The following is a 57,671-nucleotide window of genomic DNA, read 5'->3' on the forward strand; positions in this document are numbered from 1 at the left end:
ACACGGATAAGTGAAGAGCCTTACATATACAGTATTTTGACGAGGCTACACGGGTGGGTCAACCACAGTCAGGCACAATGTCCTATACTCGGACCAATGCAGTTGCCAGGAAGGCAGGAGGAGTCTGTATGAAAAGCGTGGTACTGATGTTTGTTGGTGGACTGGTAGGCGGCTTCATCGGGCCGGTTTCAGCACTGGTCGGCGTGGCAGCAGGGTATGTAGTTGGCCGCATGCTAACGCAGTCAGACGTACCTGAGCGAAAGGCAGTCAGCCAATAAAGCTCGGATAAACCGATGATTTTCGTAAGGAAAAAAATGGAGGCGCGGGTCGGAATCGAACCGGCGTACACGGAGTTGCAGTCCGCTGCATAACCACTCTGCCACCGCGCCGGGTAAGCCTGGAATCTGGCTTTTGCTCTCAGGGGGCGTGAGAGACTTGGAAAATGGAGCGGGAAACGAGATTCGAACTCGCGACCCCAACCTTGGCAAGGTTGTGCTCTACCAACTGAGCTATTCCCGCTCTTCGTTCAGAGGCGTTGCCTCCTCAACGGCTGCGTATTCTACGGATTACGCTTCGCGCGTCAACACCTTTTTTTCAAGTTTCTGTTTTTATTGCTAATGTGCACAAAATTTAGCCAAACCGGTCAGGACCGGCTGGCGTCATCCGCGTTCGCCTGAAGGGAACCGGCAAGCTGGTTGCCGCTGTCGCAGTTCAGGTAGCTGGAAGCCTGCAGCCATTCTTCATCCGGGTAGTATTTGAAAACCAGCTGGCCGCCTTTCAGGTTGTCTACTACCTTTGCGATCACATCGCGGTCTACCGCCGGGCAGCCGTGGCTGCGGCCAATGCGACCGTATTTGTTCACCCAGCTCTTCTCTACGTAGTCTGCCCCGTGAATGACAATGGCGCGCTGGCGAGCCAGGTCATTGAAGCCCGGCTCCAGTCCGTCCAGCCGCAGGGAGTAGCCGTGGGCACCGCTGTAGGATTCCGCCGCCTTGAACAGTCCGATGCTGGACTGGTGGCTGCCCTCAATGTTGGAGAAAGCACTCGCTTCGCGGTCGCCGGAGTTTTTACCGTGGGCAACCAGCTCCCTCAGAACCAGGCTGCCATCGGCCAGGTCAAACAGCCAGAGGCGTTCTTCGCTGGATGGCAGGGAAAAATCAATAACAGCAAGCCTCTCCGGCATCGCTGTTCCATTACTGATGGCGCACTGGGTTGCCTTGAAAGCCGCTTCAAGAACCGATGGGTTCAGTTTCGGGGCTGCACTGGAAAGGCGATCAAAAAGCTGGTTATTCAGGGACTGGGCCTGGGTGCTGGTGGCAAAAAGCACTGAAAAAAGAAGGCCGGACATTGCTGTACAAAATTTGAGCAGATTGCGATGCTTGGGCATGCACCTTACCTCTATAGGTGAAGAATACGGTCTATCCGATTGAAATTTGCACTATTCTAACAGCAAATAATGAGAATCCCGACACCTTTGTACAGTTTTTAAACAGACCGTAATCAAAGTTACAAATTACAGACCGTCACGCGGGCGTGGTAGAATCGCCAAGACTCAACGGGGTGCCCGACAGGGCTGAGACCATACCCGCGGAACCTGACCCGGCTAATACCGGCGTAGGGATTGAGCCGCCACTTTTCCAGTGGTTACCGCGGCATGGCCCCTCCATAGCCAAGGTGTAATCACTATGCGTTTCCGCTTGCCTCTACTCTTCGCCGCCCTGCTCCCGGCTTTGGCTACTGCCGAACCTGCGCAGGTTTTGAACGTTTATACTCACCCGTCGTTTGCAGCGGAATGGGGCCCCGGGCCCGCGGTCAAGCAGGCATTTGAAGAGCAATGTGATTGCACGCTGAACTATACAGTGCTGGAAAGCGGCGGCGATATACTTCAGCGACTGCGCCTGGAGGGCAGTTCAACCACTGCCGATGTGGTGTTGGGGCTGGATACCGCCACCATGGAAGCCGCCCGGCAAACCGGTTTACTGGCTCCGCACACGCTGACACTGAACAACCTGGCTCTCCCTGTCGACTGGCAGGACGACACCTTCGTGCCCTACGACTGGGGCTACTTCGCCTTTGTGTACGATACCGAGCTGCTGCCGGAACCTCCTGAAAGCCTGGAAGAGCTGGTCAATGCACCGGATGACCTGAAAATCATCATCCAGGATCCCCGCACCAGCACCCCCGGCCTCGGCCTGCTGCTCTGGATGCACGCGGTTTATGGCGATGACGCCCACGCTAAATGGCAGCAACTCAGTGGCAAGGTACTGGCGACGACCCAGAGCTGGAGTGACGGGTATTTTTCACTGTTCATGAACGGCGAAGCCCCGATGATCCTTTCTTACAGTACGTCCCCGGCCTATCACATGGCGGTCGATAACACAGACCGTTACCAGGCGGCCCGTTTTGAAGAAGGCCATTACCTTCAGGTCGAGGTTGCCGCACTGGTGAATAGCTCCAGGAGTCAGGCCCTCGGCCGGGAATTCATGGAGTTCATGTTGTCGCCGGCCTTCCAGCGCCATATTCCGTTGAAGAATGTGATGTATCCGGCTATCGACCTTGGTGACGAATTGCCGGAGGTATTTGACCGGCTGATCAGCCCGTCCAAAGCCCTCTATCTGGAACCGGCAGAGGTCGCCCGTGTACGCCGCTCACTGGTGAATGCCTGGCTGGACGCCATGACCCGCTGAACCCAATGGCCGCCAACCAACCACAACCCCTGCGCCCTGCTCCATTCAGCGCCCCTGCGTGGCAACTGGCTCCGGGCCTGATCATTGCGCTGGCCTTGATCGGGCTGGTGCTGTTGGGGCTCGGGGCACTGCTTCACACAGCTGGCACGCTGGAATTCGAAGAGCTGTGGCACAGCCGCTATTTAAGAGGTGTTGTCTGGTTTACGGTTTGGCAGGCGGTGTTATCGGTCTTTCTAAGCCTGCTCATTGCGCTGCCGGTGGCCATGACACTGGCCCGGCTCAGCCATTTTCCCGGTCGTAGCCTGCTGCTTCGGTTGATGGAGCTGAGCCTGGTGCTTCCCACCATTGTGGCGGTTTCAGGCATCATCGGGGTGTACGGTCGCCAGGGCTGGCTGACCAGTCTTCTGAACGGGTGGCTGCCTGATCACGGCTGGAGCCTTTACGGCCTGAATGGAATCTTACTGGCCCACCTATTTTTCAACGCACCGCTGGCCGCACGCATTCTTCTGCAAGCACTGGAATCGGTTCCGGCACCGAGGTTGCGGGTTGCTTCCCAGCTCGGGTTGAGTGGCTGGTGGCTCTGGCGTACGGTTCGATGGCCCGCACTACGGCCGGTCCTGCCCGGGGTGTCAGCATTGGTATTTACCCTGTGCTTTACCAGCTTCGCCATCATCATGACCCTGGGTGGCGGGCCTCGCGCCACAACCCTTGAAGTGGCCATTTACCAGGCGTTGCGGTTCGAATTCGATTTCGGCCAGGCCGCCATCCTGGCCACCATTCAGCTGGTTATTTGCGGCAGCCTGTGGTGGCTTGTGTTCCGGAACCGCCTGGAGTCCTCACTACTTCCGGATCGGCGGTTTGCTGAACCTGTCTCTTTAAAAGACAGCCCCGGGCAGGGTCTGGGGCGCGTGTTGCTGCTGGGCATCTTTTCCGCTTTCCTGACGCTTCCCCTGCTGGCCATCGCGTTACGCGGTTTGCCGGCACTCTGGCCGGCCTCTCCCATGCCATCTATCTACGGACAACTGCTCCCCGCCACAGGCCGCAGTTTGTTGATTGCCGTTCCCGCCGGGCTTGGTGCGGTTGTCGCCAGTCTGTTCACACTGGCGGCCGCCAACAAATCCGAAAACCGGATACTGGCGGCCATTCCGGTTACCACGGGTTATCTGCCGCTGATTGTGCCGCCCCTGGTGCTTGGTACCGGCCTGTTCCTGTTATTGCGGCCCCAGCTCGGGAACAGCGCACAAGGCTGGGTACTGGTGTCTATGATTAACGGTTTGATGGCCATTCCATTTGTGCTGCAGGTGCTGCGTGGGCCACTGAATGCCATCGACAAGAACACCCTGAACCAGGCGGACCAGCTGGGCATCCTGGGCTGGTATCGCTGGCGCTGGCTGTACTGGCCACGGCTGCGCCGGCCAATCGCCCTGGGGCTGGCCTATGGCATTGCCCTGTCGCTGGGAGATTTCGGGGTAATTGCCCTGTTCGGTAGCCCCGGGCAGCCCACTTTGCCGGTTCTGCTTTACCAGCAGCTGGGCAGTTACCGAATCAGCGAAGCGGCTGGCACCGGGCTGTGGTTGCTTGTATTACTGGTGACCCTCTTCGCCCTGCTGTCCCGGGTTGCCCGGCCGGCCCCGGGCACAAACACAGAGCCTGCCCCCGCCGCCGCTCCGGAGCCTCGTCATGCTTGAACTAAGAAACCTGTGTTTCCAGTACCCGGATCAGTCGGAGGAGTGGCGCTTCCACTTCTCGGTCGCCGCCGGGCATTGCCTCGCAGTACGCGGTGCCAGTGGAACCGGTAAATCCACCTTGCTGAACCTGGTTGCCGGTTTTCTCGCACCCAAAAGCGGAGAAATTCTCTGGAACAACCAAGCTATCCATAACCTGCCCGCCTGGGAGCGGCCGGTAACAAGCGTGTTCCAGGAGCACAACCTGTTCGAACACCTGGATGTCTTCACCAATATCGGTCTTGGCCTGCACCCGGGCATGAAGCTGTCCCCCGAACAGCAATCGGCCATTGGGCAGGGTCTTGAACAAACCGGGCTCGGCGGTTTTGGTACACGGCTGCCCGGCGAACTATCCGGTGGCCAGCGGCAACGAGTTGCCCTGCTGCGCGCCATTCTGCGGCGCAAACCGGTACTGCTGCTGGATGAACCCATGACCGGGCTGGACCCGGATGCCAGGGCCATCATCCGCGACCTGTTACTGCAGGAAAAGGACAGCGGCATTACCCTGATCCTGGCCAGCCATGATGAAGAAGACCGAAAGATACTGGCAGACAGCAACTGGAATCTTTAAGCTTGCTAAGACTTCTGGCAGGGATTTTTTCATTCTGTGGCGATAACTTCGGGCCTTACTACAGCCAAAGCCGGCGAGCCTGCCGGCTCCCTTGAGTTGTCCGGCAATACGGTGACCTTTGCCGGAGACTGGACCCTTGCCCATTACCCGGCCCTGAACCGGCAGGTATCGCAATTCAAGGCAGAGAACGCTTCACTGAAGCCGGAATTCAGCCGCCTTGGCCGGCTGGATACCGCGGGCGCGTCCCTGATGGTTAAAATGCTGGGTGCGGAACCGGTGCTTGCCGCCCTGGAGCAACCGTCCCTGCCCGAAGCCCAGCAAGCACTCCTTAAAGCCGTAGCGGAATCCATGTGTGAATCCGCACCGGCGCCAGCCACGGTTAATCCACTGCTGAACATGCTGGCAATCACCGGAGAGAAGGTCACCCGGCTAACCCGCCTGTTATGGCTGCTGTCCGGTTTTATTGGCCAGACCTTGTCCACCCTGTTCTACATACTCCCACGGCCAAAGCGCTGGCGCTTTACGCCGTTCGTGGCCGCTGTGCACGACACCGGCCTGAATGCCCTTCCGATTGTTGCCCTGCTCACGTTTCTTGTGGGGGCTGTCGTCGCGTTTCTGGGTGCCACAGTGCTGGAGGACTTTGGCGCGACCATTTATACCGTAGACCTGGTCGCTTTCTCATTCCTGCGGGAATTCGGCGTACTGTTAGCGGCCATTTTGCTGGCCGGCCGGACCGCCAGTGCCTTCACAGCCCAGATCGGGGCCATGAAGGTCAACGAAGAACTGGATGCCATTCGTACCCTGGGCCTTAACCCCGTGGAGCTTCTTGTAGTCCCCAGGGTACTGGCCATGATGGTGAGCCTGCCGGTGCTGACCTTTGTTGGCATGATGGCGGGCATGGTTGGTGGTGCCGTGGTGTGTGCACTGGCACTGGATATTCCGCCCAGTCAGTTTATGGCCATCGTGGAGCGGGATATTGCCCTGAAACATTTCCTGGTGGGTATCGGCAAAGCACCCGTGTTTGCCTTCCTGATTGCCGTGATCGGCTGCCTGGAAGGTTTCAAGGTGTCGGGCAGCGCACAGTCCGTGGGTGAGCACACCACCTCCAGCGTGGTGCAATCTATCTTTATGGTCATACTGCTGGATTCCGTAGCCGCGCTATTCTTTATGGAAATGGGTTGGTAAGGCATGGCCATGGGCACGCGGGATAACCACACGCACCAAACGCCGATCATTCAGGTTCGGGGCCTGAACAATCGTTTTGGCAGTCACTCTGTGCATGAAGACCTGGACCTCGACCTCTACCCCGGTGAAATCCTCGGCGTGGTTGGCGGATCCGGCACGGGTAAATCCGTGCTGCTTCGCAGCATTGTCGGCTTGAACACGCCGACGGCGGGCCACATCACGGTATTCGGGCAGGATCTAACAGAGCTGTCAGCACCGGAACGTTCGCTTTATGAGCAGCGGTTTGGCGTGCTGTTTCAGGGCGGCGCTCTATTTACCTCCCTGAATCTGGAACAGAATATTGCCCTGCCCCTGATCGAGCACGCGGGGCTGAAGCGGGCCGAAGCGGAAGAACTGGCCCGCATGAAGCTGGCCCTGACCGGCTTGCAGCCCGAGGCGGCCCGCAAATACCCGGCGGAGTTATCCGGCGGCATGGTGAAACGTGCAGCGCTGGCCCGGGCGCTGGCCCTGGACCCTGAAATATTGTTTCTGGACGAGCCCACAGCGGGGCTGGACCCGATCGGCGCTGCCGCGTTTGACGAACTGATTGTCACCCTGCGAAATGCCCTGGGGTTAACGGTATTCCTGGTTACCCACGATCTGGATACCCTGTACACCACCTGCGACCGGGTGGCGGTGTTGTCCCAGCGCAAGGTGCTGGTGGCAGATACCCTGGATAACGTGTCCCGTAAGGATGACAGCTGGATTCAGGACTACTTCCACGGCCCCCGCGGGCGGGCCGCGATTGATGCACACAACAGGCTGACCGAACAGGAGCCCGGTTAATGGAGCCAAAAGCCCATCACGTTATTATCGGATTATTTACGCTGCTGGCCGTTACCGCCGCCTTGCTGTTCGCCCTGTGGCTGGGCAAGTCCTCGGCAGACCAGGAGTGGAGTTATTACCAGATCGGTTTCGACCACCCGGTAGGGGGCCTGTCCAAGGGTAATGCGGTGCTTTACAGCGGTGTGCCGGTGGGTGACGTGCTGGAATTGACTCTGGCACCCGACAACCCGGCCCATGTTCGTGTGCTGGTACGGGTTCGCAGTGATATTCCCGTGCGTGAAAACACCCGTGCCGAACTGGTGCTGGCCAATATCACCGGCAGCATGAGCGTGCAGTTTACCGGCGGCAGCCCGGACAGTCCGGTGCTTGAAGGCGGCCGGGAGAATCCACCGCTGATCAGTGCCGAGCCCTCTGCGTTTTCCAACCTGCTCAATAACGGCGAAGCCATGTTGTCGAAGGCCGAACGCCTGCTGACCAGCATGAACCAGCTATTGAACGAGGAAAACCTGGGCAACGTAGCCACCATTCTGCACAACACCCGGTTAGCAACCGAGTCGCTGCTGGCAAGCCGGGATGACATGATGGCCCTGATGGAGCAGTTCGATGCGGCAGCGATACGGGCAGAAGAAGCTGCCGTAAAGGTATCCGCCACCTCTGACCATGCGCGCGTGGTGTTAGGCGAGCAGATTACGCCGGTACTGGAGTCTATGGATAAGGCCATCTCAACCCTGCAGCCCACCCTGGACCGGCTGAACCGTGTGACCGGTAATAACGAAGGTGCACTGGACTCCGGGCTTCAGGGCCTGGGCGAGCTCACACCGGCCTTACGGGAGCTGCGCAGCACCCTCCGCAACCTGAACTCGTTTACCCGCAGGCTTGAGCAAGACCCGAGAGGCACCATCTGGGGCGGCGGCCGAATCCAGGAGTACAGCAATGACTAAGCCAAGCAGAGGCATTTTCGCACTGGCCGGGGCCCTTGCCCTGTCTGCCTGCACCGTGTTCCCGATTCCTGAAGCACCGCGCCTGATGGAACTGGCACCCCCCGCTGAACGGGAAGTGTTCGATACGCCCCGGCCTGCTGCGCTCCGGGTGGACACTCCGCTGGCATCCGATCCGCTGGACAGTACCCGGGTTCTGGTAAAGCCCACACCCTACGAGTTCCAGGCACTGCCCGGCGCCCGCTGGCGCGACAGTATTCCCGTGGTTTTGAGGGATTACCTGATTCAGGAATTTCGCCAGAGCGGCGGCTTCACCAGCGTGATGACTGACACCAGTCCGGCTACGGCAGGGTTAACACTGGTCACCGAACTGACCGGCTTTCACGCCGAGACCCACGCAGACGGCACCACGGTGGTCATACACCTGCACACCGAACTGATGGAAAACCGCTCCCGGAAAAGCCTGTGCGTATTGGATCAGCGCGAGGAGGCACTGGCTGCCAGCGCAAAACTGGACGACCTGATGTCTGCCTTCTCTCGCGCAGCATCCGCGCTTTCGAAAGACATAACCCGATGGAGCCGGGATTGCCTGGCAGACGCCTGAGCCTGTTATTTTGAAGGGAACAAATCCGGCCAGGCCGCTTTCAGGTACAGGAACATAGACCAGAGTGTGAGCCCGGCTGCGATGTAAAGCAGGCCGATCGCAACGTACGACAGCATTTGACCGGGAGGAAACGCTAGCAAACCGACAATGGCCGCCATCTGGGCGGTGGTCTTGACCTTGCCGATGTACGACACCGCCACACTGGCGCGGCTACCCACCTCTGCCATCCATTCCCGCAAGGCGGAAATCACAATTTCCCGGCCAATAATCACCGTGGCCGGAATTGTCAGCAGCACCGCTGAGTATTCTTCAATCAGCACCGCCAGGGCCACGGCCACCATCAGTTTGTCCGCCACCGGGTCCAGAAACGCACCGAAAGGCGTACTCTGGTTCAGTTTGCGGGCCAGGTAGCCGTCCAGCCAGTCGGTCACACCGGCCAGGGCAAAGATGATGGCGCTGACCAGGTAACTCCACTGCACCGGCAGGTAGAAAATCACCACAAACACCGGGATCATCACGATGCGGGACATGGTCAGCAGGTTCGGTAAATTCATGGTGTTCCTATTCGTCGTGCAATGCTGCGTATATGGATTCTGCCAGTGACTTGCTGATGCCCTGAACCTTGGCCATCTCATCCACACTGGCTTTACGTAATTCCTGTATGCCGCCGAAGTAGCGGATCAGCTCCCGGCGGCGCTTCGGCCCTACCCCTTCGATGCCTTCCAGGGTGGATTGCCGGCGTTTCTTGTCCCGGCGCGCCCGGTGGCCGGTAATAGCAAACCGGTGGGATTCGTCCCGGATATGCTGGATCAGGTGCAGCGCCGGAGAATCGGCCGGTACCCGGAATACCGCGTCTGTCATGGCGTCGATCAGCTGCTCCATGCCGGCGCGGCGGGTAACGCCCTTGGCCACGCCAATCAGCGGGATATCGGAAATTCCCAGTTCTTCAAAGACTTCCCGGGCAATGTTCAGCTGGCCTTTACCACCGTCGATGAAAACGAGGTCTGGCCGTTTGCCATCACCGCTCACCAGCCGGCGGTAGCGACGGGTCAACACCTGGCGCATGGCGGCATAGTCGTCACCGGCCTTCACGCCCTCAATGTTATATAGCCGGTAATCGCTTTTCAGTGGCCCATTCTCGTCGAAAACCACACAGGATGCGACGGTATTTTCCCCATGGCTGTGGCTGATGTCGAAACATTCCATTCGGGACGGGGTTTCAGCCAGCTCCAGCAGGTCCCGCAGCGCCAGCAAACGGCGATACACGGTTTCCTTGCTGGCCAGGTGGGTAAGCAATGTTTGCCGGGCGTTGGTCATGGCCAGTTCCAGCCAGCGCTTGCGTTCGCCCCGCACATTGCCCCGAATTCGGGTTTCCCGGTTGGCGGCCTCGCTGAGGGCTTCTGCCAGCAGTTCCTGCCCTTCCACGGCAACCGGCACGAGGATGTCCCGGGGAATTTCCCGGCGGGTATCACCGCCAAAGTAGTACTGGCCCAGAAACGCCGAGAGCAGTTCACCTTCGGACTGCTCGAGTGAAAACCTCGGGAAGTAGTCCTTGGTGCCCAGCACCCGGCCACCACGAACGATGATCACCACAATACACACCACGCCGGCATCCTGGGCAATGGCGATCACATCGGCATCGCCGCCCTCGCCTTCAATGGATTGCTGCTCCTGAACATGGCGAAGATGGTTGACCTGGTCCCGGTAGGTGGCCGCTTTCTCAAACTCCAGGTTCCTGGCCGCCTGCTCCATGGCATTCATCAGATCGTGGATAATGGCCGGGTTCTTGCCTTCCAGGAACATGGTGGCATGGCGGATATCCTGCTGGTACTCCTCCGGTGTTACGTAACCCACACAAGGGGCCGTGCACCGGTTAATCTGATACTGCAGGCAAGGTCGGTTACGGTTCCTGAAATAGCTTTCACTACAAGACCTTATACGGAAAACCTTCTGCAGGATATTAAGGCTTTCCTTGACGGCACCGGAGCTTGGAAACGGCCCGAACCAGGTACCGCCACCCTTTTTGGTGCGGCCACGGCGGAAGGTCAGCGAGGGATAGTCGCTGTGAGAAGACAGGTAGATATAGGGGTAGGATTTGTCATCCCGCAGCAGGATGTTGTACGGCGGCCGCAGCGACTTGATCAGGTTTTGTTCCAGCAGCAATGCTTCGGTTTCGCTGCCGGTAATCGTTACCTCGATGGACTCGATCTTGCCCACCAGTGCTTCGGTTTTCGGGGCCAGGCCGGTCTTGCGGAAATAACTGCTCACCCGCTTTTTCAGGTTGCGGGCTTTTCCCACGTACAGAATATTCCCGGCGCCATCGTACATACGATACACGCCGGGGCGTTCAGTAAGCTGTTTCAGGAAGTCTTTACTGTCGAACTCCCCGGATCCTTGCTGGGGGTCAGACCTTGTCGGCATCCAGCAATCCAAGCCGTACGGCCATCAGCGCCAGCTCTACATCACTGGAAATCTCCAGCTTCTCGAAAATCCGGTAGCGGTAGCTGTTCACGGTTTTGGGGCTGAGGCAGAGTTTATCGGAGATATCCTGAACCTTCTGGCAATCCACCACCATCATGGCAATCTGCATTTCCCGTTCAGACAAACGATCGAACTTTGCCAGTTCGCCATCGTCGTCCTTTTCACCCGCCAGCTGCTTCAGCGCCATCTTCTGGGCAATTTCCGGGCTGATGTAACGCTGTCCGGAATGGGCCTTGCGAATGGCACGCACCATTTCCTGGATGTCCGCGCCCTTGGTGATGTACGCCTGGGCGCCACTTTGCATCACTCGGGAGGGGTAAGGATCATCCGCGCAGGCGGTTACCACAATCACTCGAATAGAGTCGTCCAGGCGCAGGATACGACGGGTGGCTTCCAGGCCACCGATTCCTGGCATGCGAATGTCCATCAGAACGATATCCGGTCGGTTCTCTCGCACAAACTCGATGGCGTCCTCTCCGGATGAAGCCTGGCCAATCACGTCGAGATCGGGATTGTCGGCTAACATGCGGGTTATACCGGAGCGCACCAGCTCGTGGTCATCTACAACCAGTACCCTGATCAAAGCTCACCTCGCAGTCAGGTAGACGAAAAATCACGGTGATTGTACCGTTTACACCGCCCATCGGGTAGGTAGGGGCCTGAAAACGATGGAAATCAGGCGGGAGCGCCCAGCCCCGCGGTGTTTTCCACCGGGTCAAACCACACGACCAGCTCTCCCCGTTTTACGGCAGCAAGTACCCGGCTTCGTTCCGCCAGCGGGTTCTCGGTATCGTTCAGGCCGTGGTAACGGGTGCAATATTCTTCCGCCAGCCCTTCCAGCTGGTCCTGGGTAAGCAGGTCTGCGTCTACTACGAACTTTTCCTGGCGCGGATCTTCATCGGGCACATAAGCGGTATCGTCGGTCATAAATCCTCCAGTCCGGGGCGTATGGTACGGGGTTTTCGGTTTTTGCGCTCTTCAAAACCCTGTGCGCTTTGACTATCATCGCCGCTTTCGTAACGTTTGGATGCTAATGAACCAGAACGTCTTTCGCCTGACACTGCCGATTCTGTTCGGCTACATTCCACTGGGTATGGCCTTCGGGGTGCTGTTCACCACCCAGCTGGACTATGCCTGGTGGGTCGCGCCGCTCATGGGCCTGGTGATCTATGCCGGTTCCGGGCAGATCCTGGCCGTCAGCCTGCTGGCCGCCAACGCAGGGCTGCTTGAGGTCGCAGTTGCCATGTTTGTACTGAACGCCCGGCACCTGTTTTACGGGTTGTCCCTGCTGGGTCGGTTCCGGGGTGCTGGCTGGCGTAAAGGCTATCTGATTTTCGGCTTGACAGACGAGACGTATTCCCTGCTAACCAGTCGTCCGCTGTCCTCAGACAAACACCACGAGCAGGAAGTGGACTTCCGCATTACCGCGTTCAACCAGGCTTACTGGATTGCCGGTTGCGGAATTGGCGCACTGCTGGGAGAGATGGTGGCGTTCGACAGCACCGGTATTGAATTCGCGCTGGTCGCGCTGTTTATTGTATTGACGATTGAACAGATCAAGGCCCTGGGCGACAGCTTCCCGCTCTGGGCCGGTGCCTTTGCCGCCGGGATCTCAATGGTGCTGGTCGGGCCATCTCATCAGCTGATTCTCGCGATCGCAATTGTCACCGGCATTCTCCTGATCCAGTATCGCCAGCTCAAGAACCGTCTGCCGGCAGCGGAGGCCAGCCATGACTGACACTTATTACCTGGCCGCGTTCATTGCCATTTCAGCGGCGGCAACCTTTGCCACCCGGGTGGTGCCCTTCCTGTTTTTTGAACGCCACACAGAACACCCGTTGCTGCAGCATATTGGCCGGTTTCTGCCGGCCGCGGTTATGGCCCTGCTGGCCATCGTATTCCTGCAGCGTTCCGCGAACTGGAGCGCAAGCCTGCCAGGGCTGGACGCCATCCTGCCGGGATTGCTGGTGGTAGCTGTACACCTGTGGCGGCGTAATGCCCTGCTCTCTATTGCGGTGGGTACGGTTGCCTATATGACGATCCAGCAATCCGGCTGGCTGGTCTGATCAGGGCGAGCCTTCAACATTGGCCACCAGCCTGGAGTCTTCCAGCGCGGCGGTACGGTGCTTTACCACACCTTTGTATTCAGGGCTTTCGATCATCGCCAGGAAGGCGTTGATGGAGGGGTAACGTACCAGCAATACCTGGTCCCAGGATTCGTCGGGCGGCGCAATCAGCGAACCCACACTGCGGCCGGACCAGATTACCTCTGCGCCAACCGAGCGCACGCATTCTGCCGCTTCGTCCATATACCGCTTATAGGCATCCCGCCCCGAGCAGTTTTCTGTGTCGTCTTTGTAGGCCGCCTGGTCACGAAACCGAAGCAGATTCAGCATTACTACCGGCTGATCTTTTGGCGTCTCTTGCAAAACTTTCCTAAGCTCTTCCTGAGAAGGGTTGACGGTCGCCATAGGTGTCCCTGCTTTTCGTTATAACGATGTTTGCTGACTTCCGGTTTGCATCTCAGACAGTAAACGAAATTCCCGGCGCATGCATCCTCGTATTAGCCTTTCGGATAAGTCCGCTTGCATTGTTGACCTTCGTCAAGCGAGAATTGCGCGCTTTGTGCAAGCTATATCGAAATAACTTTTAGTACTAAGTGCGCATATATAAGAATAGAGAGGCTACCGACCGTGAGAAAAATTCCGATTACGCTGGCTGCATTCGGGCTGGCTGCCTATGCGGGCTTTGCGCTGGCTGCAACCGAAGGTGATGCTGAACGTGGCAAAGAAGTTGCCAACCTGTGTATTGCCTGCCACCAGGCAGACGGCAGCGGCATGCACATTGAAGGTGGAGAATCCTGGCCACGGCTGGCCGGTCTGAATGCCACCTACTTCGCCAAGCAGATTCACGACATCAAGAAAGGCACTCGGGTAAACGCGACCATGACCCCGTTCGTGAACATGCTGGACGACCAGAAAATTGCCGATGTTGCTGCCTATTACAGCCAACTGGAACCCACGGCTGGCCAGGGTGGTGCAAATGCCGAGGAGGCCACGCTGAAGCGTGGTCAACAGCTGGCCGAACGCGGCGACTGGTCCCAGTACATTGTTTCCTGCAAAAGCTGCCATGGCCCTGGCAACCGCGGTGCCGGTGATGTATTCCCGGGCATTGCCGGCCAGCATGCCGGTTATATCGAAACCCAGCTGAAAGCCTGGAAAGAAGGCACCCGCAAGAACGATCCGCAGGACCTGATGGGCTCCATCGCCCGACGCATGAGCGATGAAGACATTCACGCGGTAGCCGTATGGCTTGCCAACCAGAGCGCCGGCAGCAAATAAGGGGACACCTATCATGATGCGCAAACTGCTTACTGTCGCCCTGTCTGGAACCTTTGCGTTCTCGGCTAACCTGGCGGCTAATGAAGACACAACCCAGGCTTACATCGATCAGTTGACCTCTATGGGCTTTCCGGCCCCGAAGGAAAACCAGCTGGTGCACATTCCGCCTACCATGGCAGACCTGGAAGAAGCGGACATCCATCCGGAACTGAAAAAGGTCATCCGCAAGGGCTACGACCTGTTCACCAACACCCAGCAACTACGTGGCGAGAATGTGTTCAACAACATGAACTGCTCCAGCTGCCACCTGGGTGAAGGCCGCATGCCGTTCAGCGCGCCGATCTGGCCAGCAGCTGTTACCCTGCCCGGTTACCGTGGCAAGAATGGCCATGTAAACAACCTGGAAGAACGTATTGCCGGTTGTTTTACTTACTCCATGAATGGCAAGCCGCTGGAATACGGCAGTGACAACATGCTGGCACTGTCTGCCTACCACCAGTGGCTGGCCACCGGCGTGGAAATGTACCCGAAGCAGCCCATTTACGGCCGCGGCTTCCCTGCACCAGAGCGCCCGGCGGAACTCAGCTACGCTAACGGTGAAAAGCTGTACGAGGAAAACTGTGCCGTTTGCCACCAGGAAGATGGCTCTGGCCTGCGCGTAGATGGCCACACCGTATTCCCGGCACCCTGGGGCGATATGTCCAACAACTGGGGTGCAGGCATTGTGCGCCTGTTCACCGCAGCCGGCTTTATCAAGAACAACATGCCTCTGGGCCAGCCCAACTCCCTGAGTGACCAGGAAGCCTGGGACATCGCTTTCTACATGGACAGCCAGGAGCGCCCGCAAGACCCGCGCTACACCGGCGACGTGAAAGAAACCCTGGAGCAATTCGGGCCTACCTTCCACAAGCACTCCATGTACGGCCAGGTTCGCGAGCACGACGGCAAGGTGCTGGCTGACCACGACAATACCGGCGAAAAGCCTTTCCTGAAGCCTGATACCATCCGCTCAAGGAACTTCGACTGAAAGACCGGTTATAATGCCGACACCAGGCCTCCCCAGCGGAGGCCTTTTTCGTTGTTTGTTCCAGAGGAGTAAGTTGTCCCTTGAGCGGCCTGTTAGCAACCTTCGCCCACACCCTTGAAACCACCCTGCCGGTTTTTGCCATGGTCTTTATCGGCATCGGCCTGCGCCGGATTGGCTGGATAGACCAGAACTTTGTCAGCACCGCTTCCGCCCTGGTGTTCAAGGCCACGCTGCCAACCCTGGTATTCCTCAGCATCATCCGGGCAGATCTGACGACGGCGTTCAACGTCAAACTGCTGCTGTTCTACCTGGCAGCAACACTGGCCAGCTTCGGCGCTGTCTGGTTCTGGGCAATCCGGCGAGTGAGCAAAGATGACCGGGGCGTCTATGTGCAAGGTGCGTTCCGGGGTAATTGCGGGATTGTCGGCCTGGCCTTGGCGGCCAACCTTTATGGCGATTACGGCTTGTCTGCCGGCGGCATATTGCTGGGGCTGGTGATTATTTCCTACAACGTGCTGTCTGTTGTGGTATTGCTGGCGTATCAGCCGGGTAAAAGCATGAGCTTCTCGAATACCGTTAAAGACGTGGTTCGCAATCCGCTGATTATTGCCGTGGTTATCGCCATTCCCTTCGCCGCCTGGGAGGTCAGCCTTCCACAATGGGTGATGACCAGCGGCAATTACTTTGCCTCTCTCACCCTGCCACTGGCCCTGCTCTGCATTGGCGCCACCGTTTCCCTGAAAGCCATCAGAACAGACAGTGGCCCGGCGCTGGGAGCGTCGGTATGGAAAATGGTGAGTTTGCCGGCCCTGTGCACACTGGCGGCGTGGTTGGCGGGATTCGAAGGCCGGGAACTGGGCCTGATGTTCCTGTTCTTCGCCAGCCCGACGGCAGCGGCGAGTTTTGTCATGGTGAAGGCTTTGGGCGGGAACGACCGCATGGCGGCCAATATCATTGCACTGACCACCTTACTGGCCAGCGTAACGGTAACGGCGGGGGTCTTCATACTGCAGTCCACCGGGCTGGCGTAATGCCCTGCCCGGCGGACTGAGGTTTCAGGCGATCAGAACTTCAGGCGGCTGCCGATCATGGCGATGTTTACATCGTCATAGTCGCCGTTGTCAGCATCCAGCGCGAAGTTGTTGTAGGCGAAGTATACGTCCAGGCGCTTGATGGGCTGGTAGACGTAGGCTGCGCCGTAGATTTCTACGTCGGAGCCGATGACTTTATGCTCAACATCGCCTGCTGCGCCTCCAACATCTCTTGTGGAGTAACCAACAGCTGCTGATAAACGGCCAAGGCCGTCAATCGCGGTGTTATAGGTGGCAGCAACTTCAGTAATATCCTGGCCACCCTTACAGCCCTGACTTACTGCCAGTTTGACCGGGCCAAAGGCGGGTGCGTCGTAGCGTACCCGGTCATAACGGGCCTCAAAGTCCTGGTTACGCACAGACTGGAACAGAGCCGGGTTCCAGCCGCTGTCATTCTTATCGATAAACTTCTGTGCACCACCTACCAACGCCAGATCCGGGAAGGAGGCCACCTTGGTGCCAGACAGATCAGATTCAGTTGCCCCGTCGGCCGCAATGCAAGTTGGTGTTTTTTCATTCTGACTCTCCGGTTTTGGAAGATATTTCATTTCCTTGGCATGGAGAACAAGTTAGAAAATTCAGGGGGGGTGGCGATTTGACTGATGTCAGTTTTGTGGGGGTGTTTGGTGCGGGGTAGCGGTTAATGCTTACTGCTGGAGGGATTATTCAGCCCAATAAAAAACCCCGGCATTTCTGCCGGGGTTCTTTTATTGGCGGAGAGGGAGGGATTCGAACCCTCGATACGCTATTAACGTATACACACTTTCCAGGCGTGCGCCTTCAGCCACTCGGCCACCTCTCCAATAAACTGTTTCAAATCAGCTACGTTGTCGCTCATTTGAGGGCGCAAACTTTAATAGTTTTGCTGGCGTTTGGCAACCGCAATGAAGCGATTCCTTTAAAAAAATCCTGAAAATCCGTGTTGGCGGATTTCCGGCGACTAAATTGGCTATCCTTGTCATCAAACACCCACAATATCCGGAGCCTCTTTATGTTAATGAAAGCCGAACAGTCCACCCTGCTTCTTGTCGATGTACAGGCCAGGCTGATGCCTGCAATCAGTCAGGGAATGGAGGTGGTCGACCGCTGCACCCTGCTGGCGACAATTGCGGGCTTGCTGGAGGTGCCGGTCATCGCCACGGAGCAGGTTCCGGACAAGCTGGGCCCGAACGTGGAAAGTGTTCGGGAGCTTTGCCACCACACCGTCAGCAAATACCATTTCGATGCCTGCCCGGACGGGCTCATTGATGCCCTGCCTGAAGGCCGCCAGCATATTGTCATCGGAGGCTGCGAAACCCACGTATGTATGCTGCAAACGGCCCTGAGCCTTCTGGATGCCGGTTACAAGGTCTGGGTGGTTGCGGATGCAACCGGCTCCCGGAATGATTTCGACCGGGACGTAGCGCTGGACCGCCTGCACCAGAGTGGCGCCCGGATAGTTACCACAGAGATGGTAGCGTTCGAGTGGATGGTAGACTGTCGCCACCCCAGGTTCCGGGACGTTCAGGCACTGATCAAATAGCACTTATTCGAGGTTTTTCATGCTGAATATGGATTTCTCCCAGCGAGTGGTTGTTCATACCCGCGAACAGGAATGGCAACCCAGCCCGGCGGCGGGTGTGGAGCGCAAGCCGCTGGCACGGGAAGAGGCCGAACGGGGCCATGCCACCAGCATAGTTCGCTACAAACCCGGTTCTTCCTTCAAGCGGCATGAGCACCCACTGGGCGAGGAAATCCTGGTATTGGAGGGGGTATTCTCCGACGAGACCGGCCATTACCCGGCCGGCACCTACCTCCGGAACCCGCCCGGCACTGGCCACGCGCCCTTCAGCGAAGAAGGTTGCACCCTGTTGGTGAAGCTGCACCAGTTTGATCCGAGGGACACCGCAACCGTTCGTGTCGATACCAATCAGGCTGAATGGTTGCCGGGCATTGGCGGGCTGCAGGTAATGCCCCTGCACGATTTCGAGCATGAGCATGTGGCCCTTGTGAAATGGCCGGCCAATGAGGTGTTCCAGCCCCACCGGCACTTTGGTGGCGAGGAAATACTGGTGCTATCTGGCGAGTTCTGCGATGAACACGGCCGTTATCCGGAAGGTACCTGGATGCGCAGCCCGCACCTGAGCCAGCATCACCCGTTCGTAGACCAGGAAACCGTTATCTGGGTGAAGGCCGGCCACCTGCCCCTGCCGGCTGGCGCCTGAGCAGCCAGGCTGCCATCAACAAAGCGTGCAGTACCAGCAGCGGCACGGCAACCATTAACAGCGAAGCCCAGCCCAGGGCTGTCAGCACGGCTCCGGCACTCAGCGCCGCCGTGGCCTGGGCGCTGAATACCATGATGTCATTGAGGCCCTGTACCCGGAATCGCTCTGAATCCCGATAGCCCTGAGGCAACAGGGTGGTGCCGCCGACAAACAGGAAGTTCCAGCCCACCCCGAGCAGGATCAGGGCCCATAAATAATGGTGGAAGCTGATGCCTGCCGCGGCCAACAGAATACACCCCAGATAGGCCAGCAAGCCGACAGTCATCATCAAGGGGATGCCCACCACCCGGATCAGCCATCCGGAGATAAGAGACGGCAGGTACATGGCCATGATGTGCAGCTGGATTACCCGCTTGGCGTCGTCAAAATCGTGCCCGGCCATTTCCGTCATACTCAGGGGCGTTGCAGTCATGATAAAGCTCATCACCACATAACCAATGGCTGCACCACTGATGGCGGTCCAGACCAAGGGATTGGCGAGAATCTCACGCATGGGGCGACCACCACCCACGACAGTCTCGGCCACCCGTTCCCCGGAAGGCCGATAACCGACCGCCACCACAACCAGGGTACCGGCAAGGTGGCCAGTTCCGGTGCCGGCGCCAGCAGCCGCCCCTGAATACTTCCGATAAATACGATAAAAGGAGCCGTGCACATGGCCAGCGCCTGAGCCGCTACCAGCACCCATACATTCAAAGGCATGAAACTGTCCCGTCAGAAATGCGAAAACGGCACTCTATCACTAAATGACAGGCTGGCAAGCAAGGCTCAAAGCCGCAATGACGGCTAATGCAGGTGAATCGTCATCCGGGAATCCGGATGGAAACGGATATCCTGAATGCTGATATTGCCAATAGGCGGTGTCTGACTGTTGGTGACACGAATATTGTCGAGACGAACTTCCTCGATGCGCTCCGGCAGCAGCAACTGAAGTGCACCGTCATCGCGGATACGGTATTGGGGTTCGCCTTCCCGGTAATGGACGCCGGAAATACTGAGGTCCGAATCGACGAAGCTCAACACCGGAGAGAATATGTGGGAGGCCAGTTTCAGGGTGTTAACCGGGTCCCGGGCGGTTTCCGGATCAGCGACGGTCTCAATACGCTCCAGAAGCCCAATCTCGCTCCCCGCAGTTATGCTGGCCATTTCCTCTTCGGTCATGGGCGCAAAGCCGCCATACATCTCACCCGCCACCACCGGAGCCAGGGCGGCATTGGAGTTGCCTGAGGCAAAGGTGACCAGGGGCTGGAAAGGGACGGTGACCATGGCCACCAGTGCGGCGGCGTTGCGGTAACGGGCCTGGTGTTTGAGAACCCGGTGCAGTTCCCGCTCGGTAAGCCAACCGGCTTCTACGAGCACCTCACCCAGGCGTTGGCCGGTGTCATGCTGGATTTTCAGGCCGGCTTCCAGCTGGCCTTCCGAGATATAACCCCGGTTGATCAGCAACCGACCAAGCCGGGACTTTTCCTCAAACCCTTTGTGTACTTTCACTGGCAAACGCTCCCGCTGGTACAGTTTCAACCGTACAACCCGGCCCGGCACGAACGAACCGCACCCGGCTGAGCATTATTCTCCCTGGATGCGGATTCTGGAATCCCGGTGAAAGCTTAGATCATAGAGGTTGATATCGCCTAGTGGCGGGCCGTCTCCACCGCCTACGTTAAGATTTTCGATGCTGACCAGGTCCACGGTCTCCGGGAAGGCAACATGGATTGCGCCATCACTGCCCAGAGTGACGACCTCTTCGCCCGGCCGGTATTTGATGCCGACAATCTTGAAGTCCATGTCCAGCAAATCGGGTAGCGACGCCAGCAGGTCTTCAAGGACATTGGCCACATCTGCACCGGCAGTGCCCAAGTCCGCAAGGCTGTCTCCGCTAACCTCACCGGATGGCGCATTCACACGGGTGACATAATCCGGGCTCTCAAGGTGGGCTGGCTGGGTGCCACCACCCGCTCGCAGCAACTCCTGCAACCGCACACTGCCGTGAGCGGACACCGCAGACATACCGGCTTCTGATACCGGCAGAAACGCCGGTGTGTAGCTCCAGTTTTCCTGCTCAGAAGCCAAGGCCATTGGCGCGGAACCGGCAAAGACGGCGAAGGCAGACGCCACCGCACCAGCCTGCGTTAATAAACGGAATCTCACCAGACTTCTCCTGTATTCAAAGTGATTACCGTACAACCCGAATCGGCAACATGACTTTCAAACCTACACATTTTAAGGATAACCCAGCTTATTCAACTGTCTACCATCGTGGGCATTCAATGGTTAAGTATCTGTTAGAATTGTGCACAGGTTACGATTTCAGACATTATGTCAGCCAAGCGATCCATTCCTGAAACCGCGAGTACTGTTGAAATGACAAATACCGTAAAAAGCCTGTTTAATGTGAAGCCCGCCCTGTTTGCCCTCGCACTGCCCCTGATGGCTGCCGCTCCGGTGCAGGCCGAAGAGCCTGTAAACGAGCGTCCGGAAGTGCGGTTTGAAACCTCTCACGGTGATTTTTCCCTGGAGCTGCGCCCGGATGTCGCTCCGAAAACGGTCGAAAACTTCCTGGGCTATGTCGATAAAGGCTTCTACAACGGCACGATTTTCCACCGCGTAATCGCCGATTTCATGATTCAGGGCGGCGGATTTACTGAAGACATGTCCCGCAAGTCCACCGAAGAGGCCATTGTTAACGAGGCCTCCGCCGATCTGCCTAACGAGCGCGGCACCATTGCAATGGCCCGCACCAGCGCACCGGATTCCGCCACCTCCCAGTTCTTCATCAACCTGGTCGACAACCCCTACCTGAACAAGGGCGCCAACGGTGCCGGATATGCGGTATTTGGCAAAGTCACAGAAGGCATGGATGTGGTGGACGCCATTGCCGGTGTTAAAACGGCCCGCGTTCGTGGCATGGCCGATGTGCCCGTTCGCTCTGTGATCATCGAGCAGGTAACCCGGGCTGCTGCCGAAGACTGACTCTATGGCCAACCCTGTTCTGCCGCCGGCCATGGAGCCGGCGGATCTTGTCTGGCGCGATGGTGTGCCGGAATCTGCCCGCTTTGGTGATGTGTACTTCAGTCGCGACAACGGGCTGGAAGAAACCCGCTATGTATTCATCGGCCGCAACCGGCTCCGGGAGCGTTTTGCTGAGCTGGCCGATAACCGTCATTTTGTGGTTGCGGAAACCGGCTTTGGTACCGGGCTGAACTTCCTGGCCGCCTGGGCCGAGTGGCTCGACTGCCGGCCGAAAGATGATTCTGCCATTCTGCACTTTGTGTCTGTGGAGCGGTTTCCCCTGACCCGGAGTGACCTGGAAAAAGCCCTGTCGTTCTGGCCGGAGCTTGCCTCCCAGGCTGCCGAACTCATCGCCCATTACCCACCACTGATTCAGGGAACTCACCGGCTGGTACTGGCGGGCGGGCGAATCCGGCTGACGTTGTATTTCGGTGATGTTCTGGATGCCTGGCGAGACCTCTCCTTCCAGGCGGATGCCTGGTTCCTGGACGGCTTTGCCCCGTCGCTGAATCCGGAGATGTGGTTGGAAGACGCCATCGGCCAGATTCGCAACCACAGCAAACCCGGCACCACGCTGGCCACCTTCACCTCTGTGGGTCGGGTGCGCCGGGCACTGATCGATGCCGGGTTTTCCATGCAAAAGGTACCGGGCTTCGGTCGCAAGCGGGAAATGCTGACCGGCCAGCTTGAGGCTTCCGGGGCTGACTCCGGAACAGCTTACCGATCAACAGTCGCGATCATCGGTGCCGGAATTGCCGGCACCACCCTCGCCCGCAACCTAGCGGAACGGGGGGTTCCTGTTGTGCTGATTGACCGGGCCGATCAGCCCGGCGCCGGTGCCTCCGGTAATGCCCAAGGCGCGCTCTATGTGAAACTGGGCGTGGAATACAATGCCCAGACCGAACTGGCCGCAACCGCGTTGAGTTTCAGCCAGCGCTATTACCGGCGCTGGGCCGGACAGTTCTGGCACCCCACTGGCCTGCTGCAGCTGGCCTCCAACGAGCAGGAGCAGCATCGTCAGCAGAAATTCCTTGAACGCTGCCAGTACCCGGTCGAACTGCTGGAACAGGTGGATGAAGAGCTTGGTTCGAAGCGCGCCGGCCTGAAGGTAACGGCCAGCGGCCTGTGGTTTCCCGGTTCTGGCTGGCTTGAGCCGGCAAAGGCCTGCGCTGCCCTTGCCGATCACCCGGGAATCCAACGGGTATTTGGTTTCAATGTACTCACGGTGAGGTCTGACGGCAAAGGCTGGACGATTGACAGTCAGGATGGCCAGCGGCTGAGCGCAGCGAGGCTGGTGATTGCAGGCGGTCACGAGTCCGCCAGCCTGAACCCGGCCAACGGTAAACTGCGGCTGAAGCCGATTCGGGGACAGGTCACCTGCTTGCCCGCAGAAAACTATAACCTGCCAGGGGCGGTCATCTGTGGAACCAAGTACCTGAACCCCGCCATGAGTGGAATCGCAGTAACCGGTGCGACCTTTGACCTGAGAGACAACAACCCGGACGTGACGCCGGAAAGCCACCAGGAAAATATCGAGCAACTGGCAGAGCTGCTGCCTGCCGTCATGGGCGACCATGGGCCTGATGCCAGCGAGCTTGCAGGTCGGGTTTCTTTCCGTTGCGCCAGCCATGATTATCAGCCGGTGGCGGACGAACTCAAGGATGAAAACGGGCAGGAAGTGCCGGGCGCCTACCTGCTGACCGGATATGGCAGCAAGGGTCTGACTTGGGCACCACTCATGGCAGAGTACCTGGCGGACCGGATAACCGGCCAACCATTGAGCTTGCCGGAGCCGCTGATCCGCCGGGTGGAAAGCTCGAGGTTATACCCCAAGCCGGACTGACTGGCGGCCGAGGATAACCCGACCACTTCTCATGGATTATCAGCCGGAGCTGTCAGCAACCGCCCTTCCGGGCTGAACAGAAGAACCTGGTGTCCGGCACCGGAATCCACCAGGGCCACAATCTCATCATCCCGGTAGTTGCCGAGGCGCAGGAACTGCACACCCGGCTCCGCCAGTGCTTTCCGCCAGCTCTGATAAAGCTCCGGATCCTTCTGGGTGGTCACCCGTGCCAACAGGCCCTGGCCATCATCCAGCGTTCCGGCAGCAATCACATCACTAGCCAGTGCTACGCCCTTGTCCAGGGAGTTCACAGCAGCATCTGCAACGGAGGCAATGGTGAACGCAGCCTTGGGCACGCCGGTACTGGTAAAGCCCAGTACAAACCCGGCCATTGCACCTGTTGTGCGCTCCAGCTCGTTATCGCCCTCTTCCACTTCGGTAAGACTGTAGCTCCAGGGGCCGTCACCGATCAGCCATGCGGTACTGTTTGCATACAAGCCGTGGCGGAGCTGTTCCGAGGCATCACCACCAATACCGTATACCGCGCCGTCTGCCGTGCCCGAATAGAAGAATGGACCCACAGCACCGTTGCCATCAACCACGCCGGGCGCATAGCCAAACAGCATAGGAGTTGAGAACTCGGTGCTGGCGCCGGCTACCCTGTCATTGCCGGTTGAGCCTTCCTGGCGGACTTCCTTAAGGTTGAGTTCCTCACCGATGGTTTCAACCACTGCCAGGAAGGTGTCGATGCCACCGGAATTGCTCTGTCCACCCCAGGCGCCGTCGGATTCACCGGCAACCACCAGTTCGGCATTGGTGCCCTGATAGCCCACTCGTTTGACGGCATCATTACCGGAGGAGCCAAACGCAAGCCTGTAGTTGTCGAATACCGGTCCGTAGGCACCGGTGTCCCCGTCTTTGCGGTATAACTCCACAACAGCCTGACCAGCGTCAGAATAAGCCACCACCAACTCTTCGTAGGTTGTACTGCGACCGTCAACCCGCTCGGTTCGCTTACCCAGGGCCAGGTACACCTCCGTGGCCGCTGCCTTTGTGCCGGCATTCAATTCAAGCGTGGAGCCCGACTGCGCGCCTTTCTGGTTGTAGATCCGCACCTGCAATACATCATCGGAGCCACGACCCGCCACATACAGTTCACCCTGCGAGCCAGTGGCCATGTCTGTGGGCACAAATCCGTCCGTCCAGGTCAGTGGCGTTATCTGTCGGTTAAAGCTCAGGGTCATCAGCTCGTCGCTCTCGCCCCGGGCAAAGTTCTCGAGGCCGGCCTGACCCTTCACATCGACAACCAGGATCGCGAGGCGGTCATGCAGGCTTTCGGCGTAGTCCTTCGCGGTAATACTGAACTGCACCTCGTTCACGCCTGCCGGGAACACCAGTTCATTAGTCCCGGGCTCAGGATCCAGCGTAAGGCCCTGAAGAGTCTCGGGGGCCTGGACAATCACAAAATCTCCGGTTCCGACGGTAGAACCCTGTTCGCTAACCGTCAGTTTTACATTTACCTGCCCTTCCCGCTCGCCAGTCAGGATGGCAGCGTAAACCTGCTCCTCGTTGTAACCCGCAGAGGTTACATCGGTCACCTCCGGGTCAACATTCAGCGTGTCCCTGGTGCCGCCGTTCAGGGTTCGCAGGGCAACCATCGGTTCGTTATCGGCAATGGCCAGGTTGGTGCTGATACCGGCGTTATTATTGCCAAGAGACGCCAGGCCCTGGCGAACCTCCGTCAGGGCCAGTCGAGCCTGCTCGGTGGGTTCCGCCACCTTGTCATCAATCACTTCCAGCGGGATATAGCATTCACTGATACCGGGCTCCAGGGTAACGACACCCCGGTCGTAGAAGCCTTCGGGGCCTTCCTGATACGTTACGTAGGCCAGCTCATTGCCCTCTTCATCAACCGGGTGGTCCGAGCCGCTGCCAAGAGCCACAATGTCGTGCCCGACAATCGTGCGGCCCATATTGCTGTCGGCGGAATGGCATTCCCGGGAAATAGCTCCAACGGGATCTTCACAGGTGAAATCCGACTCCAGCTGGAAGGCAATGGAAACTCGGGTAACAGATGGCCGTTCAAGCCGGACTTTGGCATACACCCGGCGGGTTGGCTGGGCAGCCGTTTCGGAAGCACTGTGGGCACCTTCCGGCTCAAGGTCCGGCAATGCACAGTGTTCACCCCTGGGAGCACTGATCTCCAGAAGTTCACCTTCGGTAAACTCCGGTGCCTCAACTGAAACCAGGTTGTGCTTCACTTCGATATCAAACGGCTGGAACCCGGCCCTGCGGCCATCAGTGGTCACGATATCGATATCTTCGGTTTTGCCGAGGTCGGCCAGGCCGCGCTCGCCGCCGGTCAGCCCCGGCACACCGCGCATGATGACGCCCTGCCGGGCCTTGTTGCTGGTATCTTCCAGGGCCAGCCAGGCCGGTGCATTGGTGAGGGAATAATCGAGGATGCCTTCGCCGCCGTAGGCACCCCAGTTGTAGTAGTACTCAACGCCGATGTATGCCGTGGTAGGCGGTGCGCCCAGCAATGTGGGGGCGTCCGGATCCTTTTCGGTTTTACAGCCGGCCGCGGCCAGGGCAACCAGAGCCAGGCCCGCAAGCCGGCCCGTCGAAAAAGTGCGGGAGAACAAATCGGCGCGCATGCAAAAATCCGTTTCAAGACGTTGTTGTTATGGCGGTGTCCGGTTGCGTAAAGCCAACCGGTTTACACACCGTTACAGGTCAACGCCATGGTAGCCAATTTGTTCTCCGGGGGATCTGCGCGAGTTCTCAGATTCACCGGCCAGCGGGCTTCAGGCCTCTAAGCCGTGCTCCTTGAGCAGGGCCAGCAATCCATCTTCGTCCAGCACCGGCACACCCAGTTGCTCAGCTTTTGCGAGCTTGGAGCCGGCCGCCTCTCCCGCCACCACGCAAGCGGTCTTTTTGGAGACGCTGCCAGCTACCTTGGCACCCAGGCGCTCCAGCTTTTCCTTGGCCTGGTCACGGGTCATTTGCGACAAGGTGCCGGTGAGCACCCAGGTTTCACCCGCCAGCGGCTGTTCTTCAGCAGCTACTACTTGCTCTTCCTGCCAGGTAACACCGGCGTCTTTAAGCGCTTGCAGGGTTTCCTGGTTGTGGGGCTGGTCAAAGAAACTGCGGATATGGCCGGCCACGATCGGGCCGACATCCTGAACCAGCTGCAGGGCTTCCTCATCCGCCCCGGCAATGGCCTCCAGGGTTCCGAAATGGGACGCCAGGGACTTGGCCGTGGCCTCCCCCACTTCCCGGATGCCCAGCGCATACAGGAAGCGCCAGAGCACCGGGTTACGGGAACGGTCGATAGCCGCCACCAGGTTGCCCGCAGACTTGTCGCCCATGCGCTCAAGGCTGGCCAGCTGGAATTTGGTCAGCCGGTACAGATCCGCCACCGTACTCACCATGCCTTCATCCACCAGCACTTCAATCAGCCGGTCGCCAATGCCTTCAATATCCATCGCCTTGCGGGAGGCATAATGGCGGATGGCTTCTTTGCGCTGGGCCGGGCAATACAGGCCGCCGGAGCAGCGTGCTACCGCCTCACCCTCAATCTGGACAATGTCGGAACCGCAAACCGGGCAATGTGCCGGCATATCGACGGAGGGCGCGTTATCCGGGCGCTTTTCGGGAACAACCTTGACCACCTTCGGAATCACATCCCCGGCCCGGCGAATGAATACCGTGTCGCCGATGTGCACATCCAGCCGGCGGATTTCGTCCATGTTGTGCAGGGTCGCGTTGGAAACCGTGACGCCGCCGACAAACACCGGTTTCAGCCGTGCCACCGGGGTAACAGCGCCGGTGCGGCCCACCTGGAACTCCACATCTTCAATGACCGTCAGCTCTTCCTGGGCCGGGAACTTGTGGGCAATGGCCCAGCGCGGTGCCCTGGAGACAAACCCGAGCTGTTGCTGGAGATCCAGCCGGTTTACCTTGAACACGATGCCGTCGATTTCATAGGGCAGGCTGTCACGCTTTTCCATCAGCTCGTTGTAGGCCTGCAGGCAGTCTTCCGCACCCTCGGCCTTGCGCATTTCCGGGTTGATACGGAAACCCCAGTCGGCCACCAGCTGAAGGCTGTCCCAGTGGGTGTCGGGCAGCACACTTTCGTCCGTTACTGCCATGCTGTAGGCGCAGAACTCCAGCGGGCGCCTGGCGGTGACGGTAGATTTCTTCTGGCGCAGGCTGCCGGCGGCGGCATTACGCGGGTTCACAAAGGTCTTCTCGTCCTGCTCGGCCAGCCGCTGGTTCAGCTTCTCGAACCCGGCTTTGGGCATGTACACCTCGCCACGCACCTCTACCAGCTCCGGATAGCCGCTGCCCCGAAGCTTCAGCGGTACAGACGGAATCGTTCGGATGTTGGCGGTGATGTCTTCTCCGGTGTAGCCATCACCCCGGGTGGCAGCGCGGGTCAGCAGTCCGTTCTCGTAATGCAGGCTGACCGCAAGGCCATCGAGCTTGGGTTCGCAGACGTATTCAATGGAGTCTTCGGTGTTCAGGCGGTCGCGGATCCGGCGATCGAAGTCCCGCAGTTCGTCTTCGCTGAAAGCGTTGTCCAGCGACAGCATCGGCAGCCGGTGGGTCACTTTGGCGAAGCTGGTGTCGCGGGTGCTGCCTACCCTGCGGGTGGGCGAGTCGTCAGAGGCCAGCTCCGGATGTTCCCGCTCCAGTTGCTGGAGCTCCCGGAACAGCCGGTCGTATTCCGCATCGGGGATTCTGGGCTCGTCCAGAACGTAGTAGTAGTAATTGTGGTCTTCAAGATTGGCGCGTAGCTCGGCTACGCGCTGCTGGATTTCTGCAGAAGCTTTGGTCATCAGGTCGGGAGTCCTGGCTGGGTGTTAGGCCCGATGGGAACGTTGTTTACGCTCGAATTCACGGATGCGCTGGCGGCAGTGCTCGATGGTTTGCGGTGTCATCACACTGCGGCGCTCGTCTTTCAGCTCGCCACCCATGTTGCGGACCACGGTCTGGGCAGTTTCCAGCATGAATTCGAATGCCTGCATGGCATTTGACGGCCCGGGCAGGCTCATGAAAAAGCTGATACCCGGCGTTTTCATCCCGGGCATGTCCTGCGGCCGGAAGGTACCCGGCTCTACCGCGTTCGCCACACTGAACTGCACCGGCGTGGTGGTATCAGAGCCTTCGTGGCGATGGTAAATATCCATGTCGCCGTGCTCCAGGCCACAGGCTTCAAACAGCTTTTTCAGAACCGGGCCCGAAAATTCCTCGCCACTGCGGGACAACACGTTGATGACCAGTACTTCCCGGGCTTCCGGGCGGTTGGCACCAGCCAGCGGCTGATTACCACGGGGTTTCACAGGCTCCCGGCGAGCGGTATCTTCTTCCACCTCGGAGGTGACAACCGGAGGCTCCTGCTCCTTAACCGGCCGTGACGGCTGGCGCACTTCCGGTTGTGGCTCAGGAGCGGGTTCAGGTTCGGGCTCCGGCTCAACCACCGGCTCCGGTTCCGCAAACTCCCGGGGCTGTTCCGGCCGGGACTGCACACGTGTCTGAACAGGTTCTTCGGGCTCATCATCAATGGCACCCCAGCCTGTTTCAGGTTCCACGTCATCGTCATAACCGTCCGGTTCGGAGGTGTCGCGGGTGACATAGCCCCGCTCTTCCAGGTTACCCCGGGAAACTATGCGGGCTCCGCCATTCGGCAGTTCCGGGTTGTATTCGTCATCCAGCGGGGACTCTTTAAGTTCATCGGCACCCATGCCAGAAGAAATCGCCATGGATTCCTTGCGGGCTCGATGCATGCGACGGATACCGTCGACCACGATTACAATAATTACCAGGGTACCTATGGCGATTAACCATTCCCTAAGTGACATAAGCTGCTGTCCTGTTTGCAGTTCGGAACGTTGCTACTCTAAGAAAAGCCCGTAATGAATACAACGCACACCGGGCCCAGATGGCGTTATTGTCATGGTTGGCGGCTTTTTCGCCAACCCGTCAGGCTTCGGCCAGGGCCGCTGCCTCGTCTACGTCTACCGATACCAGTCGCGAACAGCCCGGTTCGTGCATGGTCACCCCCATCAACTGGTCAGCCAGCTCCATGGCGATCTTGTTATGGGTAATGTAGATGAACTGTACCTGTTTGGACATCTCTTTGACCATATTGGCATACCGGCCAACGTTGGCATCATCCAGCGGGGCATCGACCTCATCCAGCATACAGAAAGGCGCCGGGTTGAGCTGGAAAATGGAAAATACCAGGGCAATGGCCGTCAGGGCCTTTTCACCACCGGACAACAGGTGAATGGTACTGTTCTTCTTGCCCGGGGGCCGGGCCATGATGGCGACGCCGGTTTCCAGGAGGTCTTCCCCGGTCAGCTCCAGGTAGGCATTACCTCCCCCGAACACTTTCGGGAACAACGCCTGCAGGCCACCGTTCACCTGGTCAAAGGTTTCCTTGAAACGCTGACGGGTTTCCCGGTCGATCTTGCGGATCGCATTATCCAGGGTTTCCAGCGCTTCCATCAGATCATTGTGCTGCTCATCCAGGTAGTTCTTGCGCTCACCCTGAACCTGATACTCCTCGATGGCAGCCAGGTTGATGGCCCCGAGCCGCTGGATGCGATTGCCGATCTTTTCCAGCTCTTCGGCCCAGACTTTTTCCTCGGCGTCCTCTGGCAATTGCTCAAGTATTACCTGAAGTTTAACGTCTAACTCTCTGAGTTGTTCGATATAATTTCCAGAACGAATCTCCAGCGCCTGGGATTCCATCTTGAGCTTTTCGAGCTGTGCACGGACGTCCTGCACCACGTGTTCGGTACGGCTGCGGCCCTGCTCCCGATCCCGCACTTCCCTGTCGATATCTTCCAGGGCATCCCGGGCGGCACCCAGCTTTTCTTCTTCCGCCAGCCGGCGCTCCAGCAGGCCTTCGAGCTGCATCTGCAGGTCTTCCACGGGCTCTTCGGCGGTTTCCCGGGCTTCCCGGAGCACGTCCAGCCGTTCTTCCAGGCGCTCCCTCTGGAGCTGCATCCGGTCAATGGTCTGTTTCAGGCCGTCACGCTGGCTTTGCAGGGTTTGCAGTTGCAGCTGCAGCTGGTGGGTGTGGTCCCGGTCGTGGCGGGCATCCTGGCGCAGGCGGTCAAGGTTCTCCCTGAGGCTATCCCGTTGCTCCAGCAGGCGCTCTTTCTCTTCATCGGAGTCTTCGCTGGAAGCCAGCGCGATATCCCATTCCTCCCGGGCTTCCAGCAGGCTTTCCTGCTGGTCTTCCAGGCTCGCGGTCACTTCTTCAATATCGTCGCGAATGCGGGACAGCCGGTCATCAATCTGTTCTGCCCGGGCTTTCAGGCCGCTGGCGCGGGATGCCAGCGCTGCCAGGTCGCGCTCGGTTTCACTGACTCTGGCCTGGGCTTCTTCCCGGGCGGTCTCTGCCCGTTCGCCCTGCTCCTGCAAAAGTTCCAGCTGTTCGCTAGCGGTTTCTAGCTGTTCTTCGGCTTCCGCCAGCAGGGCTTCAAGCTCGGTGACCTTTTTCTGGCGCTCAATCACGCCCACCTGGCCGGCGTCGGAATCCGGCATCAGTACCCAGTCCCGGGCAACCCAGATGCCTTCGCGGGTAATCAAGCTGGCGGACGGCGCCAGTTGCTCACGGCGCGCGAGTGCATCGGCGGCAGATTCAGCCACATCGATGTTTGCCAGCATGGCATCCAGCGCCGGGACGCCGGATACCTTGGCGGCAAGCCCGGAGGTTTCCGGGCTGCCATGGCCATTTTCCGAAACCACAGCCAGGCCTCTGGGAGCCTGTTCCAGCGCGCCCGTCAGCTGATCAAAGCCGGGCAACGAAAGGCCCTGGGTGAACCGGCCTATTACCTGCTCAACCGCAAATTCCCAGCCGTCTTCAATCGCCAGGCGGGTCGCCAGCCGGGGCGCATCGGAAAGACCGTTATCTGAAAGCCATTGTTGCAGCGCATCGTCCTGGCTGCCCATCTGTTCGTCCAGCAGGGATTGCTGGGACTCCAGGGAAGCCCGCAGGCTTTGCACCCGCTGGCGATGCTCCTGTACCTGCTGTTCGGCATCGCGGAGTTTCTGGCGCGCGTTATAAACGTCATCCTGCAGAGACTGAATACGCTCCTGGGCTTCTTCCCGCTGGAGCTCCAGGGTTTCCTGCTGTTCCAGAAGGTCTTCCAGCTCTGCCCGGTCCAGCTGGCCTTCCAGCAGTTCGTTCTCGTCGTGCAGTTTCTGTTTGCGGTTGCGCAGCTGCTCGATGGCATCTTCCAGCGAACGGATGCGGGATTGGGCAAGCTCCGCCTGGCGGCGAGCATCGGCGGATCGGGTGCTGAATTCATCCCAGCGATGCTGCCAGTCGCTCATGGCATCCTCGGCCTGCTGGAGCTTCTCGCCGGATTCCTCGGCCCGGATGGCCAGGCTCTCCTGCTCGGGCTCCAGCATATCCAGTTCTTCCTGGATGCCCGCCAGCTTGTCTTCGTCCTGTTCCAGCTCCCGGGCCAGTTCCCGCTGGTTGGCCATGGCCTGGTCCAGCTCGGCAGCGGTCTGGCGGCTGCGTTCCCGTTGGTGTTCGATGCTCTGCTCAATACGGGCAATATCCGCGCCGGCTTCGTAGTAGCGGGCCTGGGCTCGGTTAAAGTGTTCGGTGCGTTCGTGGTGGGCTTCCCGCAGGGATTCCAGGGAGGTTTCCAGGTTCACCCGCTCGGTCAGGAGTTTTTCAAGCTCCAGCTCGGTATCGCGGATCTTGCCACGCGAGGTTTGCAGGTCGTTATCCAGGGCCTTCCAGCGCAGTACGGTAAGTTCCGCTTTTTTCTGGCGCTCTTCCTGCTTGTAGGTTTTGTACTTTTCCGCTGCAGCCGCCTGTCGCTCCAGGTGCTGCAATTGCCGGCCAAGCTCTTCCCGCAGGTCGGTCAGGCGATCAAGGTTTTCCTGGGTACGCTTGATGCGGTTTTCGGTTTCCCGGCGGCGTTCCTTGTACTTGGAAATGCCGGCCGCTTCTTCGATGTAGACACGCAATTCCTCCGGCTTGGCTTCGATCAACCGGGAAATCATGCCTTGCTCGATGATGGCGTAGCTTCGCGGCCCCAGACCAGTGCCCAGAAACAGGTCGGTGATGTCTCGACGGCGGCACTTGGAGCCATTGAGAAAGTATTCGGACTGGCCTTCCCGGGATACCCGTCGTTTTACCGAAATTTCATTGAATTTGACGAACTCGCCCGGCGCCTTACCCTCGGTGTTATCAAACACCAGCTCGATGGAAGCCTGCCCCACCGGCTTGCGGGCGCTGGAGCCGTTGAAGATAACGTCTGTCATGGATTCGCCCCGCAGGTACTTTGCGGAGCTCTCGCCCATTACCCAGCGAACGGCGTCAATGATGTTGGATTTGCCACAACCGTTCGGCCCCACTACCGCCGTCATATTCGACGGGAACGGTACCGTGGTTGGATCAACAAAGGATTTGAAACCGGCCAGTTTAATGGACTTGAGCCGCATGTCAGGCGTTCTCCTCCGTGAGAATGCTCAGTACCTGTTGGCGCTGGTGTTCACCGAAGTCCTGGATAACCTTATGCAGGCGCTCGGCATCGCCGGCGACGGCCGCATCGGCCAGGTTTCGGAAGAAGGTACCGGTTTCGGCAATTTCACTGCGGAAATGATCCAGCGCCACGTAGTAGGTACGGCTGATGGCGGGCCGGAAGTTTTCCAGGGTTTCTTCCAGAAACGGGTTTTCAACCAGGCTGTAGGCGTAGCGCATGACGCCAAAACCAGCCTCGATCACCCGTTCGGCGGCGTCTGGCGCCTGGGAGTTCAGGGCGTCGATTACGGCCTGCATCTCCCGCACCTGGCTCATGACGCCGCCAAGCTCGTCGCCGGACCAGCGTTCCAGCACCTTGCGCCCGAGCATGCACAGCAGGTCGATGTAGATGTCGTAGAGGGCATTCACAGAGGCCGGGGTCAGGTCAGACACCACGGCACCACGGCGCGGGTAGATTTCCACCAGGTGCCGGCGCTCGAGAATCAGCAGCGCCTCACGCACGGAGCCACGGCTGACGTTCAGCTCTCCGGCTACCTTCAGCTCCTGAATGCGCTCGCCGGGCTTGAGATCCCGGATAACGATTCTCTGGCCAATATGCTGGGCGATCTGTTCGGAAAGACTTTCCGGTGCCTGAAATCTCATAGACCTGATGCTCACCTCTGCCAACGCGGGACAATCAAACGCAGGAGTTTATCACAGGCTTTTGCCGGCCCCACCCCCTTGTCGGACATTTTGATTGCCGGCAGACAGGGGCGGGACCGTTGAGGGGTCAGCTGCGGGGTTTGCGTTGGGGACGGGCCGGGGCGGAATCAGAGACCTGCCAGCTGCCTTTGCGGGCACGCTGTAGGGATTTCCCCGGGCTTTTACGGCGTTTACGGTCGTGTGCAGCCTGTTCCCCCGGTGTTTTCTGGGGGATGCTCACCGGTGCAAGGTCGACCGTGCGACTCAGGGTATCGACCGCTTTCTGGTCCAGCTCTTCCCACTTGCCCAGGGTCAGACGGCTGGGCAGGAAGATTGGCCCGTAACGGACACGCTTCAGGCGGCTTACCCGCACACCCTGGGATTCCCACAGGCGGCGCACTTCCCGGTTGCGGCCTTCCAGCAGGGTTACATGAAACCAGCGGTTCATGCCGCTGCCACCGGCGGGCGCGATATCGGAAAACTTGGCCATGCCGTCTTCCAGCAACACACCTTCACGCAAGCGCTCCAGCATGGCGTCGTCTACTTCACCAAACACCCGCACCGCGTATTCACGGTCAATCTGGCGGGACGGATGCATCAGCCGGTTGGCCAGTTCGCCGTCGGTGGTAAACAGCACCAGTCCGGTGGTGTTGATATCCAGGCGGCCAATGGAAATCCAGCGCTGATCTTTCAGCCGTGGCAGCCGGTCAAATACCGTCGGGCGGCCTTCCGGATCTTTCCGACTGGTCACTTCGCCTTCGGGCTTGTTGTAGATCAGCACCCGGCGAACCACCTGGGCGGCCGAGCTTACGTCCAGAACCTTGCCATCCAGTTCGAAGGAGTCGTCAATGGTGGCTTTCTGCCCGGGCTGCGCCGGCTGGCCATTGACCAGCAGGCGGCCGGACTCCATCCAGCCCTCGATTTCCCGGCGTGATCCGGCACCGGCACGGGCCAGGAGTTTCTGAATGCGCTCCGGGCCTTCACTCAGGGCCTGGTCGCCGCGGGCCGGTTTCTTTGCTGCGCCTGGTTTTCCGGGGCTAGATGCCGCCATGTATTACATCCTTACTGAATAGCTGATGCCGGTGGCATCAGTGAAGTGTCTGGTCGGGCGCATCGAGTTCGATTTCGCCCTGCATATTGCGTTCTATCTCCCGACCGATCTCTTCGAGATCCCGCACTTCCGACAACGGAGGCAACTCATCGAGCCCGGTCAGGTTGAAATAATCAAGAAATTGTCTGGTGGTGGCATACATGGCCGGCCTTCCCGGCACATCGCGATGGCCCACTACCCGCACCCACTCTCGCTCAAGCAGGGTGCGAATGATATTGCTGCTTACCGTAACGCCACGGATTTCTTCAATCTCGCCCCGGGTAATCGGTTGCCGGTAGGCAATCAGTGCCAGGGTTTCCAGCAACGCCCGGGAATAACGCTGCGGCTTTTCCTCGAACAGCCGGCCAACCCAGGGCGCGAACTCTTCCCTCACCTGCAACCGGTAACCGCTGGCAACTTTCTTCAGCTCGAATCCGCGGCCTTCACAGGACTGCTCCAGCAGCACCAGCACGTGCTCCATAACCTGCCGGGCCGGGCGATCGCCTTCGTCGAACAACTCCCGGAGCTGATCCAGCGACAGGGGCTTTCCGGCGGCCAGCAAGGCGGCCTCGGTGATACAACGAATGCGGTCCAACTGTTCTTCGTTCATGGCTCCGGATATCCCTTAGCTGGCAGCACGGGCGCGCACGTGAATGGACCCGAGAACCTCTGCCTGCACAATTTCAATCAGTTGTTCCTTGACCAGTTCCAGCGTTGCCAGAAAGGTTACCACCACACCAAGCCGGCCTTCTTCGATGGTAAACAGGCTTTCGAAGGTCACGAACCGGTCTCCCTGAAGGCTGGCCAGGATATGGGACATGCGCTCCCGGGTAGACAGCCGTTCCCTCTCCACATGGTGGCTGGTAAACAGGTCGGCCCGTTGCAGCACACCACGCAGTGCCAGCAGAAGCTCCCTCATATCGACATCCGGGTGCGGCTGGGACGACGGCAACTTCGGCAGTGCGGCAGAACCGGCAAAGGTGTCCCGCTCCATACGGGGCATTTCGTCGATATCTTCTGCCGCCTGCTTGAACCGCTCGTATTGCTGCAGCCGGCGGATCAGCTCTGCCCTAGGATCGATATCATCCTCATCGTCAGTTTCCTGGCGAGGAAGCAGCATCCGGGACTTGATCTCCGCCAGGGTGGCGGCCATTACCAGGTACTCCGCCGCCAGTTCGAAGCGCATGGCTTCCACGGCACCGATGTAATCCATGTACTGCCGGGTGATCTCGCTGACGTCGATATCCAGAATGTTCATGTTCTGGCGGCGAATCAGGTACAACAGTAAATCCAGGGGGCCCTCAAAGGCCTCCAGGAAAACCGCCAGTGCATCCGGTGGAATGTAGAGATCTTTCGGCAGGTCGACCAGGGGCTTGCCGGACACCCGTGCAAGGGGCTCCTGCACCGGGGTATCCGCCGGGGCGTCAGCTAATTCCGTGCTTTCGTCCGTCATACCTTTTCACCTCTGGTCGGGGTTGCCCGGCCTGGCTCAGCGGTAACTGAGCCCCATGGCCGCGCGTACTTCCTCAAGGGTATCGCGGGCCGCATCACGGGCCTGCTCACGCCCTTCTTCAAGGATCGAGCGAACCAGGTCCGGGTTGCCCTCATACTCCCTGGCCCGCTCGTGCAGCGGTTTCTGCTCTTCGATAATGGAATCGATCAGCGGTTTCTTACAATCCAGGCAGCCAATACCGGCACTGCGGCAGCCTTCCTGTACCCACTGGCAGGTCTTCTCGTCTGAGTACACCTTGTGCATGCCCCAAACCGGGCACTTCTCCGGTTCGCCAGGGTCGGTACGGCGCACCCGCTGCGGGTCGGTCTGCATGGTGCGAATTTTCTGCGCCACGCTGTCCGGCTCTTCCCGCAGGCCGATGTAGTTGTTGTAGGACTTGGACATCTTCTGTCCGTCCAGCCCCGGCATCTTGGACTCCGGGGTCAGCAGCGGCTGGGGCTCAGGCAGAATCACCTTGCCGCCGCCTTCGATGTAGCCATAAAGCCGCTCGCGATCGCCCAGGGAAATATTCTGCTGCTCTTTCAACAGTGCCCGGGCCGTTTCCAGGGCTTCCACATCGCCCTCTTCCTGGTAACGTTTCTTCAGGTTGCGGTAAAGCTTGGCGTTCTTCTTGCCCATCTTGACGATGGCCGCTTCCGAAAGCTCTTCGAAGTTGGGCTCCCGACCGTAGATATGGTTAAAGCGACGGGCGATTTCCCGGGTAATCTCCACATGGGAAACCTGGTCTGCGCCGACTGGCACTTTACCAGCACGATACATCAGGATATCCGCTGTCTGCAGCAGCGGGTAACCCAGAAAACCATAGGTGGCGAGATCCTTTTCCTTGAGCTTTTCCTGCTGGTCTTTGTAGGTTGGAATACGCTCGAGCCAGCCCAGCGGGGTGATCATGGACAACAGGAGGTGCAACTCAGCGTGTTCCGGCACCTGGGACTGAATGAACATGGTTGAGGAACCCGGGTTCACGCCGGCGGCCAGCCAGTCGATGACCATGTCCCAAACACTTTGCTCGATACCGGAGGTGTCGTCGTACTGGGTGGTCAAGGCATGCCAGTCTGCGACGAAGAAGAAGCACTCATACTCGTGCTGGAGCTTGACCCAGTTTTTCAGCACACCGTGGTAGTGGCCGAGGTGCAGCTTGCCGGTCGGACGCATGCCGGACAACACTCTTTGCTGGGAATCGACAGAACTCAAAGCACGAACTCCTTCTTTCTGTTTATAAAGTGCCCGTTTCGGCCAGAATACATACGGCCACGGGAAACGGGCTGACCGGGCATTATAGACGCAACACTGCCCTGCGTTAAGCAAAGCGAATCAAAAGCCTGGCAACATAACGCAAAACCCCCGGAATTCTCGCGAATCCGGGGGTTTTGTTAAAGGCTTGAAACCGGACTGATTACCAGCCAGTCACTTCCTTCAAGGCCTTGCCGATTTCGGCCAGGCTGCGCACGGTTTTAACGCCGGCGTCTTCCAGGGCGGCAAACTTCTCGTCTGCAGTACCCTTACCACCAGAGATGATGGCGCCCGCGTGGCCCATACGCTTGCCTGGAGGTGCGGTAACACCGGCAATGTAGGAAACCACGGGCTTGGTTACGTTCTCTTTGATGAACGCAGCCGCTTCTTCTTCGGCAGTACCACCGATCTCACCGATCATCACGATAGCTTCGGTTTCCGGATCTTCCTGCAGCAGGGCCAGAATGTCGATGAAGTTGGAGCCAGGAATCGGGTCACCACCGATACCGATACAGGTAGACTGGCCAAAGCCATAGTCAGTCGTCTGCTTCACGGCTTCGTAAGTCAGGGTGCCGGAGCGGGATACGATGCCAACCTTACCCTTCTTGTGGATATGGCCAGGCATGATGCCGATCTTGCACTCGTCCGGAGTGATTACACCCGGGCAGTTCGGACCAATCATGCGAACGCCGGCACGATCAACGTATTCCTTGGCGTACAGCATGTCGATGGTCGGGATGCCTTCAGTGATACATACGATCAGCTTGATGCCGGCATCGGCTGCTTCAATGATGGCGTCTTTACAGAACGGAGCCGGTACGTAGATAACGGTGGCTTCTGCACCGGTCTTTTCTACGGCGTCACGAACGGTGTTGAACACCGGCAGACCCAGGTGCTCGGTACCGCCCTTACCCGGGCTTACACCGCCAACCATCTTGGTGCCGTAGGCAATGGCTTGCTCAGAGTGGAAAGTACCCTGTGCGCCGGTAAAGCCCTGGCAGATAACCTTGGTGTCTTTGTTGATCAGGATGCTCATTATTTACCCCCTGCGGCTTTAACGACTTGCTCTGCGGCATCCGCCAGGCTGGTGGCGGCGATGATGTTCAGGCCACTTTCAGCCAGAACCTTGGCGCCCAGGTCAGCGTTGTTGCCTTCCAGACGAACCACAACCGGCACTTTAACGCCTACTTCTTTAACGGCACCGATGATGCCTTCAGCGATCATGTCGCAGCGAACGATACCACCGAAGATGTTAACCAGAACGGCTTGCACTGCGTCGTCAGACAGGATGATCTTGAACGCTTCGGTAACGCGCTCTTTGGTCGCGCCGCCACCTACGTCCAGGAAGTTGGCAGGCTGGCCGCCGGCGAGCTTGATGATGTCCATGGTACCCATGGCCAGGCCCGCACCGTTAACCATACAACCGATGTTGCCTTCCAGGGCTACGTAGTTCAGTTCCCACTTGGCCGCTTCGGCTTCACGGGCGTCTTCCTGGGAAGGATCGCGCATGTCGTGGATTTTCTTCTGACGGTACAGGGCGTTGCCGTCTACACCGAGCTTGGCGTCCAGGCAGTGCAGGTCGCCAGCCGGAGTGATAACCAGCGGGTTGATCTCAACCAGAGCCAGGTCACACTCTTCAAACAGCTTGGCCAGGCCCAGGAAAATCTTGGTGAACTGACCGATCTGCTTGCCTTCCAGACCCAGTTTGAATGCCAGCTCGCGGCCCTGGTAAGGCTGAGCGCCTACCAGCGGATCGATTTCGGCCTTCAGGATCTTTTCAGGAGTTTCTTCGGCAACTTTCTCGATTTCCACGCCGCCTTCAGTAGAGGCCATGAAAACGATACGACGGGTGCCACGGTCAACAACCGCGCCCAGGTACAGCTCCTGGTCGATGTCGGTGAGGGATTCAACCAGAATCTTGCTGACCGGCTGGCCGTTTTCGTCAGTCTGGTAAGTTACCAGGTTTTTGCCCAGCCAGTTCTGTGCGAAGGCACGGATTTCTTCTTTGTCTTTAACCAGCTTTACACCGCCGGCCTTACCACGGCCACCAGCGTGAACCTGTGCTTTGACAACCCATGCGTCACCGCCAATTTCAGTGGCAGCGTCTACAGCTTCTTGAGGAGTATCGCAGGCGATGCCCTGGGATACCGGCAGGCCATATTCAGCGAAAAGCTGTTTGCCCTGATATTCATGCAAATTCATAGTTAATGTCCCGTCTTTAGATGGATGATAACCACGTACGGAGAGTAACCGGCAGCGGGGCGCCAAAAGGCGCCCCGCTCAATCCGATAACGAATTACTTCTTCTTGCGACGGTTGGCGACGTGAATCGCTCCACCGGCAACGGCCAAGGCCGCTTCATGCACTGACTCGGACAGAGTCGGGTGCGCGAAACAGGTCAGGGCCAGATCTTCGGCACTGGAACCGAATTCCATGGCGATCACGCCCTGGGCAACGATTTCAGAAGCCTGAGGGCCAACTACGTGGAAGCCCAGAATGCGGTCGGTCTTCGCGTCTGCGATGATCTTGACCATACCACCTGTGGCGTTTGCCGCCATGGCACGACCGTTGGCCGCAAACGGGAAAGTACCCACGTTGTATTCTTCACCTTCAGCTTTCAGCTGCTCTTCGGTCTTGCCAACCCAGGCAACTTCCGGCGCGGTGTAGATTACGTTGGGGATGCAGTCGTAATTGACCTGCGGCTTGTGGCCTGCGATACGCTCGGCAACCATAACGCCTTCTTCAGACGCTTTGTGTGCCAGCATCGGACCACGAACGATGTCACCTACGGCCCATACGCCCGGTGCTTCGGTTTTGCAGTTGTCGTCTACAAAGATGAAGCCGCGCTCATCCATGGTTACGCCGGAATCTTCAGCCAGCGCACCATCGGTGTACGGACGACGGCCAACAGCGACAATCAGTTTGTCGAACTTGGCTTCCTGCTTGCCCTTGGAGTCTTCGTAGTTCACGTAAACCAGCTTGCGCTTCACTTCAGCACCGGTCATGCGGGCACCGGTAATGATGTTCAGGCCCTGCTTCTTGAACTGCTTCAGAGCATCCTTGGCAACCTGCTGGTCAACAACCGGCAGGAAAGTATCCTGGGCTTCGATCACGGTAACTTCGGCACCCAGGCGAGCCCAGACACTACCCAGTTCCAGGCCGATTACGCCAGCACCGATGATGCCCAGACGCTTGGGAACTTCGGTAAATTCCAGCGCGCCTTCGGAATCGACGATGTAATCACCGTCAAACGGAGCCGGCGGGATTTCGATCGGCTTGGAGCCGGTCGCCAGGATCACGTTGTCGGCTTCGTAGGTCTTGGTGTTGCCGTCTTTATCGGTCACTTCAACCTTGCGGCCGGCAAGCAGCTTGCCGTGGCCGTGGATCGGGGTTACACCGTTAGCCTTGAACAGACCGGCGATACCACCGGTCAACTGCTTAACGATGCCATCCTTACGCTCCATCATCTTGGCAACGTCAATATCAACGCTCTTGGCCAGGATACCCATGGACTCGTAGTCGTGGCTTGCTTCCTCGAACTTGTGAGTCACTTCCAGCAGTGCCTTGGACGGGATACAGCCCACGTTCAGGCAGGTGCCGCCCAGAACCTGGCTTTTGCCGTCTTTGCCGGTCCAGGATTCTACACAGGCAGTCTTCAGACCCAGCTGAGCAGCCTTGATGGCGGCCACATAACCGCCGGGGCCTGCGCCAATGACAATAACGTCGAATTTATCGGACATAATCTTTCCTGTTATCGAATTCGTTGAGTGTCAGCTTACACGTCCAGCAGGATACGGGCCGGGTCTTCCAGCATTTCCTTGATCGCAACCAGGAACTGCACCGCTTCCTTACCGTCGATCATACGGTGGTCGTATGACAGCGCGAGGTACATCATCGGCAGGATTTCAACCTTGCCGTTCACCGCCATCGGGCGCTCCTGGATCTTGTGCATGCCCAGAATCGCAGTCTGCGGCGGGTTCAGGATCGGTGTGGAGATCAGGGAACCGAAAATACCACCGTTGGTGATGGTGAAGGTGCCGCCGGTCATCTCTTCGATGCCCAGCTTGCCGTCTTTCGCCTTGGTGCCGTACTCGACAATCTTCTTCTCGATGTCGGCCAGGCCCATGGCGTCGGTGTCACGCAGAACCGGTACAACCAGGCCACGGTCAGTAGATACGGCTACGCCTACGTCCTGGTAACCGTGGTAAACCATGTCGTTACCATCGATGGACGCGTTAACAGCCGGGAAGCGCTTCAGGGCTTCGGTCGCTGCCTTGGTGAAGAAAGACATGAAGCCAAGCTTGATGCCGTGGCGCTTCACAAAGCTTTCCTGGTACTGCTTGCGCAGTTCCATGATCGGAGCCATGTTCACTTCGTTGAACGTGGTCAGCATAGCGGCGGTCTGCTGGGCATCCACCAGGCGCTTGGCGATGCTGGCACGCAGGCGGGTCATCGGAACACGCTTCTCGGCGCGCTCGCCCTGGGCAACTTCCAGCGCCGGAGCAGCGGCCGGCTTGGCGGCGGCAGAACCAGAAGATTTGTTGCTGTCTACGTGGTTCTGAACGTCTTCCTTGGTAACACGACCGTCTTTACCGGTGCCCTTTACAGCAGCCGGATCAACGTTGTTCTCTTCGGCCAGCTTGCGGGCAGCCGGGCTCAGGATAGCGTCGCCGGAGGAAGCAGCGGCTTCTTCCCTGGGCGCTTCGGCCTTGGCTTCCGGCTTGCTTTCAGCAGGCTTGGACTCGCCTGCGGCGCCTTCCTTGAATCGGCCGATCACTTCACCGCTTTCGCAGGTGTCGCCTTCGCCTTTAACAATTTCTTCAATCACACCATCAGCCGGTGCAACCACTTCAAGCACAACCTTGTCGGTTTCAATATCGACAATCAGCTCGTCACGGGAGCAGGCTTCGCCGGGCTGCTTGTGCCAGGTCGCGACGGTGCCTTCGGCAACCGACTCAGGGAAAACGGGGGCTTTAATCTCAGTTGACATTACAAATCCTTAGTTCGGTAGCTCGTCAGATTCCAAACGCGTCGTTAACCAGTTTCTTCTGCTCTTCGATGTGAACAGACATGTGTCCACAGGCAGGAGCAGCAGAAGCATCACGACCGGCGTACTCAAGGTGCAGTTTCGGGTTCAGGCGCTGCAGTGCGTGCCGCATGTGGTGCTGACTGCAGTACCAGGCGCCCTGGTTCATAGGCTCTTCCTGACACCAGACCGCGCTCTTGAGCTTGGTGTACTGGCCCAGAATTTCGTCCAGATCGTCTGCCGGGAACGGATACAACTGCTCGAGGCGAACGATGGCCACATCGTCACGCTCGTCGGCTTTCTTCTTCTCCAGAAGATCATAGTAGACTTTGCCGCTACACATGATCACACGGGTGACTTTCTTCGGATCAGAAGGTTCTTTCTCGGGCAGTACTGTCTGGAAGGTACCTGAGGTCAGGTCATCCAGGCCGGAGATCGCCTCTTTGTGACGCAGCAGGCTCTTCGGTGTGATCGCAACCAGCGGCTTACGCAGCGGGCGCTTCACCTGGCGACGCAGCATGTGGAATACCTGGGACGGCGTGGTGGGTACGCAGACCTGGATATTGTGCTCGGCACAAAGCTGCAGGAAACGCTCCAGGCGCGCAGAGCTGTGCTCCGGCCCCTGCCCTTCGTAGCCATGCGGCAGCAGCAGGGTCAGGCCACACAGACGGCCCCACTTGTGCTCGCCACTGGTCAGGAACTGGTCGATTACCACCTGGGCACCGTTGGCGAAGTCACCGAACTGGGCTTCCCAAACAATCAGTGCGTTTGGCGTGGTGGTGCTGTAGCCGTATTCGAAGGCCATAACCGCTTCTTCAGACAGCAGCGAGTCATAGATTTCGAACTTTGGCTGGTCTTCGGCCAGCTCTTTCAGCGCAACGTGGGTAGAGCCATCCTTCTGGTTGTGCAGTACCGCGTGACGGTGCGAGAAGGTGCCACGGCCAACGTCCTGACCGGTCAGACGGATCGGGTGACCTTCGTTCAGCAAAGTGGCGTAAGCCATCATCTCGCCATAGCCCCAGTTCATGGACAGGGCACCGGCAGTCATCTTTTCCCGATCGTTAACGATCTTGGAAACCTGGCGCTGGATGCTGAAGCCTTCCGGAACCTGGGTCAGCTTTTTGCCCAGTTTCTGGACGGTTTTCAGGGCAACGCTGGTCTTGCACTTGGCCGTCCACTCGTGGCCCAGGTACGGAGTCCAGTCAACGTAGAGCTCTTTGTTGGGCTCTTTGACCAGTGACTTGACCACGTGCTCACCCTTGTCGAGTGCGTCACGGTAGTCGTTCTCCATCTGCTTGGCTTCGTCTTCGCTGATCACACCGGCTTCAACCAGCTGGTCCGCATACAGGGCGCGGGTGGTTTTCAGCTTACGAATCTTGTCGTACATCAGCGGCTGGGTTGCTGCCGGCTCGTCGGCCTCGTTGTGGCCGCGACGACGGTAGCAGACCAGGTCAATCACCACATCGTTCTTGAACTCGTTGCGGTAATCCATGGCCATCTGGGTTACAAACAGAACCGCTTCAGGGTCGTCTGCATTCACATGCAGAATCGGCGCCTGAACCATTTTCGCCACATCGGTACAGTACTCGGTAGAACGGGCGTCTTCCTGCTTGCTGGTGGTAAAGCCAACCTGGTTGTTGATGACGATGTGGATGGTACCACCTACACCGAAGCCCCGGGTCTGGGACATCTGGAAGGTTTCCATCACAACGCCCTGCCCGGCAAAGGCCGCGTCGCCGTGCATAACGATCGGAAGCACAGTGCTGCCGTCGGTATCGCCACGACGATCCTGGCGGGCACGGACAGAACCCTCAACCACCGGAGATACGATTTCCAGGTGTGACGGGTTGAATGCCATTGCCAGGTGCACTTCGCCACCCGGAGTCATCACGTTGGAGGAGAAGCCCTGGTGGTATTTCACGTCACCGGAGCCGGAATCCGCGAGCTTCTTGCCCTCGAACTCGTCAAACAGTTCCTTCGGATTCTTGCCCAGGGTGTTTATCAACACGTTCAGACGGCCACGGTGTGCCATGCCCAGCACGATTTCCTTGGCACCGTAAGAGCCGGCACGCTGAATCAGTTCGTCCAGGCACGGAATCAGGCTCTCGCCGCCTTCCAGGCCAAAACGCTTGACGCCCGGATAACGGGAGCCCAGATATTTTTCCAGGCCTTCGGCAGCGGTGAGACGCTCGAGCACGTGCTTGCGGGTTTCCGCTTCGTACTCAGGGCGGGAGCGTACTGGCTCCATCCGCTGCTGGAACCAACGCTTGATGCGGGTATCCACCACGTGCATATATTCGGCGCCAATGCTTTCGCAATAGGTCTGGCGCAAGCCTTGCACGATGTCTCCGAGCTTCATGGTCTCGGAGCCGAAATTCAGTGAACCTGTCTGGAACTCGAGATCCAGGTCAGACTCGCCCAGTTCGTGGAACGAGGGCTCGAGATCTTCAACAGGCTGACGCTGCCAGACTCCCAGCGGATCGAGCTTTGATTCCTGGTGACCACGGAAACGGTACGCATTGATCAGCTGCAGAACACGGATCTGCTTTTTGTCAGCATCTGACGTGGCGCTTGCAGGCACACCACTGCTGGCAAGAAAACGCTGATTGCGGGAGATATGCTCGAACTGTTCGCGGATGGTCGAGTGAACGATGTCGCGGCCTTTATAGCCATCAACACTCGGAAGCTTGTCGAAGTAGCTTCTCCACTCTTCGGGAACTGAATTGGGGTCTGTCAGGTAGGTCTCAAAAAGCTGTTCAACGTAGGCCAGATTTCCACCTTGCAGGTGGGAAGTCTGCCATAACTGCTCCATGATGCTTTCGTGCATTTTGAATAGCTCACCTTGGGCTGGTGCGGGGGAGCGAGTATGGTCGGCCAGGGGTAAATCTCAGTCAATACGGGTTATTACGGCATGACTTTTGGCCACCACACCCTGCAAGGATGTTTTCCGTCCCCAGTGATTTTTATACTCAGCTGCGCCATCAGCCAGACTGGATAAGCCCAAGCAGACAGCGCGCATAAGTTTGCACCCCGATAAGACTTTTGACTATAAGCCTTTGGTTGAAGGCCCCGCATATAGCGAGGCCTTCGAGGGTACTAACTGGTGTCAGAACACCAGTATAGCTGGTGCTGCAAATTTTGCCGGTCAGGTGGCTCGCTGCAGCAACAGGTTCCGGATATGGCCAATCGCCTTTGTGGGGTTCAGGCCTTTCGGACACACACTTACGCAGTTCATGATGCCGCGGCAGCGGAAGACGCTGAACGGGTCATCCAGGTTCGCCAGTCGCTCTGCCTGGGCAGTGTCGCGGCTGTCCGCCAGGAAGCGGTAGGCCTGCAGCAAGCCAGACGGACCAATGAACTTGTCAGGGTTCCACCAGAACGACGGACAAGCGGTGGAGCAGCATGCACACAGAATACACTCGTACAGGCCGTCCAGCTTTTCACGATCTTCCGGCGTCTGAAGACGCTCGATGGCCGGGGCCGGGTTGTCGTTTACAAGGTACGGCATAACTTTTTCGTACTGCTTGTAGAACAGACTCATATCCACGACCAGGTCACGGATAACCGGCAGGCCCGGCAGCGGGCGCAGAACCAGCTTGTTGTTCTTGACCACATCCGACACCGGAGTGATACAAGCCAGGCCGTTCTTGCCGTTCATGTTCATGCCATCAGAGCCGCAAACACCCTCACGGCAGGAACGACGATAGCTCATGGAAGGATCTTTTTCCTTCACCAGGTTCAGAACATCCAGAACCATGAGATCTTTGCCCGCAGGAATTTCGATTTCGACATCCTGCATGTAAGGGGCATTATCGGTTTCCGGATTATAGCGATACAGGCTTACCAACATATTCAGGATACCCCCTTAGTAGGTCCGGACTTTCGGCTGGAAAGTCGGAACCGTTTTCGGTGCAAAGTTCACGTCACGCTTGCCAACACGCTTGTCCAGCGGGAAGTACATGGAGTGCTTCAGCCAGTTCTCGTCGTCACGCTCGGTGAAGTCGTTACGGGCGTGGGCACCACGGCTTTCTTTACGCTCGATCGCAGACTTGGCTGTTGCGTAGGCAACTTCGTACAGGTTATCCAGCTCCAGCGCTTCGATACGGGCAGTGTTGAACGCCTTGCTGGTATCGGCCAGCTTGGTCTTGCGAACACGCTCGCCAATTTCTTCCAGCAGCTTGATACCCTTCTCCATGCTCTCGCCGTCGCGGAATACGCCGAAGTACAGCTGCATGCAGTTCTGCAGATCCTTACGAACCTTGGCTACATCCTCACCTTCAGAGGCACTGTCCAGACGCTCCAGGCGAGCCATGGCACGCTTGATATCTTCTTCGCTGGCGCCATCAACCTCGAAGCCGCCACGCAGCTGCTCTTCAATGTGCAGGCCAGCTGCACGACCGAAGACCACCAGGTCCAGCAGGGAGTTACCACCCAGACGGTTAGCGCCGTGTACAGATACACAAGCTGCTTCACCACAGGCAAACAGGCCGGGAATAGGCTTGTCGTTGCCGTTTTCATCCTGGGTCAGGGCCTGGCCACCTACGTTGGTGGGAACACCGCCCATCATGTAGTGACAGGTCGGAACGACCGGGATCGGCTCTTTAACCGGGTCAACGTGCGCAAAGGTACGGGACAACTCGCAGATGCCCGGCAGACGCAGGTTCAGGGTTTCTTCACCCAGGTGATCCAGCTTCAGCAGTACGTGATCCTTGTCGGGACCACAACCGCGACCTTCTAGGATCTCCAGAACCATGGAACGGGCCACAACGTCACGGCCAGCCAGGTCTTTCGCGTTCGGAGCATAGCGCTCCATAAAACGCTCACCTTCGGCGTTGATCAGGTAACCACCCTCACCCCGACAACCTTCTGTAACCAGGGTGCCAGCACCGTGAATACCGGTCGGGTGGAACTGCCACATTTCCATGTCCTGCACCGGGAAACCGGCACGCAGCGCCATACCGATACCGTCGCCGGTGTTGATCATGGCGTTGGTGGTAGAGGCGTAGATACGGCCAGCACCACCGGTAGCCAGAACGGTGGCCTTGGACTTGATGTAAGCCACTTCACCGGATTCGATCTCAATGGCTACAACACCAACCACTTCGTCTTTGCTGTTCTTGACCAGGTCTACGGCGTACCACTCGTTCAGGAAGGTAGTACCGCCCTTCAGGTTGGCCTGGTACAGGGTGTGCAGCAGGGCGTGACCGGTACGGTCAGCGGCGGCACAGGTACGGGCTGCCTGGGTGGGGTTGTCCGGACCCTTGGACTGGCCACCGAACGGACGCTGGTAGATACGGCCCTGCTCGGTACGGGAGAACGGCAAGCCCATGTGTTCCAGCTCGAACACAGCCTGGGGGCCTACAGAACACATGTACTCGATAGCGTCCTGGTCACCGATATAGTCGGAGCCCTTGACGGTATCGTACATGTGCCAGCGCCAGTCATCATTGGGATCAGCGCTTGCGATCGCACAGGTAATGCCGCCCTGGGCAGACACTGTGTGCGAACGGGTCGGAAAGACCTTGGTGATACACGCGGTGTTGATACCGGATTCTGTCAGCTGCAGGGCGGCACGCATACCGGCACCGCCGCCACCGATAACAATCGCGTCGTAAGACATGGTTTTGATGTTAGCCATCGATTAAAGCCCCCACAGAATCTGAATGCCCCACACGACATATACGAACATCACCAGAATGCAGGCTGCCTGCAGCAGGAAGCGCGGCATTGCTGCTTTGATGTAGTCGGTGGATACGGTCCACAAGCCTACCCATGCGTGCCCGGCAATGGACAACAGCGCCAGCAGGCTGAAAATCTTGAACCAACCCTGGCTGTACAGGGAAGACCACGCCTGGTAGTCCACGTCTGTAGTTACGAAGAAACCAAGGAGAAACAGCGTGTACAGAGCCAATACGTAGGCAGTAACCCGCTGGATGATCCAGTCCTGAATCCCGTTACGACCAATATTCGTTACACTGTTCATGCCCATACCCAGACTCCTGCCAGAATGATGAGAACAATGGAAACCACAAGCGTGATTTTGGCGGCAAGGCGGCCACTTTCCAGCTCTTCAGCAATACCCGCATCCATCAGCAGGTGCTTGATACCTGCAACAAGGTGGTAAAGCAGAGCAGACAGGATGCCCCAGATAATCAGCTTTGCCAGGAAGCTGTCCAGCAGTTCGTTAACCCGGTTGAAGCCATCTTCCCCGGACAGGGAAAGATCCAGGCCGTACATCAGGAACGCAACACCAACAAAAATGATGATGCCGCTGATACGATGCAGGATCGAAGTAATGGCTGGCAGCGGGAAATGGAACTTGCCGAGATCGAGATTTACTGGTCGTTTGCTATTCACAGCGCTCTCACACTCTCTCTTGGTACCGCGAAACCGGAAAAACCGGCGGCGGTTGGTTGGTATGTTAGGTCCGGAGAATCAGTACGATACCGGTAACCGATTGGTTCAGGAGGGCGGATGACAACCCGGTAGCTTGCTACGCTGAAGCATGCAAGAAAACGGTGCATCCCCGATTCCGGGCTACGGATTATAAGGAGACACCCCGGTAATTACAAACTTGCAACAACCGCCAAACCCTTACGAGGCGCCGCCCTGCCCCATCTATAAGGATTATTGACAAACCGGAATTCAGGGCAAAAGCGCCGTCATTCGGGATATCCCTCATTTACACCGGATGTTAATTTGGTGCTTTTCGCACCCAGCTCATTGACAAAAAAAGCTGACGCCCTATATTTTGCGCCCAGTTTTGCGATAATACGCGCTTTCTGGCGCATCTACACATGCAAATCAGCTGTCACAGCTAATCAAACGGGAGAGCACCATGACCGACAGGAAAGCCACGCTCTCGGTGGGAGACAAGTCCATTGAGCTACCGGTTTACTCCGGCACCGTCGGCCCTGACGTTATAGACGTACGCGGCCTCGTCCAGGAAGGCGTATTCACTTACGACCCGGGTTTTGTATCTACCGCAGCCTGCGAATCTGCCATCACCTACATCGATGGTGCCAAAGGCGTCCTGCTGCACCGGGGTTACCCGATCGACCAGCTGGCCGAGCATTCCGACTTCCTCGAGGTCTGCTACCTGCTCCTGAACGGTGAACTGCCGAGCGCTGAAGAGAACAAGCAGTTCCACGACACCATCAAAAACCACACCATGCTGCACGACCAGATGCGCAACTTCTTCAACGGCTTCCGCCGTGATGCGCACCCCATGGCCATTATGTGCGGCGTTGTGGGTGCCCTGTCTGCGTTCTACCACGACCAGATGGATGTGGCTGATCCCAAGCAGCGCGAGATTACCGGCCATCGCCTGATCGCCAAGATGCCGACCATCGCCGCATGGTGCTACAAGTACTCCATGGGCCAGCCGTTCATGTATCCGCGTAACGACCTGTCCTACGCCGAGAACTTCCTGTACATGATGTTCGGCACCCCTTGCGAGGACTACAAGCCGAACCCGGTTCTGGCCAACGCGATGGACAAGATCTTTATCCTCCACGCTGACCACGAGCAGAACGCCTCTACCTCCACCGTACGCCTGGCGGGCTCCACCGGCGCCAACCCGTACGCGTGTATCGCCTCCGGCATCGCCGCCCTTTGGGGCCCGGCGCACGGCGGTGCAAACGAAGCGGTTCTGGACATGCTGGCGGAAATCGGCGACGAGTCCAACATCGAGAAATTCATCGCCAAGGCCAAGGACAAAGACGATCCTTTCCGCCTGATGGGCTTTGGTCACCGGGTTTACAAGAACTTCGACCCGCGCGCCAAGGTAATGGCACAGACCGCTCACGAAGTGCTGAGCGAGCTTGGTCTGGAAAACGATCCGCTGCTGAAGATTGCCCAGCGCCTGGAAAAGATTGCCCTGGAAGACGAATACTTCGTTCAGCGCCAGCTGTACCCGAACGTCGACTTCTACTCCGGCATCATTCTGAAGGCCATCGGTATTCCGACTTCCATGTTTACCGTGATCTTCGCAATGTCCCGCACCATCGGCTGGTTCTCTCACTGGAACGAAATGGTCAGCGGTGCCAACCGCATCGGCCGTCCGCGCCAGCTGTACACCGGCTCGCCGAAGCGCGACTACCCGAAGAAGTAAGCTGCAAGCTTGCTTCACCCAGAAAAAAGCCGCTGAATCCAGCGGCTTTTTTCGTATCATGGCACGACAAATTCAACCAATCCGACAAGAACCAGGAGCAGACCATGGCAACTATCGCGTTTATCGGGCTCGGAGTAATGGGCTACCCGATGGCAGGCCACCTTGCCCGGGCCGGCTATGACGTCAGCGTTTGGAACCGCACCAGCGAAAAGGCCCGTCAGTGGGGCGAACAGTATCCGGGGAAAGCCAGTGACAGCATTGCAGATGCGGTCGCCAACGCAGACGTGGTACTGACCTGCGTGGGCGCCGATAAAGACCTGGAAGAAGTCTACACCGCCCCGGATGGCATCATCAGCAACGCTCCGGCCACAGCCACACTGGTCGACCACACTACTGCATCTGCCGGCATTGCCGAGACACTGGCACAGGCGGCCCGTGCACGAGGCCAGGGCTTTATCGACGCCCCGGTTTCCGGCGGCCAGCAGGGTGCCGAAAACGGCCAGCTGACGATTATGTGCGGCGGCAGTCCCGAGGATTTCAGCAAGGTTAAGCCAGTACTCGAATGCTACGCCCGGGCCCTGAACCTGATGGGCCCTGTGGGCAGCGGCCAGAAGACCAAGATGGTTAACCAGATTGCCATTGCGGGGCTGGTACAGGGGCTGTCAGAAGCCCTGCACTTTGCCGAGCAGGCAGAGCTGGACGTGCGCAAGGTGGTGGACGTGATCTCCAAGGGCGCGGCCCAGTCCTGGCAGATGGAAAACCGCTCCGGAACCATGATCGACGGCGAATTCAACCACGGCTTTGCGGTGGACTGGATGCGCAAGGACCTGGGCATCTGCCTCGAAGAAGCCCGCAAAAACGGCTCCAGACTGCCGGTAACGGCACTGGTGGACCAGTTCTACGGAGATGTGCAGGAGATGGGCGGAAACCGCTGGGATACGTCTTCGCTGATTCAGAGGCTTCGTAAGAAATAATGATTTGCCACGAAATCCACTAAAGAACACGAAAGTGAAGAAAAGATAACTGATTTTTTTTGCCACGGACACTCACGGACTCTCACGGGCAGTAAAAAAACAGCTTTCTCTTTTGTCCGTGTGGGTCCGTGAGTGTCCGTGGCTAATCAGTTTTCTTTTTTCGTGTTTTTTAGTGGATTTCGTGGCAAAAAAGAATCACTTCTTCTTGTCCCGAGGCACCCAGCGGCCGTTTTCGTACCAGGCGGACCAGCCGGTGGCCTTGCCATCCTGTTCCGACATAACGTACTGCTCTTTCGACTTCCGGCTGTAGCGGATCACCGTCGGGTTACCCTCGGGGTCTTTCTCCGGGGCGTCCATCAGGTAATCGTATTTCGGGTCGATTTCCTTGCGGTGCGGTTTGATCTCCATCACCAGCGGTGGCCGGGTTTCCCGGTTTTTCGGGAATTTGCTGGCCGCCAGGAACAGGCCGGAGGCACCGTCACGCAGCACGTAGGTGTCGTCTACCTTCTGGCACTGCAGCTCCGGCATGGGCACCGGGTCCATTTTGGGGGGCGCAGGCTCGCCGTTCTTCAGCAGTTTGCGGGTGTTCTTGCACTCGCTGTTGGTGCAGCCGAAGTACTTGCCGAAGCGGCCGGTTTTCAGCTGCATTTCGGAACCACACTTGTCGCATTCCAGCGTAGGGCCGTCGTAGCCCTTGATGCGGAAACTGCCCTCTTCCACTTCGTAGCCGGAGCAGTCGGGGTTGTTACCGCACACGTGCAGCTTGCGCTTTTCATCAATCAGGTAGCTGTCCATGGCAGTGCCGCATTTCGGACAGCGGCGCTTCATACGCAGCAGGCGGGTTTCGCCTTCACCTTCCACGTCTTCATCGGCACTGACCACTTCGTCGCCAGACACCAGGTTAATGGTGGTCTTGCAACGCTCCTTGGGCGGCAATGAATAGCCGGAACAACCCAGGAATACCCCGGTACTGGCCACGCGAATCTGCATGTTACGGCCACAGCTGGGGCAAGGAATATCGGTTTCTGTGGGTGTGTTGGCCCGCATACCGCCGTCGGTCTTTTCCGCACTTTCGAGCTGGTTACGGAACTTGGCGTAGAAGTCGTTCAGCACCTTCTTCCACTGAACGTCGCCTTCGGCAATCTCGTCCAGCTCGCCTTCCAGGCGTGCGGTAAAATCGTAATCCATCAGGTTCGGGAAAGATTCTGCCAGCCGTTCGGTAACAATCTCGCCCATCTTCTCGGCGTAAAAACGGCGGTTCTGAAGCCGCACGTAACCACGATCCTGGATGGTGGAAATAATGGATGCGTAGGTAGAAGGACGGCCAATGCCCTGCTTTTCCAGTTCCTTGACCAGGCTGGCTTCGGTATAGCGCGGCGAAGGCTTGGTGAAATGCTGGGTCGGATCCAGCTTCTTGAGATCCAGGGGCTGATCTACCTTGATGTCTGGCAGCGCTACGTCTTCGTCTTTCTTTGCTGACTGGGGCGCAGCTTTCAGGAAACCTTCGAACTTGACGATGCGACCACGGGTACGCAGTTCGTAGTCACCATTGGCCACAACGATGGAGGTGCTGAGGAATTCGGCATCCGCCATCTGGCAGGCGATAAACTGGCGCCAGATCAGGTCGTAAAGCTTCTCCGCATCCTTTTCCAGGCCACTGATATCGGTAGGCCTGCGGGATACGTCAGTAGGCCGGATGGCCTCGTGGGCCTCCTGGGCGCCTTCCTTGCTACCGTACACGCGGGGCTTCTCAGGCAGGTAGCGATCACCGAACTGTTTCTGAATAAACTCGCGACAGCCGGTTACGGCATCCTGGCTCAGGTTGGTCGAGTCTGTACGCATGTAGGTGATGTAGCCCGCCTCGTACAGGCGCTGGGCCAGCATCATGGTTTTCTTGACACTGAAGCCCATGCGGTTGCTCGCCGCCTGCTGCAGTGTCGAGGTAATAAAGGGAGCAGAGGGCCGTGAACGGGTTGGCTTGTCTTCCCGCTTGGCCACCTTGAAGCTACCGGCTTTCAGACGGTCAACATGTTCCTTGCTCTGAACATCATTAACCGGACGGTAGGGCTTGTCGTTGTAGCGGGTAACCTCGAACCGAACCGGGTCGGTGGTGCCTTCTGCGGTCAGGTCTGCGTGCAGCTGCCAGAATTCCTCCGGCACGAACTTGCGGATTTCCCGCTCACGCTCAACGATCAGGCGCACGGCAACCGACTGAACCCGGCCAGCAGACAGGCCCCGGGCAATCTTGGCCCAGAGCAGCGGCGAAACCATGTAACCCACAACGCGATCCAGGAACCGGCGCGCCTGCTGGGCATTTACCCGGTTGTTATCCAGCTCACCGGGGTCCTTGAACGCTTCCTGGATGGCCCGCTTGGTAATTTCGTTGAACACCACGCGGCGATACTTTTCCGGCTCGCCGCCAATGGTCTCCTGAAGGTGCCAGGCGATGGCTTCCCCTTCCCTGTCCAAATCCGTTGCCAGATAGATGTGGTCGGCATTTTTGGCCAGGCGCTTTAGCTCGCTGACGACCTTTTCCTTACCGGGCAGGATCTCGTAACGGGCGCTCCAGTCGTTATCGGGATTTACCCCCATGCGGGCAACCAGCTGTTCACGGGCCTTACGCTTCTTGTGCTCGGCTTTTTCGTCCGGGCTCATCTTGCGGGTGGCAGCGGCCTGCCTGGCGCGCTCTTTCGGGTCTGACTGGCTACCACTGCCACTGACTGGCAGGTCACGAATGTGGCCAACACTGGACTTAACAATAAAATCCGAGCCCAGGTACTTGTTGATGGTCTTCGCTTTCGCTGGAGACTCGACAATAACGAGACTTTTACCCATATCGGAGATCTGTATCCTTGGCGATCAATCGGTCAAGTTCTGGACAGAACCGTAAACTCGCATAAAAATCAGGCAACTGGAAAACACAGGGGCTGCCATTGTGTATAGGCTCACTGTTTTACAGGGTCAAGAATGGCAAAACAACCCATTCTTTGATTTCAGTCACCGTTTTTTGGGATTTCCGGGCCGTTTTACAATCCCTGAAACAGGAAGGCCCGGCGAATTGCCGGGCCTCCTGATTGAGCGTTACTGATCCGGACTAACCGATCAGAGGCGCTCCCACACAGTGGCAATGCCCTGACCCAGGCCGATACACATGGTGGATACACCAAGCTTACCGCCTTTGGCCTGCATGATATTCAGCAGTGTGGTGGAGATACGGGCACCGGAGCAGCCCAGCGGATGGCCAAGGGCAATCGCGCCGCCGTTCAGGTTAACCTTCTCTTCCATAACACCCAGCAGTTTCAGGTCTTTCAGGACCGGCAGGGACTGGCCTGCGAAGGCTTCGTTCAGTTCCCAGAAGTCGATATCTTCAACTTTCAGGCCTGCACGCTTCAGTGCCTTCTTGGTGGCCGGAACCGGGCCGTAGCCCATGATTGCGGGATCACAGCCAGCAACAGCCATGCTGCGGATCTTGGCAATCGGGGTCAGACCCAGTGCTTCTGCCCGCTCAGCGGACATCAGTACCATGGCAGCCGCGCCATCGGTCAGCTGGGAAGACGTACCGGCAGTTACGGTACCGTTCTTCGGATCAAACGCCGGACGCAGCTGGCCCAGGGACTCAGCGGTCGTTTCCGGACGAATGGTCTCGTCTTCTTCGATCAGCTTCACAAAGCCGTTTTCGTCGTGGCCTTCAATCGGAACGATTTCGTTCTTGAAGCGGCCTTCAACAGTCGCTTCGTGGGCCAGGCGATGGGAACGGGCACCGAACTCATCCTGCTGCTCGCGGGTAATACCGTGCATTTTCGCCAGCATTTCTGCAGTCAGGCCCATCATGTTGGACGCTTTTGCAGAGTACTTGGACGCAGCCGGGTTGTGGTCGAAGCCGGCAGTCATGGGTACGTGGCCCATGTGCTCGACACCGCCTACCATGAACACGTCACCGTTACCGGTCTGAATCGCCTGGGCGGCAGTGTGGATGGCGCTCATGGCGGAACCACACAGACGGTTAACGGTCTGGGCAGCAGACTCGTGCGGGATACGGGTCAGCAGGGAAATCTGCCGCGCCACGTTAAAGCCCTGCTCTTTAGTCTGGTTTACACAGCCCCAGATTACGTCTTCTACTTCTTTCGGATCGAGCTTCGGGTTGCGCTCAAACAGTGCTTCAATCAGCGCAGCAGACAGAGTCTCGGCGCGAACGTTGCGGAAACAGCCGTTTTTGGCACGACCCATCGGAGTCCGCACGCAATCGACGACGACAACGTCTCTCGGATTAAGGCTCATAGATCTTTCTCCGTTCGGAAATCTCGTTAGGGTTAGCCAAAGAACTTCTTGCCAGTCTTGGCCATTTCACGCAGCTTCTCGGTCGGCGCGTACAGCGGGCCAAGATCTGCATACTTGTCTGCCAGTTCGACGAACTTGTCGACGCCCATGTCGTCGATGTAGCGCAGGGCACCACCACGGAACGGAGGGAAACCGATACCGTAGATCAGGCCCATGTCTGCATCGGCCGGGTCTTCAACAATGTTGTCTTCCAGGCAGCGAACGGTTTCCAGGCACAGAGGAATCATCATACGGGCGATGATGTCTTCTTCGTCGAAGTCCTTGCTGCCGTTAACCACAGGCTCGATCAGCTTGTAGGTCTCTTCGTCGACAACCTTCTTCGGCTTGCCCTTCTTGTCTTCTTCGTACTTATAGAAGCCCTTGTCGTTCTTCTGGCCGTAACGGTCGTTCTCGAACATCACGTCGATGGCAGACTTGAAGTCGGCCTTCATGCGATCCGGGAAGCCGTCTGCCATCACTTCGTTGGCGTGCTTGGCAGTGTCCATGCCCACTACGTCGAGCAGGTAGGCCGGGCCCATGGGCCAGCCGAACTTTTCCATCACCTTGTCGATCTTCTGGAAATCGGCACCGTCACGCACCAGCGCAGCAAAGCCGCCGAAGTACGGGAACAGAACACGGTTAACCAGGAAGCCCGGGCAATCGTTAACCACGATCGGGGTCTTGCCCATGGCCTTGGCGTAGGCAACGGTGGTCGCGATAGCGCGGTCACTGGTCTTCTCGCCACGGATAACCTCAACCAGCGGCATCATGTGTACCGGGTTGAAGAAGTGCATGCCGCAGAAGTTCTCCGGACGCTTCAGGTTCTTGGCCAGAAGGTTGATGGAGATGGTAGAGGTGTTGGACGTCAGGATGGCGTCTTCGCGAACCGCATCTTCGGTCTCACGCAGAACGGCATCTTTCACCTTCGGGTTTTCAACAACCGCTTCAACAACCAGGTCTACGTTCTTGAAATCACCGTAGTTCAGGGTCGGCGTGATGTTGTTCAGAACGTCGCCCATCTGGCCAGCGTCCATCTTGCCCTTGGCGACACGCTTGGACAGCAGCTTCTTGGCTTCACTCAGGCCCAGCTTGATGCCGTCCTGGTTGATGTCCTTCATAACAATCGGGGTGCCTTTCAGCGCCGACTGGAAAGCTACACCGCCACCCATGATACCGGCGCCCAGTACGGCAGCCAGGTTCACATCAGAGGCTTCTTTTTCCCAGGCACTGGCTTTCTTCTTCAGGGCCTGGTCGTTCAGGAACAGACCAACCAGACACGCGGCAACGTTGGTCTTGGCCATCTTGGCGAAGCCCTTGGCTTCTACTTCGATCGCCTTGTCGCGAGTCATGCCGGCATGCTTCTGCATGGTCTTGATGGCTTCCACCGGCGCCGGATAGTTCTTGCCAGCCTTGCCGGCCACGAACGCCTTGGAAATCTCGAACGCCATCATGCTTTCCATGGCATTGAGCTTGATCTTGCCTTTCTTCTCTTCACGGCGCGCCAGGTTGTCCAGCTTGCCTTCGTTGCACTGATTGATAATGGCAACGGCTGCGTCGACCAGCTTGTCGGCTTCAACCACGGCATCAACAGCGCCCACTTTCAGAGCGGCATCAG

50 protein-coding genes, 3 tRNA genes and 1 riboswitch (1 of these 54 running past the window's edge) are annotated in these 57,671 nt (G+C 58.2%); of the genes, 19 read left to right on the plus strand and 34 right to left on the minus strand.

Annotation, left to right across the window (positions count from 1 at the left end; all coding sequences use genetic code 11):
* Window positions 1-128 precede the first annotated feature (128 nt).
* Window positions 129-278 (plus strand): hypothetical protein, encoded by a 150-nt coding sequence (locus B2589_RS00240; RefSeq protein ID WP_022988967.1) that lies wholly within the window; start codon window positions 129-131, stop codon window positions 276-278.
* A gap of 37 nt (window positions 279-315) precedes the next feature.
* Here the strand turns inward: B2589_RS00240 and B2589_RS00245 are convergent.
* The 3 genes from B2589_RS00245 to B2589_RS00255 form a co-directional block, all read right to left on the minus strand.
* Window positions 316-389: transfer RNA gene (locus B2589_RS00245), tRNA-Cys, on the minus strand.
* Between the two features lie 54 nt (window positions 390-443).
* Window positions 444-519, minus strand: a tRNA-Gly gene (locus tag B2589_RS00250).
* A gap of 124 nt (window positions 520-643) precedes the next feature.
* Window positions 644-1,387, minus strand: a complete 744-nt coding sequence (locus tag B2589_RS00255; RefSeq protein ID WP_058340578.1) for a murein L,D-transpeptidase catalytic domain family protein — start codon at window positions 1,385-1,387, stop codon at window positions 644-646.
* A 159-nt stretch (window positions 1,388-1,546) separates the two neighbouring features.
* Window positions 1,547-1,638, plus strand: a riboswitch (TPP riboswitch).
* Window positions 1,639-1,685: 47 nt separating this feature from the next.
* Here B2589_RS00255 and thiB point away from each other — a divergent pair.
* The 7 genes from thiB to B2589_RS00290 all read left to right on the plus strand — a co-directional run bounded on the left by thiB (window position 1,686) and on the right by B2589_RS00290 (window position 8,534).
* Window positions 1,686-2,687: a thiamine ABC transporter substrate binding subunit gene (thiB, locus tag B2589_RS00260; RefSeq protein WP_286815263.1), complete on the plus strand. Its 1,002-nt coding sequence runs from the start codon at window positions 1,686-1,688 to the stop codon at window positions 2,685-2,687.
* Window positions 2,688-2,692: 5 nt separating this feature from the next.
* Window positions 2,693-4,375: a thiamine/thiamine pyrophosphate ABC transporter permease gene (thiP, locus tag B2589_RS00265; RefSeq protein WP_199457364.1), complete on the plus strand. Its 1,683-nt coding sequence runs from the start codon at window positions 2,693-2,695 to the stop codon at window positions 4,373-4,375.
* Window positions 4,368-4,982, plus strand: coding sequence for an ATP-binding cassette domain-containing protein (locus tag B2589_RS00270; protein ID WP_286815264.1), 615 nt, complete (start codon window positions 4,368-4,370; stop codon window positions 4,980-4,982). The genes thiP and B2589_RS00270 overlap by 8 nt, the downstream gene beginning before the upstream one ends.
* A 96-nt stretch (window positions 4,983-5,078) precedes the next feature.
* The gene (locus tag B2589_RS00275) at window positions 5,079-6,167 is read left to right on the plus strand and encodes an MlaE family ABC transporter permease (protein ID WP_286815311.1); all 1,089 of its coding nucleotides are present in this window, start codon (window positions 5,079-5,081) and stop codon (window positions 6,165-6,167) included.
* Window positions 6,168-6,170: 3 nt separating this feature from the next.
* A complete protein-coding gene (locus tag B2589_RS00280; protein WP_286815265.1) occupies window positions 6,171-6,992 on the plus strand; it encodes an ABC transporter ATP-binding protein in 822 nt (273 codons plus the stop codon).
* The gene (locus tag B2589_RS00285) at window positions 6,992-7,933 is read left to right on the plus strand and encodes an MlaD family protein (RefSeq protein WP_199457361.1); all 942 of its coding nucleotides are present in this window, start codon (window positions 6,992-6,994) and stop codon (window positions 7,931-7,933) included. Before B2589_RS00280 ends, B2589_RS00285 begins: the two co-directional genes overlap by 1 nt.
* Complete coding sequence (locus tag B2589_RS00290) at window positions 7,926-8,534, plus strand: ABC-type transport auxiliary lipoprotein family protein (protein ID WP_199457360.1); 609 nt, start codon at window positions 7,926-7,928, stop codon at window positions 8,532-8,534. The genes B2589_RS00285 and B2589_RS00290 overlap by 8 nt, the downstream gene beginning before the upstream one ends.
* Window positions 8,535-8,539: 5 nt before the next feature.
* Here B2589_RS00290 and pgsA read toward each other — a convergent pair whose 3' ends face one another.
* From pgsA to B2589_RS00310, 4 genes are all read right to left on the minus strand, one after another.
* Window positions 8,540-9,088, minus strand: a complete 549-nt coding sequence (pgsA, locus tag B2589_RS00295) for a CDP-diacylglycerol--glycerol-3-phosphate 3-phosphatidyltransferase (RefSeq protein ID WP_022988958.1) — start codon at window positions 9,086-9,088, stop codon at window positions 8,540-8,542.
* Between the two features lie 7 nt (window positions 9,089-9,095).
* Entirely contained in the window at window positions 9,096-10,955 is a 1,860-nt protein-coding gene (gene uvrC / locus B2589_RS00300) for an excinuclease ABC subunit UvrC (RefSeq protein ID WP_036219419.1), read from the minus strand.
* Window positions 10,939-11,598 carry a UvrY/SirA/GacA family response regulator transcription factor gene (gene uvrY, locus B2589_RS00305; RefSeq protein WP_094625088.1) on the minus strand — a complete coding sequence of 220 codons (660 nt, stop codon included), beginning with the start codon at window positions 11,596-11,598 and terminating at the stop codon, window positions 10,939-10,941. Before uvrY ends, uvrC begins: the two co-directional genes overlap by 17 nt.
* A 92-nt stretch (window positions 11,599-11,690) precedes the next feature.
* Window positions 11,691-11,942, minus strand: coding sequence for a hypothetical protein (locus B2589_RS00310; protein WP_022988955.1), 252 nt, complete (start codon window positions 11,940-11,942; stop codon window positions 11,691-11,693).
* 106 nt (window positions 11,943-12,048) lie between these two features.
* Between B2589_RS00310 and B2589_RS00315 the strand changes: the two genes are divergently transcribed.
* Both B2589_RS00315 and B2589_RS00320 read left to right on the plus strand, forming a co-directional pair.
* Window positions 12,049-12,753 (plus strand): AzlC family ABC transporter permease, encoded by a 705-nt coding sequence (locus B2589_RS00315; RefSeq protein WP_199457359.1) that lies wholly within the window; start codon window positions 12,049-12,051, stop codon window positions 12,751-12,753.
* Complete coding sequence (locus tag B2589_RS00320; RefSeq protein WP_199457358.1) at window positions 12,746-13,081, plus strand: branched-chain amino acid transporter permease; 336 nt, start codon at window positions 12,746-12,748, stop codon at window positions 13,079-13,081. The genes B2589_RS00315 and B2589_RS00320 overlap by 8 nt, the downstream gene beginning before the upstream one ends.
* On the opposite strand, the gene B2589_RS00325 is transcribed toward B2589_RS00320, so the two are convergent.
* Entirely contained in the window at window positions 13,082-13,486 is a 405-nt protein-coding gene (locus B2589_RS00325) for a DUF1330 domain-containing protein (protein WP_199457357.1), read from the minus strand.
* Window positions 13,487-13,708: 222 nt separating this feature from the next.
* Between B2589_RS00325 and B2589_RS00330 the strand changes: the two genes are divergently transcribed.
* The 3 genes from B2589_RS00330 (at window position 13,709) to B2589_RS00340 (ending at window position 16,414) form a co-directional block, all read left to right on the plus strand.
* Window positions 13,709-14,356 carry a c-type cytochrome gene (locus tag B2589_RS00330; protein WP_199457356.1) on the plus strand — a complete coding sequence of 216 codons (648 nt, stop codon included), beginning with the start codon at window positions 13,709-13,711 and terminating at the stop codon, window positions 14,354-14,356.
* Between the two features lie 13 nt (window positions 14,357-14,369).
* Entirely contained in the window at window positions 14,370-15,383 is a 1,014-nt protein-coding gene (locus tag B2589_RS00335; protein WP_199457355.1) for a c-type cytochrome, read from the plus strand.
* An 89-nt stretch (window positions 15,384-15,472) separates the two neighbouring features.
* Window positions 15,473-16,414 carry an AEC family transporter gene (locus B2589_RS00340; protein ID WP_414673913.1) on the plus strand — a complete coding sequence of 314 codons (942 nt, stop codon included), beginning with the start codon at window positions 15,473-15,475 and terminating at the stop codon, window positions 16,412-16,414.
* A 32-nt stretch (window positions 16,415-16,446) separates the two neighbouring features.
* Here the strand turns inward: B2589_RS00340 and B2589_RS00345 are convergent, their stop codons facing one another.
* Window positions 16,447-17,022: a hypothetical protein gene (locus tag B2589_RS00345; RefSeq protein WP_286815266.1), complete on the minus strand. Its 576-nt coding sequence runs from the start codon at window positions 17,020-17,022 to the stop codon at window positions 16,447-16,449.
* A gap of 163 nt (window positions 17,023-17,185) precedes the next feature.
* Window positions 17,186-17,276, minus strand: a tRNA-Ser gene (locus tag B2589_RS00350).
* A 189-nt stretch (window positions 17,277-17,465) separates the two neighbouring features.
* Here B2589_RS00350 and B2589_RS00355 point away from each other — a divergent pair.
* Both B2589_RS00355 and B2589_RS00360 read left to right on the plus strand, forming a co-directional pair.
* Entirely contained in the window at window positions 17,466-17,996 is a 531-nt protein-coding gene (locus tag B2589_RS00355) for an isochorismatase family protein (RefSeq protein ID WP_022989254.1), read from the plus strand.
* A 19-nt stretch (window positions 17,997-18,015) separates the two neighbouring features.
* Complete coding sequence (locus B2589_RS00360) at window positions 18,016-18,678, plus strand: cupin domain-containing protein (protein WP_286815267.1); 663 nt, start codon at window positions 18,016-18,018, stop codon at window positions 18,676-18,678.
* On the opposite strand, the gene B2589_RS00365 is transcribed toward B2589_RS00360, so the two are convergent.
* The 3 genes from B2589_RS00365 to B2589_RS00375 form a co-directional block, all read right to left on the minus strand.
* Complete coding sequence (locus B2589_RS00365) at window positions 18,632-19,264, minus strand: hypothetical protein (protein ID WP_286815268.1); 633 nt, start codon at window positions 19,262-19,264, stop codon at window positions 18,632-18,634. The genes B2589_RS00360 and B2589_RS00365 overlap by 47 nt on opposite strands.
* A gap of 260 nt (window positions 19,265-19,524) precedes the next feature.
* On the minus strand, window positions 19,525-20,229 hold the full coding sequence (locus tag B2589_RS00370; protein WP_036219577.1) for a hypothetical protein: 705 nt from the start codon (window positions 20,227-20,229) through the stop codon (window positions 19,525-19,527).
* Between the two features lie 75 nt (window positions 20,230-20,304).
* Window positions 20,305-20,886: a hypothetical protein gene (locus B2589_RS00375; protein WP_286815269.1), complete on the minus strand. Its 582-nt coding sequence runs from the start codon at window positions 20,884-20,886 to the stop codon at window positions 20,305-20,307.
* Window positions 20,887-21,099: 213 nt separating this feature from the next.
* Here B2589_RS00375 and B2589_RS00380 point away from each other — a divergent pair, with 213 nt between their 5' ends.
* The gene (locus B2589_RS00380; RefSeq protein ID WP_286815271.1) at window positions 21,100-21,708 is read left to right on the plus strand and encodes a peptidylprolyl isomerase; all 609 of its coding nucleotides are present in this window, start codon (window positions 21,100-21,102) and stop codon (window positions 21,706-21,708) included.
* A 4-nt stretch (window positions 21,709-21,712) separates the two neighbouring features.
* Window positions 21,713-23,590 carry a bifunctional tRNA (5-methylaminomethyl-2-thiouridine)(34)-methyltransferase MnmD/FAD-dependent 5-carboxymethylaminomethyl-2-thiouridine(34) oxidoreductase MnmC gene (mnmC, locus tag B2589_RS00385; RefSeq protein ID WP_286815272.1) on the plus strand — a complete coding sequence of 626 codons (1,878 nt, stop codon included), beginning with the start codon at window positions 21,713-21,715 and terminating at the stop codon, window positions 23,588-23,590.
* 29 nt (window positions 23,591-23,619) lie between these two features.
* Here the strand turns inward: mnmC and B2589_RS00390 are convergent, their stop codons facing one another.
* From B2589_RS00390 to sdhC, 18 genes are all read right to left on the minus strand, one after another.
* Complete coding sequence (locus tag B2589_RS00390) at window positions 23,620-26,247, minus strand: hypothetical protein (RefSeq protein WP_286815273.1); 2,628 nt, start codon at window positions 26,245-26,247, stop codon at window positions 23,620-23,622.
* 150 nt (window positions 26,248-26,397) lie between these two features.
* A complete protein-coding gene (gene ligA / locus B2589_RS00395; RefSeq protein WP_286815274.1) occupies window positions 26,398-28,434 on the minus strand; it encodes an NAD-dependent DNA ligase LigA in 2,037 nt (678 codons plus the stop codon).
* Window positions 28,435-28,458: 24 nt separating this feature from the next.
* A complete protein-coding gene (gene zipA / locus B2589_RS00400) occupies window positions 28,459-29,457 on the minus strand; it encodes a cell division protein ZipA (protein WP_286815275.1) in 999 nt (332 codons plus the stop codon).
* Window positions 29,458-29,578: 121 nt separating this feature from the next.
* Window positions 29,579-33,073 carry a chromosome segregation protein SMC gene (gene smc / locus B2589_RS00405; RefSeq protein WP_286815276.1) on the minus strand — a complete coding sequence of 1,165 codons (3,495 nt, stop codon included), beginning with the start codon at window positions 33,071-33,073 and terminating at the stop codon, window positions 29,579-29,581.
* Window position 33,074: 1 nt separating this feature from the next.
* A complete protein-coding gene (locus B2589_RS00410; protein WP_286815277.1) occupies window positions 33,075-33,755 on the minus strand; it encodes a GntR family transcriptional regulator in 681 nt (226 codons plus the stop codon).
* Window positions 33,756-33,882: 127 nt separating this feature from the next.
* Window positions 33,883-34,845: a 23S rRNA pseudouridine(2605) synthase RluB gene (gene rluB, locus B2589_RS00415; protein ID WP_286815278.1), complete on the minus strand. Its 963-nt coding sequence runs from the start codon at window positions 34,843-34,845 to the stop codon at window positions 33,883-33,885.
* A 37-nt stretch (window positions 34,846-34,882) separates the two neighbouring features.
* The gene (gene scpB, locus B2589_RS00420; protein WP_094625074.1) at window positions 34,883-35,494 is read right to left on the minus strand and encodes an SMC-Scp complex subunit ScpB; all 612 of its coding nucleotides are present in this window, start codon (window positions 35,492-35,494) and stop codon (window positions 34,883-34,885) included.
* A 15-nt stretch (window positions 35,495-35,509) separates the two neighbouring features.
* Window positions 35,510-36,337 (minus strand): segregation and condensation protein A, encoded by an 828-nt coding sequence (locus B2589_RS00425; protein WP_286815279.1) that lies wholly within the window; start codon window positions 36,335-36,337, stop codon window positions 35,510-35,512.
* Between the two features lie 36 nt (window positions 36,338-36,373).
* Window positions 36,374-37,588, minus strand: coding sequence for a tryptophan--tRNA ligase (locus B2589_RS00430; RefSeq protein ID WP_094625072.1), 1,215 nt, complete (start codon window positions 37,586-37,588; stop codon window positions 36,374-36,376).
* Window positions 37,589-37,790: 202 nt separating this feature from the next.
* Window positions 37,791-38,663, minus strand: coding sequence for a succinate--CoA ligase subunit alpha (gene sucD / locus B2589_RS00435; RefSeq protein WP_058340552.1), 873 nt, complete (start codon window positions 38,661-38,663; stop codon window positions 37,791-37,793).
* Window positions 38,663-39,829 (minus strand): ADP-forming succinate--CoA ligase subunit beta, encoded by a 1,167-nt coding sequence (gene sucC / locus B2589_RS00440; RefSeq protein ID WP_058340551.1) that lies wholly within the window; start codon window positions 39,827-39,829, stop codon window positions 38,663-38,665. Before sucC ends, sucD begins: the two co-directional genes overlap by 1 nt.
* A 94-nt stretch (window positions 39,830-39,923) precedes the next feature.
* Complete coding sequence (gene lpdA, locus B2589_RS00445; protein WP_058340550.1) at window positions 39,924-41,366, minus strand: dihydrolipoyl dehydrogenase; 1,443 nt, start codon at window positions 41,364-41,366, stop codon at window positions 39,924-39,926.
* Between the two features lie 35 nt (window positions 41,367-41,401).
* Window positions 41,402-42,616: a 2-oxoglutarate dehydrogenase complex dihydrolipoyllysine-residue succinyltransferase gene (gene odhB, locus B2589_RS00450; protein WP_286815280.1), complete on the minus strand. Its 1,215-nt coding sequence runs from the start codon at window positions 42,614-42,616 to the stop codon at window positions 41,402-41,404.
* 25 nt (window positions 42,617-42,641) lie between these two features.
* Window positions 42,642-45,479 (minus strand): 2-oxoglutarate dehydrogenase E1 component, encoded by a 2,838-nt coding sequence (locus B2589_RS00455; protein WP_199457339.1) that lies wholly within the window; start codon window positions 45,477-45,479, stop codon window positions 42,642-42,644.
* Between the two features lie 318 nt (window positions 45,480-45,797).
* Window positions 45,798-46,502, minus strand: a complete 705-nt coding sequence (locus tag B2589_RS00460) for a succinate dehydrogenase iron-sulfur subunit (protein ID WP_286815281.1) — start codon at window positions 46,500-46,502, stop codon at window positions 45,798-45,800.
* A 15-nt stretch (window positions 46,503-46,517) separates the two neighbouring features.
* Window positions 46,518-48,290: a succinate dehydrogenase flavoprotein subunit gene (sdhA, locus tag B2589_RS00465; RefSeq protein WP_199457338.1), complete on the minus strand. Its 1,773-nt coding sequence runs from the start codon at window positions 48,288-48,290 to the stop codon at window positions 46,518-46,520.
* 3 nt (window positions 48,291-48,293) lie between these two features.
* Complete coding sequence (gene sdhD / locus B2589_RS00470; protein ID WP_081697577.1) at window positions 48,294-48,635, minus strand: succinate dehydrogenase, hydrophobic membrane anchor protein; 342 nt, start codon at window positions 48,633-48,635, stop codon at window positions 48,294-48,296.
* Entirely contained in the window at window positions 48,632-49,009 is a 378-nt protein-coding gene (gene sdhC / locus B2589_RS00475; protein WP_058340544.1) for a succinate dehydrogenase, cytochrome b556 subunit, read from the minus strand. Before sdhC ends, sdhD begins: the two co-directional genes overlap by 4 nt.
* Before the next feature lie 481 nt (window positions 49,010-49,490).
* Between sdhC and gltA the strand changes: the two genes are divergently transcribed.
* The gene (gltA, locus tag B2589_RS00480; RefSeq protein ID WP_058340543.1) at window positions 49,491-50,765 is read left to right on the plus strand and encodes a citrate synthase; all 1,275 of its coding nucleotides are present in this window, start codon (window positions 49,491-49,493) and stop codon (window positions 50,763-50,765) included.
* 104 nt (window positions 50,766-50,869) lie between these two features.
* Window positions 50,870-51,739 (plus strand): NAD(P)-dependent oxidoreductase, encoded by an 870-nt coding sequence (locus B2589_RS00485; RefSeq protein WP_286815282.1) that lies wholly within the window; start codon window positions 50,870-50,872, stop codon window positions 51,737-51,739.
* 195 nt (window positions 51,740-51,934) lie between these two features.
* On the opposite strand, the gene topA is transcribed toward B2589_RS00485, so the two are convergent.
* The 3 genes from topA to fadB form a co-directional block, all read right to left on the minus strand.
* Window positions 51,935-54,574: a type I DNA topoisomerase gene (topA, locus tag B2589_RS00490; RefSeq protein WP_094625065.1), complete on the minus strand. Its 2,640-nt coding sequence runs from the start codon at window positions 54,572-54,574 to the stop codon at window positions 51,935-51,937.
* A 267-nt stretch (window positions 54,575-54,841) separates the two neighbouring features.
* Window positions 54,842-56,017: an acetyl-CoA C-acyltransferase FadA gene (gene fadA / locus B2589_RS00495; RefSeq protein WP_036219550.1), complete on the minus strand. Its 1,176-nt coding sequence runs from the start codon at window positions 56,015-56,017 to the stop codon at window positions 54,842-54,844.
* A 32-nt stretch (window positions 56,018-56,049) separates the two neighbouring features.
* A protein-coding gene (gene fadB / locus B2589_RS00500; protein ID WP_199457334.1) for a fatty acid oxidation complex subunit alpha FadB crosses the window boundary here: on the minus strand, window positions 56,050-57,671 show its 3' portion. The gene runs 526 nt beyond the window's last position; only the last 1,622 of its 2,148 coding nucleotides appear in the window; its start codon lies beyond the right edge, outside the window; the stop codon is at window positions 56,050-56,052.

Source organism: Marinobacter sp. UBA3607 (assembly GCF_002375525.1).
Lineage (GTDB): Bacteria > Pseudomonadota > Gammaproteobacteria > Pseudomonadales > Oleiphilaceae > Marinobacter > Marinobacter vinifirmus.

What these genes read in the sequence shown, in the direction of transcription:
- B2589_RS00425 (WP_286815279.1), bottom strand. Translation starts at nt 36,337, where the DNA reads ATGACGGACGAAAGCACGGAATTAGCTGACGCCCCGGCGGATACCCCG.
- sucC (WP_058340551.1), bottom strand. Translation starts at nt 39,829, where the DNA reads ATGAATTTGCATGAATATCAGGGCAAACAGCTTTTCGCTGAATATGGC.
- zipA (WP_286815275.1), bottom strand. Translation starts at nt 29,457, where the DNA reads ATGTCACTTAGGGAATGGTTAATCGCCATAGGTACCCTGGTAATTATT.
- ligA (WP_286815274.1), bottom strand. Translation starts at nt 28,434, where the DNA reads ATGACCAAAGCTTCTGCAGAAATCCAGCAGCGCGTAGCCGAGCTACGC.
- B2589_RS00290 (WP_199457360.1), top strand. Translation starts at nt 7,926, where the DNA reads ATGACTAAGCCAAGCAGAGGCATTTTCGCACTGGCCGGGGCCCTTGCC.
- gltA (WP_058340543.1), top strand. Translation starts at nt 49,491, where the DNA reads ATGACCGACAGGAAAGCCACGCTCTCGGTGGGAGACAAGTCCATTGAG.
- B2589_RS00410 (WP_286815277.1), bottom strand. Translation starts at nt 33,755, where the DNA reads ATGAGATTTCAGGCACCGGAAAGTCTTTCCGAACAGATCGCCCAGCAT.
- B2589_RS00345 (WP_286815266.1), bottom strand. Translation starts at nt 17,022, where the DNA reads ATGAAATATCTTCCAAAACCGGAGAGTCAGAATGAAAAAACACCAACT.
- B2589_RS00310 (WP_022988955.1), bottom strand. Translation starts at nt 11,942, where the DNA reads ATGACCGACGATACCGCTTATGTGCCCGATGAAGATCCGCGCCAGGAA.
- B2589_RS00485 (WP_286815282.1), top strand. Translation starts at nt 50,870, where the DNA reads ATGGCAACTATCGCGTTTATCGGGCTCGGAGTAATGGGCTACCCGATG.
- sucD (WP_058340552.1), bottom strand. Translation starts at nt 38,663, where the DNA reads ATGAGCATCCTGATCAACAAAGACACCAAGGTTATCTGCCAGGGCTTT.
- B2589_RS00360 (WP_286815267.1), top strand. Translation starts at nt 18,016, where the DNA reads ATGCTGAATATGGATTTCTCCCAGCGAGTGGTTGTTCATACCCGCGAA.
- B2589_RS00315 (WP_199457359.1), top strand. Translation starts at nt 12,049, where the DNA reads ATGAACCAGAACGTCTTTCGCCTGACACTGCCGATTCTGTTCGGCTAC.
- odhB (WP_286815280.1), bottom strand. Translation starts at nt 42,616, where the DNA reads ATGTCAACTGAGATTAAAGCCCCCGTTTTCCCTGAGTCGGTTGCCGAA.
- B2589_RS00255 (WP_058340578.1), bottom strand. Translation starts at nt 1,387, where the DNA reads ATGCCCAAGCATCGCAATCTGCTCAAATTTTGTACAGCAATGTCCGGC.
- uvrC (WP_036219419.1), bottom strand. Translation starts at nt 10,955, where the DNA reads ATGCCGACAAGGTCTGACCCCCAGCAAGGATCCGGGGAGTTCGACAGT.
- fadA (WP_036219550.1), bottom strand. Translation starts at nt 56,017, where the DNA reads ATGAGCCTTAATCCGAGAGACGTTGTCGTCGTCGATTGCGTGCGGACT.
- pgsA (WP_022988958.1), bottom strand. Translation starts at nt 9,088, where the DNA reads ATGAATTTACCGAACCTGCTGACCATGTCCCGCATCGTGATGATCCCG.
- B2589_RS00285 (WP_199457361.1), top strand. Translation starts at nt 6,992, where the DNA reads ATGGAGCCAAAAGCCCATCACGTTATTATCGGATTATTTACGCTGCTG.
- rluB (WP_286815278.1), bottom strand. Translation starts at nt 34,845, where the DNA reads ATGGCGGCATCTAGCCCCGGAAAACCAGGCGCAGCAAAGAAACCGGCC.
- B2589_RS00240 (WP_022988967.1), top strand. Translation starts at nt 129, where the DNA reads ATGAAAAGCGTGGTACTGATGTTTGTTGGTGGACTGGTAGGCGGCTTC.
- B2589_RS00325 (WP_199457357.1), bottom strand. Translation starts at nt 13,486, where the DNA reads ATGGCGACCGTCAACCCTTCTCAGGAAGAGCTTAGGAAAGTTTTGCAA.
- scpB (WP_094625074.1), bottom strand. Translation starts at nt 35,494, where the DNA reads ATGAACGAAGAACAGTTGGACCGCATTCGTTGTATCACCGAGGCCGCC.
- B2589_RS00380 (WP_286815271.1), top strand. Translation starts at nt 21,100, where the DNA reads ATGACAAATACCGTAAAAAGCCTGTTTAATGTGAAGCCCGCCCTGTTT.
- B2589_RS00355 (WP_022989254.1), top strand. Translation starts at nt 17,466, where the DNA reads ATGTTAATGAAAGCCGAACAGTCCACCCTGCTTCTTGTCGATGTACAG.
- smc (WP_286815276.1), bottom strand. Translation starts at nt 33,073, where the DNA reads ATGCGGCTCAAGTCCATTAAACTGGCCGGTTTCAAATCCTTTGTTGAT.
- B2589_RS00280 (WP_286815265.1), top strand. Translation starts at nt 6,171, where the DNA reads ATGGCCATGGGCACGCGGGATAACCACACGCACCAAACGCCGATCATT.
- B2589_RS00270 (WP_286815264.1), top strand. Translation starts at nt 4,368, where the DNA reads ATGCTTGAACTAAGAAACCTGTGTTTCCAGTACCCGGATCAGTCGGAG.
- topA (WP_094625065.1), bottom strand. Translation starts at nt 54,574, where the DNA reads ATGGGTAAAAGTCTCGTTATTGTCGAGTCTCCAGCGAAAGCGAAGACC.
- B2589_RS00455 (WP_199457339.1), bottom strand. Translation starts at nt 45,479, where the DNA reads ATGCACGAAAGCATCATGGAGCAGTTATGGCAGACTTCCCACCTGCAA.
- B2589_RS00460 (WP_286815281.1), bottom strand. Translation starts at nt 46,502, where the DNA reads ATGTTGGTAAGCCTGTATCGCTATAATCCGGAAACCGATAATGCCCCT.
- lpdA (WP_058340550.1), bottom strand. Translation starts at nt 41,366, where the DNA reads ATGTCCGATAAATTCGACGTTATTGTCATTGGCGCAGGCCCCGGCGGT.
- B2589_RS00335 (WP_199457355.1), top strand. Translation starts at nt 14,370, where the DNA reads ATGATGCGCAAACTGCTTACTGTCGCCCTGTCTGGAACCTTTGCGTTC.
- thiB (WP_286815263.1), top strand. Translation starts at nt 1,686, where the DNA reads ATGCGTTTCCGCTTGCCTCTACTCTTCGCCGCCCTGCTCCCGGCTTTG.
- B2589_RS00320 (WP_199457358.1), top strand. Translation starts at nt 12,746, where the DNA reads ATGACTGACACTTATTACCTGGCCGCGTTCATTGCCATTTCAGCGGCG.
- mnmC (WP_286815272.1), top strand. Translation starts at nt 21,713, where the DNA reads ATGGCCAACCCTGTTCTGCCGCCGGCCATGGAGCCGGCGGATCTTGTC.
- thiP (WP_199457364.1), top strand. Translation starts at nt 2,693, where the DNA reads ATGGCCGCCAACCAACCACAACCCCTGCGCCCTGCTCCATTCAGCGCC.
- B2589_RS00390 (WP_286815273.1), bottom strand. Translation starts at nt 26,247, where the DNA reads ATGCGCGCCGATTTGTTCTCCCGCACTTTTTCGACGGGCCGGCTTGCG.
- sdhD (WP_081697577.1), bottom strand. Translation starts at nt 48,635, where the DNA reads ATGAACAGTGTAACGAATATTGGTCGTAACGGGATTCAGGACTGGATC.
- sdhA (WP_199457338.1), bottom strand. Translation starts at nt 48,290, where the DNA reads ATGGCTAACATCAAAACCATGTCTTACGACGCGATTGTTATCGGTGGC.